Below are 57,004 nucleotides of genomic sequence, written 5' to 3' on the forward strand. Positions count from 1 at the left end.
CTTGTTGGCGGGCTAGATCAGCGTCGCTCAGCTGAGTCTCAAGCTCAGCGATGCGCGCTTGTGTGGTGGTGTCTAGCTGCGCGAGGTCAGCGAGTGCTTGTTGGCGGGCTAGATCAGCGTCGCTCAGCTGAGTCTCAAGCTCAGCGATGCGGGCCTGCGTGACCGTGTCGAGTTGAGCCAGCTCGGCGAGCGCTTGCTGGCGCGCCAGATCAGTGTCGCTGAGCTGCGTCTCAAGCTCAGCGATCCGCGCTTGCGTCGCGGTATCGAGCTGAGCCAACTCGGCCAGAGCTTGCTGCCGCGCCAGATCGGTATCGCTCAGCTGTGCTTCCAGTTCGGCGATACGGGCCTGCGTGGTCGTATCGAGCTGCGCCAACTCGGCCAGAGCCTGCTGTCGCGCCAAATCCGCATTGCTCAGCTGGGTTTCCAGTTCGGCAATTCGGGCCTGTGTCGCGGTATCGAGCTGCGCCAGTTCGGCCAGAGCCTGCTGCCGGGCCAGATCGGTATCGCTCAGCTGCGTCTCCAGCTCGGCAATCCGCGTCTGCGTTTCGCTGTCCAAAGCCGCGAGGTCAGCCAGAGCCTGCTGACGGGCCAGTTCCGCGTCGCTCAGGCTGGTCTCCAGATCGGCGATCCGTGCGGCCTGTTCGTCGCGCTCAGAGCGCAGGGCCGCGAGGGCTGTCTCGCGCTCGGCAAGGCTGGCGGCGGCGCTGTCCTGTTCGGCCTGAAGCGCGTCGCGCGCCGCACGGGTGCTGGCGAGCTGGGCTTCGGTCTCGGCCCGCGCCGCGCGCAGCGAGCTCAGGGCACCCTCGGCATCGCGCAGCCCCGCAAGGGCGGTATCGCGCGCCTCTTCGGTCTCGGTCAGGCGCGCCAGCATCTCGGCCAGCGATGCCTCGGTCTGTTCGGCCCGGGCGCGCATCGCGGCGAGCGCGGCCTCGACTGCCTCGCGCTCGGCGGCGGCAAGACGGGCGGCTTCGGTCTGGGCGTCGATCTCGTCGCGCGCCTGCGCAAGCGCGAGGTTCAGCGCCTCGCTTTCCGACAGGGCCTCGTCACGCGCGGCCTCGGTCGCGGCCAGTTGCTGGCCCAGCTCGGCGCGCTCGGCGATCAGGGCAGCGACCTGCGCCTCGAAGCTGGTGATACGGGTTTCGGCCTCGGCCAGCGCGTCGCTGCGGGCCTGCAGATCGCGGCCCAGAGCGGCAATCGTCGCTTCCTGCTCGCGCGCATTGGCTTCGAGCGTGGCGATATCGGCGTTGAGCCCTTCGACCTGCCCTTCAAGCTGGCCCACCCGATTGCGCGACAGGCCCAGCGCCTCGGTCAGCGACGAGACCTGCGCGGTCAGGCCCTGAAGTTCGTTGTCCTGCGTCGAGATCGTCTCGCGCAGGACGCTCTGGACGATCATGAAGATCGACAGAACGAACATCAGCACCAGCAAGAGCGCCGTCATCGCGTCGACGAAACCCGGCCAGATCGAGGCCGAGAACCGTTGATTGCCGCGACGCGACAGACCCATTACTCGTCATCCCGTGCGGCATAGCCCGACTGCCGGTTGAGCATCCGCACGGCCTGCGTCAGCATCGCCAGATCGCTGCGCAGATCGGCCAGCGACTCTTGCCGCCCCGCCGAAAGCTCTTCGAGAATCCGCACCAGCTGAATGTCCATCGAGCGCAGCCGCAGCCGGGTTTCGGCTTCGATATGCGGCTCGTCATCGGTTTCCGGGCGCGCATCGTCCTGACGCTGCATCAGCGCGATCATGCGGTCCTGCCCGTCGGCCATGCGCTCAAGCGCGCGGCCCGTCTCGGTGTCGCCCGCGTTGAGACGCTGGGCGATCCGCGTCATCGCCTGCCCCAGCGATTGCAGGGCCTCGTCGAGCCGCTCGCGGCTTTCCTCGGCGCGCTCTTGCACACGGCGCATGGCCTCCATTTGCTCGGTCAGCGAATCCAGCACTTCGGCCACCGCCGACAGACCGGCACCGCCTTCGCCCTCGCCTTCGGCCAGGGCGGTGCCCAACCGGGTGATCGAGGACAGCCATTCCTCAAGCTCGCGGTAGAACCGGTTTTGCGCCTGACTGGCGAAGAGCTCGAGGATCCCTACGACCAGCGAGCCGGCAAGCCCCAGAAGCGACGAGGAGAACGCCGTGCCCATGCCGCTCATCTGCGCTTCGAGCCCGCTCATCAGCCGGCCGAACCCCGACAGAGCGGTCTCACCCTCTTGCGGGGCGAGCGAGCGGATCGTCTCGACGACGGCCGGAACCGAGGTCGCCAGCCCGTAGAACGTTCCCAGAAGGCCAAGGAAAATCAGCAGGTTGACGAGATAGCGCGTGATGTCGCGCTCTTCCTCGATCCGGGTACCCACGGATTCGAGGATCGAGCGCGCCGACGTGGACGAGATATGGCTCGACCGCCCATGCGCGCGCAGAAGCGATGCCAGCGGCGCCAGAAGCCGCGGCGCGATGGTGATCTGGTGGCCCGGCGTCTGAGCGACGAAACCGCCGATCCAGCGCACGGACGAGAAAAGCTGACTGATCTGCCAGAAGGTCGCCATGACGCCGATCACGAAGACCAGCGCGATGAAGCCGTTCAGCCAGATATTGGCCAGAAAGATGCCCGAGATACGCGGATAGGCCAGCGCCACGCCCGACCCCACCAGCGCCAGCGAGACCAGCATCAGGGTCAGCTGTCGAAGCGGTGGCGTGAACTGGACCCGCCCGATCGGCCCGAGCGCCCCTGCTCTCAACTGTCTCGCCATTCGCTGCACCTGCAAAGTTTCGTTAAAACTAGAAGCATCGCAGGGCTTTGCCAACCGTCTACGTCGCCGATTTCAACACCTTGACGCGATCAGACAGCCATTCAAGCTCGTCATCGGGCAAGCCCAGCGCGGCCAGATGCGCGGCGGTCTGATAGAGATACTCGCAATTGGGGCCGCGCCCGCCGGTCGCGCCCGCAATGCGCTGCGCTTGCTCTTCCAGCGTCAGGTCGCCGCGATACTGATCATGCGTGCGGTCAATGACATAAACCACCGCCTCGACCTCGCGCCCGTCGTCCAGCGTCAGGTTGTGGACCTGCTCCAGATACGCCGCCGAGATCAGTTCGCGCGCGCGCAGATACTCCATCGTCTCTTCGGCGATCTCGGGCGCGATCTCGAAGGCCACGCCGTTGCACGAGGCCCCTTCGGCCGCATCCAGCGCCAGAACCAGACCGGGCTTCTCGACCGTGCCGCGATGATGGATCGACAGCATGCAAAACGAGCGCCGGAAGCCCGGCAGCACCGCCAATTGCCGCGCGGTCCAGGCGAAACCCGGATTCCACACCAGCGATCCATAACCGAAAACCCAAAGCGGACGCATCACTCACCTGCCGATCAGACTTTCGCGACCGCCCGTCGCGGGACTGGCCGCCTGCCTGTCGGCCATGTACACAGCAGGCAGCGAAAGAACAACACGGGGGCCGGGAATGCGCGCCATGAGATGGGTAATCGTGCTGGTGGTCCTCGCCACGATCGGGTGGTGCGGCTATTGGTTCGTGGGCACGCGCGCGCTTGACCGCGCCATCGCACAGGGGCTTGAACGCACGCCCGAGCTGAGCGCCGAAACCTATCACATCAGCGGCTTTCCCAACCGTTTCGATGTCACCTTCGACGCCCCCCGCGTCACGCTCAGCGACGCCGAATGGACCGCGCCCTTCGTGCAGTTCTTCGCGCTGACCTACAAACCGCACCATCTGCTTGCCGTCTTCCCCCACGATCAGGTCTTGCGGCTGGGCGGGACCGAGACCCTCATCCATTCCGAAGACCTGCGCGCCTCGATGGTGATGGAGCCGGGGCTCGACCTGCCGCTCGACCGCATGACACTGGTGGGCGACACTCTCGATCTGCAGATCACCGAGCCCGCGCGCGGCACCGATACCGGCGCGACGTGGCAGATTGGCCAGCTTCGGCTCGCCAGCCGCCGGACCGACGACACCACACAGCAGCTGGTCGCGCTGGCCGAAACGGTCTTCCCCGACCCCGCGCAGATGGACCGTGTGGACCCGCAGCGCCTGTGGCCGCGCCGGTTCGATACGCTGCGCCTTGATGCCGAAGCCGAAACCGACCGCGCGCTTGATCGTCATCTGGTGTCGGACGGCGCGCAGGTGCGGTTGACCGATCTGACTTTCACCGGGCTTCAGATCACCTGGCCCGAGGTAGATTTCCGCCTGTCTGGCCGCCTCAGCCCCGGCGCCGACGGCCGGCTGTCGGGTGACGCGACGGCGAATGTGACAGGCTGGGAAGAGATGCTCGACATCCTGCGCGCGTCGGGGCTCATCACCGACGAGGCTGCGGCGATGGCCAATACCACGCTCGCCGCCATGGCGCAGGAAGATATTCTGGAAGTACCACTGAGCGTGGTGGACGGCGTCGTGCGGCTTGGCCCCTTCGCGCTGGCCACGCTGCCGCCGCTGTCGCTCGCGCCCTGATACGGCCCCGGCTCGGGACGTTCAGTGTCGCTGCCCCGGCTGGACGATCCGCAGCACCGGCTCGTCCGCCGATGCCTCGTCTCCGGCAGCGGGGCGGTTGCGCGGGACATCGTCATCGCCCGACGCGGCGTCTTCCGCGAACGGCGCCTCGGCAAAGCCCGCCCCGTCGCTGTTCGGCTCATCTTTCAGCGTTGTCAGCTCTTCGCGCAGCACGACGCGCAATTCGTCCATCAGGTCGATGCGCATCGCCTCGACCCGCGCCGCTTCGGCCTCTTCGTCGCTGAGTTCCTCATCCTCACCCAGCCCATCGACCGCAAAGAACCGGTCGCGGATGCGGTCATGCAGAATCTCGGCCAGCGCCGCCCCCGCCAGAACCCCGGTCACGTCAGCGCCGAAGTCCAGCCATTCGGCCGCGCGCCCCACGGTGGGCTGGATCAGCTCGATCAACCCGCCATAGGCGATACAGAGCGGGACCGCCCAGGGCCAGCGGCGGGAATCGGTCAGGATCAGCGGAAAGATCAGCCCGACGAAAGCGACAAAGTGATAGACCTTGTCCAGCCCGTTGGCGAGCGTGGTCTGCGTGGGGATCGGCGTCAGCGTCAGCGCGGCGATCAGCAGGGCGGCGACAACCGAGACCACAAGCCCGGACACGCGCCAAAACCACGCCTGCCCCACGGCCAGCGTCTGCATCGTTGCTTTCGGTCCCCTTTTGGGACCGCGGATCGCCCTAAGACGGTCCTGAATATCGTCGCCTCGGGTCATCGTCCAAGACCGCCCGTTTCTGCGCTGCAATCCGCTATGCGAATTACCGTCATGAAAAACAATGCGTCAAGAAAATGGCCAAAGCAAGGCAACCCCGGCAAGCAGCCTGGATCGGGCCGCGGATGACGGTCATTGTGTTGCCTGTGCAACGATTTTGCGCTTTGTGAAGGACGGCCCGCAAGTCGCGAAGCGGAAACGAAGAACGGGGTCCGAAGACCCCGCCCAATCGCTCAATGCACCGTCGACTCGTTGGCCGATTGCACGATCGCGGTCAGCCTGTTGAGCGCGCGCTCTTCCAGCTGCCGGACCCGCTCTTTCGAGATCCCCATCAACGCGCCCAGATCGCTCAGCGTCGCGGGGTCCTCGGACAGGTGCCGCGCGGACACGATCCGACGCTCGCGGTCAGGCAATTGCTCGACCGCAGAATACAGGATCTTGCGCCGCTGCGCGCCATCCAGACGCTCGGCCACGTCCATCTCGGTTGCGGCGTCCTCGTCCTCGATGGTCTCGACCCATGAGCGCCCGTCTTCGTCCGCGCCCTGCGGCGCATCGAGCGACAGGTCGGGACCGGCCATGCGGCCCATCATCGCTTCGACCTGTTCGGGCGTGACCTGCAATTCGCGCGCCACGCGCACCGACAGCGGCTCGTCCGAGGCTTCGTCCCCCGCGTGCTTTTGCATCGCGCGGCGCAGGTGGAAGAACAGCTTCTTCTGCGTGGCATTCGTCCCGGTGCGCACCAGCGACCAGTTACGCATGACGTAATCCTGCATCGAGGCCCGGATCCACCATGCGGCATAGGTCGAAAAGCGCGAGCCGTTCATCGGGTCGAATTTCTCGGCCGCGCGCATCAGGCCCAGATTGCCCTGCTGGATCAGATCCTCGTACGGCACGTCATAACGCTTGAAACGCCCGGCGAAGGACACTGCGAGACGCGCATAGGCCTGGATCAGGCGATGCAAAGCACGCTCATCCCCGTGATCGCGCCACGCAATGGCCAGCTCGGTCTCGGTCTCGGCGTCGAGGATCTCCTCGGCCATTGAAGCGCGAACGTAGCGGCGGATATGTGGATCCTGAAAGCCCATGACTCAGTCCTTGACAGCAGAACGTATGGCGGCAACTTGTTTCGTCTCGATGCCACTTTGTTTCGAAACGCTACCTTTTTTCAAGCCCCCTTGTCAACCAGTCTCCTGCGATTAGGTACGGGCCATGAGCGAACCTGCACACACGATGCCTCCCCTTCCTGCGACCTCGGCCTGTACCGGCGCGGATCATTCCGCCGAACTGCTGGTGCACCTGTCGCGGCTGGTCTATGGCTGCTCGTCCGATGCCAGCCTGACGCCGACGCAATGGACGGCGCTGCGCTATTTCGCCACCGCGAACCGCTTTTCGCGCACTCCCTCGGCGTTCTCCGAGTTCAACGCCACGACGCGCGGCACCGCCTCGCAGACGGTGAAATCGCTGATCGCGATGGGGCTTCTGGCCAAGCGCGCGCATGAGACGGACAAGCGCTCCTTCCTGATCGAGCTGACAGAAGCGGGCCGCGCCAAGCTCAAGCGCGATCCAATGGACGATCTGTCCGTCGCCATCGCCGCGCTTCCCGCCAACCGTCAGGCGATGCTGGCTGACATCCTTGGCGAGCTGGTCGAGACGATGGCCCGCAAGCGCGAGGCACCCACTTTCGGCCATTGCGGCGATTGCGGCCACTGCGACACGTCGCGCCCCGGCGAGGTGTTCTGCCGCTGCACCAGCATGATGCTGACGGATGCGGAAACAAGCACGCTGTGCATCGACTTCGCCTCGGCGCTGGCCAAGCGCTGACAGGTACTTTTCCGACATTCCTTGAACTGCGCCGTATCACGAGGTGATATCCGGCAGGCGGATGATTGTCGTGCGTGCGTCCGACCAACCCCGCAAGGCCCAACCCCGCAAGGCAAGGTGATTTTAAACACCTGACATTCTGGCGACATGCGCGTCTCTGCTTACGGCGAAACCTGCCTGATCCTGAACTGACACTTTTCCGACATCCGCCCGATTGACAGCCCCCGCCCCACCGCCGCAGACTTTGCGCAAACGGAGGCACCGATGATCCCTGTTCTGACCCGCGAGGCGGTCGAGCCGCTGCTCGACTGGATGCGTCTGAGTGATGCGCTTCTGGACGGCCACCGCCGACCGCCCGCGCAGATCGAGGATGTGCTGCTGAGCCGCGCCGACGACCGGCTTTTGTCGCGCAGCGCATGGATCGACGGCATGGGTGTGGGTGTGAAATCCGTCACCGTCTTCCCCGGCAATCCCGCTCAGGGCCGCCCCAGTGTGCAGGGCGCGATGCTGGTCTTCGACGACGAAACCGGCGCCTTGCGCGCCGTTGTCGACAACCCTCTGGTCACGCGCTGGAAGACCGCGGGCGACTCGCTGCTGGGGGCGCGGCTGCTGGCCCGGGCCGACGCGCAGCGGTATCTGATCGTGGGCGCGGGCAGTGTGGCCGAGTCGCTGATCGAAGCCTTTCGCGCATGGAAACCCGATCTTCAGATCAGCGTCTGGGCGCGCCGCGCGGACGCCGCCAAGGCGCTCGCCGCGCGCCATTCCGGGGTAACGCCCGTCACCGATCTGGCATCGGCGGTGGCCGAGGCCGAGATCGTCAGCACCTGCACGATGGCACACGAGCCGGTCATCGCGGGCGAATGGCTGAGCCCCGGCACCCATCTCGACCTGATAGGGGCCTTTACTCCTCAGATGCGCGAGGCCGACGATTCGGCCCTGCAGCGCGGCAAGCTCTATGTCGACAGCCGCGCCACCACGATCCCGCATATCGGGGAATTGATGATCCCGCTCGCGTCGGGCGCCATCACCGAGGCCGATGTGCTGGGCGATCTGAGCGACTTCGCCGCCGGTAAGGTGCCGCCCCGCGAACGGGACGACATCACGATCTACAAGAATGGCGGCGGTGCGCATCTCGACCTGATGACCGCGCGGGTCATGCTGGACGCGTGGGAGGCGCAGCCATAGCCGCTCAGCCGAACATCGCCCGGCGATGGCGCGACTGCGCGAGCCCGATCACCGCCACAGACAGCAGCGACCAGCCCGCCAGCACCACAAGATAGCGCCCCGGCAGCGCCCGGCCGTCGACCGCCGCCCAGGCGAGTTCGCCCATGGCGCGGGTGGGGGTCCAGACCGACAGCGCCTCGACGCTTTCGGGCAGCGCCACGGGCGGAACCCAGAGCCCGCCGAGATAGGCGAGCGGCAGGAACAACAGGTTCGACAATGGCACCGCCGCACGCGCCGAGGCTGCCGAGCCAAGCGCGATCCCCATCAGCACCGCAGGCACCGAGACCAACGCACAGGCGGCGATCAGGCGCGCCGTCTCGGGCCCGTCCGGAACGATGCCGCCGACAAATCGCCCGGCCAGAAGCACCATCGCGACCGCCGCCAAGACCACGCCCATCGCCACCACGATCCGCGCGGCCCAGCCGAGCCACAGCGCACCGGGAAGCGTGTGCTGCCACAGCACGAACGGCGTCTCGCGATCCTGCGCGACACTGACGCCGAACTGGTAGAAGCCGACGCCGAGCACGGCATAGACAGCGAAAGAGGCCAGCGCATAGATCCCCGCCGGTCCGTCGGCCATCTGCGCGCCGAAGAAGCTGTACAGCATGGCGGGAAACAGGATCGTGGGCACCCAGAAGCCCGGCTGACGCAGCAGCACGCGGGCGGACAGGACCAGTTCGGCGATAAGATGTTTCAGCATGTTCAGGCCTCGTGACGCAGGGTGGCAAGGATGTCTTTCAGGGCGAGCGGGCGGATCAGCAGGTCATGGAACGCGACGCCTTCCCGAACCAGACGGGTGACGACGGCATCGCTGTCGGCGCTGTCCAGATGCCGCCTGCCATCGGCATCCGGCGCGGGCAGCCAGTCGGGCGCCGGATCATCGACCACGAGGCTCACCTGATTGATGCGCATCGTTGCGCGCATCTCGGCCAGCGTGCCATCGAGCACCCGCTGCCCCCGGTCGATCATCGTCAGCCTGTCGCAGACCGCCTCGATCTCGTCCCAGTGATGCGAGGTCAGCAGGACCGCGCCGCCGCTTGCGACATAATCACGCGTCAGGGACTGGAAGGCTTCCTGCGAGGCACTATCGAGCCCGGTGGTCGGCTCGTCGAGCACCGCAAGCTTCGGCGCACCGCAAAAGGCCAGCGCCAGCGCCACGCGCCGCACCTCGCCGCCCGAAAAACCGGCCATCCGCCGGTCGATCAGCCGCTGGAGCCCGAAGGCCGCGATCAGCCGGTCGGTATCGGGCCGCATCCCATGACGCGCCGCGGCATAGGCGATCAGCTCGCGCGGGGTGATTTGCGGTGGGAAAGCAGCGGATTGCGGCGTGACGCCCATCGCCCTGCGGGCTGCGTCGCTGCCGGCAGGATGCCCGAAGATTGTCACCGTTCCCGCGTCGGTGGGCCGCAGCCCGGTGACCAGCGACAGCAGCGTCGATTTCCCTGCCCCGTTCGGCCCCAGAAGCCCCAGTGCCTCGCCGGGGGCCAGTTGCAGATCGACCCCGTCGACCGCCGTCACCCCACCAAAGCGCTTGACCAGCCCTTTTGCCTCGATTGCCTGCAACACCTTGTGCTCCTTGGATCATTGCGACTTGAATTACGATGGGCCTGGGGTATTCAGACGCCATGGCGCAGGGACATCGGAAATACGTGGCGAGACAATCAGACCCCGCGAACGGTCACTGGTTGCAACTCGCGCTTCGTGAAACGCGGCACTTTATGGCGCGCAGGCGGTTCTGGGGAATCGTCTGTGCGGCGATTCTGGTCACCGCGCAGGCCGGGCCGTTCCACACGATGGATGAGCTCAACTTTCCCGGCAGGCTGGGCTATTGGGGCGTGGTTATTCTGACGGGGGCGCTTGTCATTACGCCGCTGTCTTTCATCACAAGGCAGCTCAATCGTGACGGGTGCATGCACTGGGCGCTGGCCGCGACCATCGCCAGCGCCATCGCCGCGCCAATCATGATCGGACTTGTCCTGTTCCTTGAGATCAGGGTCCGGGGACTTATTCCGGGCAGTGTCACGCTCATCGCGATCTATGTCGCGGGGCCGATGACGATCGTCAATCTGGTGGTCAACGGCTTCGTGGCGCTTGGCGACCGCGAGCAGAAGCCGGTCAATGCCGACGCCTTCCGGCCGCGCTTTGTCGACGCGGACACGATCGATCCGCAGGCCCCGGAAACCGAAATGGCGGAAACCGAGGCCGCAGCGGACCTGCCGGACGAGATGCCCGGACCGGACGCGCTGCCCACGGCTGTGGTCACGCCCCTGCTGTTCGAAAAGCTCCCGCCCGAGCTGGGCATCGACCTGATCAGCCTGCGCGCGCAAAACCATTATGTCGAGGTAACGACGACGCGCGGCACCGCGCAGATCCTGATGCGCCTGTCGGATGCCGAGCGGGATCTGGCGGCCTATGAAGGGATGCGCGTGCACCGCTCGTGGTGGGTCAATCTGGCCCATGTCGCCACCCATGCCCGGACCGCAGCAGGCGGGATGGAACTGACCCTCAGCGATGGTCAGAAAGTCCCAGTCTCGCGCAGCCAGCGCGCCGCCTTGCGCGCGGCGCTGCCGGGGCGCGATAGCGACGGCGATCTGTACGAAGCGGCGGAATAAGACGCAGCCCAACTGCCAGCGGCGCCGGAAAACCCGAGGTCTGACCCTCGCAGCCTGAACGGAATTCTGGGCAGGCCCTGCGCCCAGAACCTGCCCCGTCATCACCAGCTTTCCCAACCCGATGAAGGAATAGCGCGCCGCCAGACCCGTCCCACCTGTGGCAGACCGATCCCGGCAAGCGCGCCTGTTCGCGACATCATTCAGACGAAAAGGGTCAGGCCGCCCTCCCCTGCGCTCATTCGCCCAGCGGGGCGCTTGCGCGGTCTTCGCCGACAAGGGCATGGGCCTGAATCGGCGCGCTCGGCGGGTTCAGGCATTCGCCATAGGCCCCGGCCCAGTCGCTGGGAAAGCCGTCTTCCAGAAAGGTCAGCGTGAACGTGCCCCAATAGGCCGATTTGCCGCCCAGAGGATCGACCATTTCCACCGAGCAGGCGACGTCGCCGTCATAGGCGACCCACAGGCCGGTATAGGTCCCGCGTCCGCCCATCATGTCGTCGCCCAAGCCCGGCACGATCATGCGCACATCGACCTGGCTTTCATCGTCCCCCGAATAGAGCCGCAGCACCGCGTCCGGCCCCATCGTCTGCTCCCAGATGATCGGCCCCATATTGGTCTGCCAAGCCTCGTCGGCAAAAGCCGGGGCGGCGACAACAGAAAGCGCAAGGGCGGTGAAAAGGGGTGCACGCATGAAATTCCTCCGGGGGTTATTCGTCACTCTGTCCCCACTGTGCCACGGAAAATCGCGCACGCACAGCGCAAACCCGGGCATCGCTTGCCGCCTGCCCCGGCCTGCACTAAGCAAGGGGCGGAAAAGGAAGAAAGGCGATCCATGCGCATTCTCGTGACCAATGACGACGGCATCAACGCGCCGGGCCTGAAAGTGGCCGAAGCCATCGCCGCCGAGATCGCCGGACCCGAGGGCGAGGTCTGGACCGTCGCTCCCGCCTTCGAGCAATCGGGCGTCTCGCACAAGATCAGCTATACCCATCCGATGCTGATCGCGAAGATGGATAACCGGCGCTTCGCGACCGAGGGCAGCCCCGCCGATTGCGTGCTGGCGGGCTATTACGAAGTGTTGGGCGGCGAAAAGCCCGATCTGGTCCTGTCGGGCGTGAACCGCGGCAACAACTCGGCTGAGAACACGCTCTATTCGGGCACGATCGGCGGCGCGATGGAAGCCGCGCTGCAGGGCATCCCGGCGATCGCGCTGTCACAGTATCTCGGCCCGCAAAGCGCCGATATGGAGGGCGGGCTGTTCGAACCCGCCATCGCGCATGGCACCCGCGTGGTGCGCAGCCTGCTCGATAAGGGGCTGTGGACCGACGACGATTACCGGCTGTTCTATAACGTCAATTTCCCGCCCGTCCCCGCCGACGACGTGCGCGGCACCCGCGTCACCGCGCAGGGCTTCCGCCGCCACACCGCTTTCGGGGTCGAGCCGCATAACTCGCCCTCGGGCCGGCGCTTTCTGTGGATCAAGGGCGGGCCGCAGCACCTGAAGACCTTGCCCGGCACCGATGCCGAGGCCAATCTCGACGGCTATATCTCGATCACGCCGCTGACCTGCGACATGACGGCCCATGACCGGCTCGCCGGCCTGCGCGACGCGCTGGACGAAACGATCGAGGCGAAGAAGGCCGGGCAATGACCGAAGAGGACCGCCGCGAACAGATGATGCGCCTGATCCTGACCCTGCGTTCGCGCGGGATCACCGATCCGGCCATCCTGCGCGCGTTTGAACGCATCGATCGCGGCGCCTTCGTCACCGGCTTCTTTGCCGACCGCGCCTACGAGGACACGCCGCTGCCCATCGCCTGCGGCCAGACGATCAGCCAGCCCTCGGTCGTGGCCCTGATGACCGAAGCGCTCGAGGTCGAGCCGCGCCACAAGGTGCTCGAAGTGGGCACCGGCTCGGGCTATCAGGCGGCGATCCTGAGCCAGCTCGCACGGCGGGTTTATTCAGTCGAACGCCACCGCCCGCTGATAGCCGAGGCGCGCGCGATCTTCGCCCGGCTCGATTTGCACAACATCACCACCATCGCCACCGATGGCAGCTTCGGCCTGCCCGATCAGGCGCCCTTTGACCGCATCATCGTCACCGCCGCCGCCGAAGACCCGCCCGGCCCGCTGCTGGCGCAGCTCAGGATCGGCGGCGTGATGGTTCTGCCGGTGGGGCAATCGGACACCGTCCAGAGCCTGATCAAGGTGCGCAAACTCGAATCCGGCTATGATTACGAAGAGTTGCGCCCGGTCCGCTTCGTGCCGCTGCTGGAAGGCATGGCCAAAGACTGAACCAGGGACTGGGCCAGACCCAACGCAAAAACACGGCACCGGTCGTGCCCTGCGCCCGGCACGGCGGCAGCCTGCCAATATGGGCGGAAATCCACAACACGTTGTGGTGATGGGGTGTATCACCCCTTGTTTTCCGCTATAAATGGGGCAAAGCCCCGCGATCCGGGCACCCTCGTCCCTGCCGGCCCTTTCCGATGCTGCCGACAGGGTCTCGGGGCGGCCGGGAATGACGGGACCGGAAAAGACGGCCGATCAGAAGGCCAGACAGACGGACAGGCGGTTAGGAACGGAATGGGCAGCGAAAACGTGCGCGAACGGACTGACGGAAGAACGGACAACCGAAACGAAACCTCGCTCTGGCGGATGGGCGGCCTGCTTCTGGCGGGCGGTGTCATCCTCGCGGGGTGTTCGGGTGGCAACGATCTCGACTGGGACATGCGCCCCTCGAGCCGGTTCAACACCGCCGACGCGGCGCAAAGCGCCTCGACCGCGCGCCCCGCGCCCGATTCGCGCGGCGTGATCTCGTATCCCGGTTATCAGGTCGTCGTGGCCCAGCAGGGCGAACGGGTCAGCGACATCGCGCTGCGGCTGGGCGTCGATGCCAATGCGCTTGCCCAGCACAACGCCGTCTCGACCGACACGCCGATGCGCGGCGGCGAGCTTCTGGTGCTGCCCTCGCGCGTGGGCGACAGCGCCACGGGCACGATCACCGCGACCCCGCTTGCGGGCGCCGATGGCGCGGCACCGGCCGCCAATGAGCCGCTGCGCCACACCGTCGAGCGCGGCGAAAGCGCCTTTACCATCGCCCGGCTCTACAATGTCTCGCCGCGCTCGCTGGCGGACTGGAACGGCCTGCCCGCCGATATGAGCGTGCGCGAAGGCCAGATCCTGATGATCCCCACCGGGGTGCAGACGATCACCGCGGCGGCGGCGGGCGAGCCGCTGAACCCCACCGGCATCAGCGCGCCCGCACCGGCGGCGCCGACGCCCGGTTCGGCGGCGCAGGCCACCGCCGATGTCGCTTCGCAACCCGGACAGGGCACCCCCACGCCGGTCCCGCCCTCGGCCGCGACGCCCCTGCCCGACAGCAGCCCCGAACCCGCGGGACAGGCCGCCGCCGCCGCGCAACCCGAAGCACCTGTCGCCGATATGAGCAGCCAACGGAGCACAGGCTCGCGGCTGGCCATGCCGGTGCAGGGCCGGATCATCCGCGCCTATGCTCAGGGCCGCAACGACGGCATCGGCATCGGCGCTGCAGCGGGCACGGCGGTCACCGCCGCAGCTTCGGGCACGGTGGCGGCGATCACCGAGGATACCGATCAGGTGCCGATCATGGTGATCCGCCACGAGAACAACCTGCTCACCGTCTATGCGGGCATCGACAATATCCGCGTCAGCCGGGGCGACAGCGTTTCGCGCGGGCAGACGATTGCCTCGGTCCGCGCGGGCGATCCGTCCTTCCTGCATTTCGAGGTTCGCGAAGGCTTCGAATCGGTCGATCCGATGCCCTATCTGCAATAACCGGCGCCGGACGCGGGACGGAACGCGTCACGGGTGAGGGGTTTCGCCCTCGTCCGCGACGCCTCCGGCGCCGAGCCCTCGCGCGACCGGGCGCGCCGCTGACGCGGCGCGCTTTTCGCGTCTCAAGCGCTGGTTTCGAGGCGCGATATTCCGGTGCGTTCTGCAGATCGGCGCGGGTGACAAAGGGGCTATGTGCCCCCTCGGCGCTGCGCGCCTCACACCCGAGGATATTTCCGGAACAAAGATGGGGCGGGACGGTTGTTGGCTGCGCGAGAGGCGCTGCGGGCCTGCCTCTTGACCTACGCGCGCGCCCGGCGCAAACCCGCGCCATGCTGCCCGAAGACGCCCTCGACCAGATCCTGCGCCGTTTCGAGTATCTCGAAGCGCGTCTCTCGGCGGGGGCCGATCCCGCCGAGCTGGCCGAGTTGGGGCGCGAGTATCAGCGGCTGAAGCCGGTGGTTTCAGCGATTGCCGAATGGCGCGCGGCGCTGGCGCAGCGCGACGAGGCGCGCGCGCTTTTGGCTGATCCCGAGATGAAAGCACTCGCGCAAGATGAGCTGGACACGCTGGCCGAGCGTATCCCCGAGCTGGAAGCCCTGCTGCGCGTGGCGCTGTTGCCGCGCGATATCGCCGACGACCGCCCCGCGCTGATCGAAATCCGCCCCGGCACCGGCGGCGAGGAAGCGGCGCTGTTCGCCGGCGAGCTGTTACGGATGTATCAGCGCTATGCCGATGCGCAGGGCTGGACGAGCGTGATGATCTCGCAGACCGAGACCGAGCTGGGCGGGCTGCGCGAGGCGGTGATGCGGATCGAGGGCGACGGCGTTTTCGCGCGGCTGAAGTTCGAATCGGGCGTGCACCGGGTGCAGCGCGTGCCGGTCACCGAATCGGGCGGGCGGATCCATACCTCGGCCGCGACCGTGGCGGTTCTGCCCGAGGCGCGCGAGGTGGATATCGCCATTCCCGACAGCGATATCCGCATCGACACGATGCGGGCCTCGGGAGCGGGCGGCCAGCACGTCAACACCACCGATTCCGCCGTGCGCATCACCCACCTGCCCACCGGGCTTGTCGTGACCAGTTCCGAGAAATCCCAGCACCAGAACCGGCGGCTGGCGATGGAAGTCCTGCGCGCGCGGCTTTTCGATCTGGAGCGCCGCAAAGAGGCAGAGAGCCGCGCAGCAGACCGGAAGGCTCAGGTCGGCACAGGCGATCGCTCGGAGCGCATCCGCACCTACAATTTCCCTCAGGGCCGTGTGACGGACCACCGCATCAACCTGACGCTTTACGCGCTGGCGCAGGTCATGGCGGGCGAGCTTGACCCGGTGATCGATCCGCTCATCGCGCATGATCAGGCCGAGCGTCTGGCCGAGCTTGACGCATGAGCACGGCGCAGGCGGCCCTGCGCGCCGCGATGGTGCGGCTGACAGCAGCGGGTGTCGCCGATCCCGCCCGCGATGCGCGGCTGCTGCTGGCCCATGCGATGCAGATCCCCGCCGACCGGCTGACCTTGCATCTGCCCGACGCGCTGACACCCGCTGCCGCCGGGCGTTTCGAGGCCGCGCTTGCGCGCCGTGAAGCGCGCCATCCGGTGAGCCATATTACCGGGCGGCGTGCGTTCTGGGGCCGGGAGTTCACGGTCACACCCGATGTGCTGGACCCGCGCGGCGATACCGAGACACTGATCGCCGAGGCGCTGAGCGCGCCCTTCTCGCGGCTGCTGGATCTGGGCACCGGTTCGGGCGCTATAGCGGTGACGTTGCTGGCAGAGCGCCCGCAAGCCACGGGCGTTGCCACCGACATCTCGGACCGGGCGCTGGCCGTGGCCGGGACGAATGCGCAGAGGCTGGGCGTGTCCGAGCGGCTGGCGCTGTTGCGTTCCGATTGGTTCGCGGCGGTTGCGGGGCGCTTCGATCTGATCGTCTCGAACCCGCCCTATATCACCGAGGCCGAAATGGCCGGGCTTGCCCCCGAGGTTCTGCACGAGCCGCATCTGGCGCTCACGCCCGGGGGCGACGGGCTCGATGCGTATCGCGCCATCGCCGCCGGGGCGCGCGGCTTCCTTGCGCCGGGCGGGCGGCTGCTGGTCGAGATCGGCGCCAGTCAGGCCGACAGCGTCACCGCGCTCTTCGCCGGGGCGGGCATGGTGGCGCTAAAGGTCCACCGCGATCTCGACGGACATGACCGGGTCTTGGCCGCAAAGGCGCCGGGGTGACGGCCGATTCGCGGTGTTTTCGCCACGTTTCGGCGAAAACACGCCCGTCTTTACGGGTTTTTTCAACTTTCTCTCTTGTATCGAGGGGGAACGCGTGTTTACTCCCTCTTGTGCCGGGTTTGGTCGCGACAGCGCCTGCCCCATCCCGTAGCACGCTAATCCAGATTGACTGACCCCACCGCGCCGCCAAGCGCTGGCTCAGGGTCAAACGACCCGACCAAGGCCGGAATTCGCTTTCATGAGAACTTCGAACAAACGTTCGCGCTCCAAACAGAACCGTCCGCGCTCGCTGGGCAACATCGTCAACCGGGTGTTCGACAGCTCGGGGCCCGAGGGCAAGGTCCGCGGAACGCCGCAACAGATTATCGACAAGTACACCGTTCTGGCGCGTGATGCCCAGCTTTCGGGCGACCGTGTCGCGGCTGAAAACTTCCAGCAGCATGCCGAGCATTACACGCGCATGCTGAACGAAGCGCAGGCCGAAATGGCCCGCGAAGCCGAAGCGCGGCGCGATCAGCAGAACAACAACGGTAACAATAACAACAATAACCGCCGCAACGATCAGCGTGGCGACGGGGGCGATCAGGACGGCGACACCCGTCAGGACAACCGATCAGATAACCGTCAGGATGGCGGGCGTCAGGATGGGGGCCGTCCCGACAACAACCGTCAGGAAAACGGGCGGCAAGAAAACAATCGCGGACGCAACCGGCGCAGCGACGACCGTCGCGGTGCGCCGCGCGATCAGAACGACCCGCGCGAAGACCACAAGCGCGACGTGGCTCAGGACGCGGCGGCGCAGGACGACGATGGCGGCTCGATGCTGGTGGAAACGCCCGAATCGCGCGCAAGCCACGACGCCCCAAAGGACGCCCCCAAGAACGACGCCCCGAAAATCGACGCGTCCAAGGCCGAGCCTCAGGCGACCGATGGCCCGGCTCCGGACGCACCCGAAGCCGCTCAGGGCGACGAAAAGCCCAAGCCCGCGCGCAAGCCGCGTGCGCCCCGTGCGCGCAAGCCCAAGCCGGAAGCGGCGCCGGACATGGCCGGGACCCCAAGCGAAGACACGCCCAACGCGGCGGAATGACCGGGCGGGGACCTTCGGGTCCCCGTTTGCGTTGCGGGGTCCGGACCGGTCAATCGCGCCTGTCCGCCCGGGCGACGCTTTGCCGTTGCATCGCCTCCCGCGCCGACCGGTGGTGGAAGATGACCGCAACGCGCCCTATATGACACCCACGATCCGCCCTGCCCGTTCACTGCCGCCGAGGTCCCATGTCCCTGCCCCCCGGTTTCCTCGATGAGTTGCGCAGCCGCGTCTCCATCGCGCAGGTTGTCGGGCGCACGGTCACATGGGATCTGCGCAAGTCGAACCAGGGCAAGGGCGATTTCTGGGCCCCCTGCCCGTTCCACCATGAAAAGACCGCCTCGTTCCACGTCGAAGACCGCAAGGGCTATTATTATTGCTTCGGCTGTCAGGCGAAGGGCGATGCGCTGACCTTCCTGCAGGAAACCCAGAACATGAGCTTCATGGAGGCGGTCGAAACGCTCGCCCGTGACGCCGGGATGCAGATGCCTGCGCGCGAGCCCGCCCAGCGGCAGCGCGAGGATCGTCGCGCCACGCTGGCCGAGGTGATGGAGAAAGCCGTCCGCTTCTACCGGATGCAGCTCATGGGCGGTCATGCGGCGGAAGCGCGCGCTTATCTCGACCGGCGCGGGATGACCGAAGAGCAGCGCGAACGCTGGGAAATCGGCTATGCGCCCGACCAATGGCAGGCGCTCAACGACCATCTCAAGCAGGCGGGCGTGCCCGACGCGCTGATCGCCGAGGCGGGGCTGACCACCACCGGGCGCGACAAGAACCGGCCCTATGACCGCTTTCGCGGGCGCATCATGTTCCCGATCCGCAATGCGCGCGGGCAATGCATCGCGTTTGGCGGGCGGGCGATGGCAGCGGATGCGCAGGCCAAATACCTCAACTCGCCCGAGACGCCGCTCTTTCACAAAGGGGCGAACCTCTACAATATCGGCCCCGCCCGGACTGCGTCGGGCCGTGGCCAGCCGCTGATCGTGGCCGAAGGCTATATGGATGTCATCGCCCTTGTCCGGGCCGGGTTCGAAGGCGCGGTCGCGCCCCTCGGCACCGCCGTGACCGAGGACCAGCTTCGGCTGCTGTGGCGGATGCATGGCGAACCGATCGTTGCGCTCGACGGTGATGCGGCGGGTCTGCGCGCGGGGCTTAGGCTGGCCGATCTGGCGCTGCCGATGATCACCGCCGGACAGAGCCTGCGCTTCGCGCTGCTGCCGGGCGGTCAGGATCCCGACGACCTGATCCGCGCGGGCGGCGTGCAGGCAATGCAAAGCGTGCTCGACAATGCCGTGCCGATGGCCACCCTGCTGTGGGACCGCGAAATTCAGGGGCAGGTTTTCGACAGCCCCGAGCGCCGCGCGGCCCTGACCAAGCGGCTCAAGACGCTCTGCGGCGCGATCCAGGATCCCGATCTGCGCGAGCAGTATCAGCGCGAATTCAACGATCTGCGCTACCAGCTTTTCCGCCGCAACGACCCGCCGCGCGGGGCCAAGGGCGGCTATGGCAATGCCGGGGGGCGCGGGGCACGCAAGAATGCAGGCGCCCCGCTGGCAGGAACGCGCGGCTCGTTTCTGGTCGCGGGCGCCGATGGCGCGGACGAGGAATTGCGCGAATCGGTGATCATCGCCGTGTTCTTCGCCCATCCCGTGCTGCTGGCGGATTTCGACGGGCAGCTCATGCAGCTCGAACCCCGGCGCGACGATCACCGCACGTTGCTCGACCTGCTGCTGCAGGCGGCGCAGGAAGACCCCGCGCCCGGCCACGAGGTCCTTGCGCAGCGCGGCGGCGAAGCCTATGCCGCGCTTCTGAACCAGCCGCATGTGAGCATCGCGCCGATGCTGCGCCCGGGGGTCGATCTGGATTTCGTGCGCCAGTGCCTGTCCACGGATCTGCAGGTGCTGATCATGCGCCGGGCGCTCAAGCGGGAACTGGAAGAACTCAGCGCCGAGCTGGATTCGGTGCCCGACGACACGCTGACCTACCGGCTGGGCGAGGCCGCCGCCGCGCTCGACCGTGCCGGACGCGGGGATATGAGCGAATCAACCACCGATCTGGGAGAAGACCGCGCCAGCCTGTCCGCCCACCTGCAAAGTCTGATTGATTCGCAGGTCTGGGTGAAGAAAAAGCGACGACCCGGCCCCGGCTGAGCGTCAAAGCCCTTAAAAACTCGCCCTTTCCGCCCCCGAACCGTTCACACTTCGCCCCTAACCCACCCGCGAATCAGCGAATCTTAATGACACCCCTGTGATTCGGCCCAACAGAGCGCTATTTCTGTTCAACAACCGAATCACGCCGCGCCCCTTGCCGGAGGAACCATGGTCGCCAAGGACAACGACGACGCGAAGCCAGAAGATCAGGACAGCGAGTTTACGCTGGACATGAGCCAGGCCTCGGTCCGGCGCATGATCGCCGCCGCCAAAGAGCGTGGGTTCATCACCTATGAACAGCTCAATCAGGTGATGCCGCCCGATCAGGTCTCGTCGGAACAGATCGAAGACGTGATGTCGATGCTCTCCGAGATGGGCATCAATGTCGTCGAAGAAGAAGACGCCGAGGACGGCGACGTCCCCGCGCCCACCGAAAGCGGGGCGTCGGGGTCGACCGATGTCGTCGTCGCCAGCGCCTCGAGCGAGACGCTTGACCGTACCGATGACCCGGTGCGGATGTATCTGCGCGAGATGGGCTCGGTCGAACTGCTGAGCCGCGAGGGCGAGATCGCCATCGCCAAGCGGATCGAAGCCGGTCGCAACACCATGATCGCCGGGCTGTGCGAAAGCCCGCTGACCTTCCAGGCGATCATCATCTGGCGCGACGAGCTTCTGTCCGAAGACGTGCTTCTGCGCGAGGTGATCGACCTCGATGCGACGTTCGGCAACGCGCTCGACGACGAAGAAGACGACAGCGTCGTGGACCCTTCGGCCCCTGCGAGCGAAGGCGGTCAGACCCAGACCAAGCGCGCCGAGCCCGAGCTTGACGCCGACGGCAACCCCATCGCCAATAACGACGACGATGACGACGAGTTCGACCAGTCGAACATGTCGCTCGCTGCAATGGAGGCCTCTCTCAAGCCGCGCGTTCTCGAAACGCTCGACCAGATTGCGCATGATTACGATCTGCTGGAGCAGATGCAGCAGCAACGGATGCAGGCCACGTTGGAAGAAGCCGCGCGCTTCTCGGCCGGCGAGGAAGCCGCCTATCAGAAACTGCGCTCGGAAATCGTCGAACTGGTGAACTCGCTTCACCTGCACAACAACCGGATCGAAGCGCTGATCGACCAGCTTTACGGCATCAACAAGAAGATCATGGCGATCGACTCGGCGATGGTGAAGCTGGCGGATCAGGCGCGCGTCAACCGGCGCGAATTCATCGACGAATATCGCGGCTACGAGCTCGACCCGACATGGTGCGACCGCATGGCGTCGGCCAAGGGCCGCGGCTGGACGACGCTGTTCGAGCGCTATGGCGACAAGGTGGTCACGCTGCGTGAAGACATGGCCGAAGTCGGTCGGTATGTCGGCGTCGACATCCCCGAATTCCGCCGCATCGTCAGCCAGGTCCAGAAGGGCGAGAAAGAGGCGCGTCAGGCCAAGAAGGAAATGGTCGAGGCGAACCTGCGGCTGGTGATCTCGATCGCCAAGAAATACACGAACCGTGGTCTGCAATTCCTGGATCTCATTCAGGAAGGCAATATCGGCCTGATGAAGGCCGTCGACAAATTCGAGTATCGCCGCGGCTACAAGTTCTCGACCTATGCGACCTGGTGGATTCGTCAGGCGATCACCCGCTCGATCGCCGATCAGGCACGGACCATCCGTATCCCGGTCCACATGATCGAGACGATGAACAAGCTGGTTCGCACTTCGCGCCAGATCCTGCACGAGATCGGTCGCGAACCCTCGCCCGAGGAACTGGCCGAAAAGCTGCAGATGCCTTTGGACAAGGTCCGCAAGGTGCTGAAGATCGCCAAGGAACCGATCTCTCTCGAAACCCCGATCGGGGACGAAGAGGACAGCCAGCTCGGCGATTTCATCGAGGACAAAAACGCCGTCCTGCCGCTCGATTCCGCGATTCAGGAGAACCTGCGCGAAACGACGACCCGCGTGCTCTCGTCGCTCACCCCGCGCGAGGAACGCGTGCTGCGCATGCGCTTTGGAATCGGCATGAATACCGACCACACGCTTGAAGAGGTCGGCCAGCAATTCAGCGTCACCCGCGAACGGATTCGTCAGATCGAGGCCAAGGCGCTGCGGAAACTGAAGCACCCCTCCCGCTCGCGCAAGCTGCGCAGCTTCTTGGATCAGTAAACCTTGCTCCTCAATCCTGACGTTTTCGACGACCATCTCGCGCACGCCCCCGATGGGGATGTGCGCGAGGCATTCATTGCCTTCGCCCATGCCGAGTATCCCGGCGGGCTGGACGTTCGGCCCAGTTCGAACGGGTTCAAGGCGCATGAACTGCGCATCGGGAGCGGTGAGAACTGGTATTTCTCGGCCGTTCTGAACGAAGAATGGGTGCTTTTCTATTTTCGCAAACCCGCTTTCCGAGACAAGCTTCTCGACGGCAAGGTGCTGCGCGCGGCCTTCCCCGAAGCGCGGGTCACGCCCAAGCAGGAACTCGCGCTGCGCGTCACCGATGCGGCAATGGCCGAAGCCGTGATCGCCCAGATCCGCGCGCCACAGACCCCGGCGGCGTAAGCCAAGCCCCTGACAACCGGCCGCTTTCCGGCCCCGACCGCCAAGAGACCCGCCATGTCCAGTGGCGGGTCTTTGCGCAACCAATGGGTCGTGTCGGAACCCCTTGCCCCGCTCATGGGTTGTCTATGCAAGACCCAGCCCGATGGGAGGCAGAGATGACCAAGCATGTCGCGTCTAAGCCAGACAGCCAGCGATCCAAGCGCGCTTTCGCGAATATTCCGAAGGAAACGCCCAAGCCGCTGGCCGAAGAGGGCCATGAGCCGGACAAGCGCAATTGACGACACGGGCCGGGACGCCACGCGCTTTCCGACCCTGTCGGGTCGCCCCTGCCCCGATCGCCTTCCCTACCAACGGCCCGATCCGGGCCCGCATCAAGGAGACGTTCCATGACCAAGCAGGAAACCGGCGCTAAGACCACCAAGGAACAGGCGCCCGACCGCCCCAAAGACAAGGCCAAGCCGATCAGCACCGAGAACAAGGAAACCCGGTCCGACAAGTGATCGCGGACAGATCGGCGTCAGAGACAGACGAACGGGCGGCCCTCGGGTCGCCCGCTTACGCCGTCGTAGCCTTGAGTCACGGCGAGGCGCTCACTTGACCGGCCACTTCGCGCAACCGAAGAACGATCACGGGGTCAGGTGATCGGGCGCGCGCCCCACCTTAAGGAAAGCCAATCTGCTTCTCCCCCCGCAAAACCGCCCGAAATCATTGGACATCTTGCCTGACGCTCTATTTAACTTGTGTACAACCATCAGGCGTCGGGTTCCGACCCGTGCGCGGTTCACAAGACAGGAGATCCCCATGGAGCGCAGCTTCGTCTTCCCGATCCTCGAACATCCCGCAACATGGGTTACCGCCCGCGTCCTCGGCACGTTCATGTACTGGTTCGCCGGTCTGGGCTTCCTGCTCGATTTCAGCGGCGCGATCACCACGATGGAGGCCAACGGGTTTCCCGGAAACCCGGCGCTGATCGCGGCGGTCACCATCGCCGTGCAGCTGATCGGCTCGGCCCTGGTCATTCAGGGCCGGTTTGCTTGGTTCGGCGCTGGGATGCTGGCGGTGTTCACGCTGGCGACCATCCCGCTTGTTCACGACTGGTGGAACATGGACGGGCTGGCCGCAATTCAGGCCAAGCTTGAAAGCGAAGAGCATCTGACCGTGATCGGCGGCCTGATCGGCCTGACCGCGCTCAGCCACCTCATGCGCCGCCGCAACGCCTCGGCCTGACGGGCACGGCAGAGGCCACAGGCGGGCTGGGCAGAGCCTTAACGATGTTGCAAGATGGGCATTGTTAGTTCGTCCAGACCCGGGTCGGCGTAAACGGAAGGCACAGGATGAGGATCGCACAGCCCGAAGGCACGCGCGGATCGCTTAAATGGATGCAACGGGCGGTGGCGTGGCGTCCCGACCTGTTGCAGCCCGCCGCCTTGCCCACGCTCGACTGGGTGTCGCCGCTACCTTTGGACGACTTTGCCGAATACCGCGACGCAGCCTTCCTGTCGCGGCTGGGGCTGGCCCGCCTCTCCCCGGCGCTGGCCGAATTCTGGCCCCGCCGGGGGCCGCAATGGGATGGATTGGCACGGTTCGAAGGCGGTGTCGTGCTGGCCGAAGCCAAGGCACATCTCGCCGAATTCGACTCGCCCGCATCGGCGGCGGGTCCGGCCTCGGCCGAGCGGATCGCCGAGGCTTTCGCCCGCGTGCAGGCCGATATGGGCGTGGCGCCGGCGCAATGGGACCGGGTCTATTATCAATACGCCAACCGGCTCGCGCATCTGTGGTTTCTGCGCACCCACGGGGTCGAGGCGCATCTGCTACTGATCGGATTTCTGGGCGACGAAGAGCGCCGCGGACCGAAAGATGCCGGGGATTGGGAAACCGCCTATCGGCAAGCGGATTTGGCGCTGGGATTGCCCCGCGACCATGCGCTGTCCCCCTTTATCCATCACCTCTGCCCCACGGTCGACGCGTTGACCACACCGGCATCGGGCAAGACGACGGGGTAATCCCCGCTGCCAAGTGCTTGAAACCACTGAGGGCACGCCGCGCCTCCCCTTTCCAGCCCGACCGCGACCCGTTAGTCTGGTGCCGCTATGAACACGATCTTCACGCTTCGCACCCAAGGCCCCGGCCTGTACGAGATCACGCCGCAGATTGTCCGCTGGGTGGCTGATCAACGCATGGGCGAGGCGCTGCTGACGCTGTTCATCCGCCATACCTCGGCCTCGCTTCTGATTCAGGAGAATGCCGATCCCGATGTTCAGACCGACCTGACCCGCTGGCTGTCGCGGCTGGTGCCCGCCTCGGACGACCCGTCGATGCGCTGGATCACCCATGTGATGGAAGGCCCCGACGACATGCCCGCGCATATCAAGGCCGCGCATTTGCCCGTCAGCCTGCAGATCCCGGTGATCGACGGGCAGCCGGTCTTGGGGACGTGGCAGGGGATCTACGTGGTCGAGCATCGCGACCGGCCCCATTCCCGTCAGGTCGCGGCGCTGCTGCGATGAGCTTCGCTCTGCCCGCGTCCGAGCTGGCGCCGCGCCTGCTGGGCGCTATCCTGACCGTGCGCGGGGCCTCGGGCCGGATCACCGAGACCGAAGCCTATGCGCCTGACGATCCGGCCTCGCATTCCTTTCCCGGCCCGACCGCCCGCAACGCTGCGATGTTCGGGCCCGCTGGCCACGCTTATGTCTACCGCTCATACGGCATCCACTGGTGCCTCAACGTGGTGGGCCTGCCCGGCCATGCGGTACTGATCCGCGCGCTCGAGCCGCTTTCGGGGCTTGAGGCCATGCGCGCGCGGCGCGGACCCGACCGCCCGCTCTGCCTAGGTCCGGGGATGCTGGCGCAAGCGATGGGGATTACCGAGGCCGACAATCACCGCCCCTTCGGCCCGCCCGATTTCGCCCTTGCGCTTGATCCGCCCCGGAAATGGCTCAGCGGCCCCCGGATTGGCATCACCAAGGCCGCCGACTGGCCGCATCGCTTCGGTCTGATCGGAGCGCGCCATTCCCGGCGCTTCTGAGCACCTGCGACGAACGCGACCCTTGCCGTTCGCGGCATTCGCGCTCACCTTCCGGGCATGTCCCGCAAGCCTTCCTCTCTGACAGCATTGCTTGCCCCCGCCCGAGCGCCGATCGCGCACGGCTCGGTGCTGTCGGTTGCGGCCTCGCTGATCTGGCTGGCGCAGGCATGGGTCATCGCCGGGGCGCTTGCCGGATGGCTGCAGGGCAGCGGCAATCCCGGGCGCGACGCCCTGCTCTTTCTCGCCCTCGCCGCCCTGCGCGCCGGGCTGAACCACGCCGCCGAACGCCAGCTGTTTCGCGCCTCGGACCTCGCCGTCGCGCGGGTGCGTGAGCGTCTGCTCGGGCGCGAGGCGAAAGCGAGCGGCAGCGGCGCTTTCGGCGGGCCGGGCGCGGTCGCAGCTCTGGCAGTCGAGAAGCTCGATGCCCTGCGCGCCTATCTGATGCGGTATCACCCCGCGATGACCCGCACCGCGCTGATCCCGCCGGTGATCTTCGCCATCGCGGCATGGCATTCCTGGGCCATCGCGTTGGTGCTTTTGCTGGCGGGGCCGCTGATCCCGGTTTTCATGGCGCTGGTGGGCTGGGCCGCGAAGGATGCGAGCGCGCGCCAGATGGTCGAAATCGGCACGCTCGGCGACCTGATGGTCGACCGCGTCGCCGCGCTGCCCGATATCCGGCTGCTCGATGCAGGCGACCGGGTGACGGGGCACTTCGCGCAGGTCTCTGACGATCTGCACCGGCGCACCATGGCGGTGCTGCGCGTGGCCTTCCTGTCCTCGACCGTGCTCGAACTCTTCGCCGCCCTCGGTGTCGCGATGGTCGCGGTCTGGGTCGGCTTCTCGCTGCTCGACGTGATCGGCTGGGGCACATGGGGCGCACCGCTGACACCCTTTGCCGGGATCTACCTTTTGCTGCTTGCGCCAGACTTCTTCCAGCCGATGCGCGACCTCGCCGCCGCATGGCACGACCGCGCCGCCGCGCAGGCCGTGGCAGACGAGGTGCAGGACTGGCAGGCCGCCCCCCTGCCCGCGCTGCTGGGCGAGGGCGCGCGCGCCACGCGGCTTGCAGGCGCGCCCGTCATCACGTGGTCCGGGCTTGAAGCGCGCGGTGTGAGCTATCCCGACACCCGCATCGAACCCGGCGCAAGGCTGGCCGTGACGGGCCGCAGCGGGGCGGGAAAATCGACGCTGCTGTCGCTTCTGGCGGGGCTCGAGCAGCCCGAGACCGGCCAGATCCATGTCTGCGGCCAGCCGCTGGACGAGCGGAACGCCGATGGCTGGCGCGCGCGGCTGGGCTGGATGCCGCAAAGCCCGCAATTCCCCGAACAGCCGCTGCGCGCGATCATAACCGAGGGCACGCCAGACCCCGTCCATCTGCACGCCGCCGCGCTGGACACGGTTTTGGCCCGCCTGCCCGAGGGGCTCGACACCATCCCCGGCGAAAGTGGCGCGGGCCTGTCGGGCGGCGAGGCGCGGCGCGTGCTGCTGGCGCGGCTTCTTCACGCGCATCCCGATGTGGTGCTAGCGGACGAACCGACCGCCGATCTCGACCCTGATACGGCAGACCGCGTGACCGAAGCGCTGCTCGCGCTCGCCGCGCAGGGCGCCACGCTGATCGTTGCCACCCATGACGCAAGGCTGATCGCCTGCATGGACGCGGAGGTCGCGCTATGAGGGCGGTTCTGCGTGCGATGCTCCGGGGTCAGATGCGCCCGCTGCTGCTGCAAGGGCTGGCGCTGTCGGTGCTGGTGCTGGCGATGGGCGCGGCGCTGCTGGGCCTGTCGGGCTGGTTCATTACCGCGACTGCCGCCGCCGGAATGGCGGGGGCGGGGCTGATCTTCGACGTCTTCCGCCCCTCGGCCGGGATCCGCTTTCTGGCCATCGGCCGCACCGCCGCGCGCTATGGCGAGCGGCTGTTGACCCATGACGCAGTGTTGCGCGGGGTTGCGGCGCTGCGCCTGCGGCTGCTCGCCGCGCAGACCCGCGCCCCGTTCGAGGCCCTCACCCGCCTGCGCGCGGGCGAGTCCCTGAACCGGCTCGGCGCGGATGTCGAGGCGCTGGACGGCGTCCTGCTGCGGCTGCTGATCCCCGGTCTGGCCGCGATCACGGTTCTGGCGGGCGCGTTCGGGATGCTGTGGTGGCTGGTCGATCTGCGGATCGCCGCATCGGTCACCGGCTGCTTCACGCTGGGCGCGCTGCTGGTTGGGGCGCTTGTCGCCCGGCGCGCGGCGCGGGCTTCGAGGGGGCTTGAGGACGCGACGCAGGATTACCGCCGCGAGATGGTCGACCTGCTGCGCACCCGGCGCGAGCGGGCCTTGCAGGGCACGCTGGCCGACAGTCGCGCGCGTCTGGGTAGGCTGGACCACGAGCGCCGCCAGCGCGCCGCGCGGCTCGACCGGATCGAACGAACAAGCGGCGCCGCGCTGGCGCTGGTTGCCGCTGCGGCACCGGCAGCGGCGATCTGGCTGGGCGGCGCCGCCGCGCTCGGCGGCGGGCTCAGCCCGGCTTTGGCGGCGATCGGCGTTTTCGTGGCCCTCGCGCTGGCCGAGGCCGTCGCGCCGTTGCGCCGTGGGCTGGGCGATTACGGCCGCATCGCGCAGGCCGCGCGGCGGGTCGCGCCGGTGCTGCGCCCTGCCCTGCCCCAGCCATCCGGCCAGACAACCATTCCCGCCGGCGCGGCGCTGAGCCTCGACACGGTCACGCTGCGGCGGGGCCCGGATCGCGCGCCGGTTCTCGACCGGGTGTCGATGACCCTGACACCGGGAGAGCGGGTGGCGCTGGCCGGGGCCAGCGGCAGCGGCAAGAGCACGCTTCTGATGCTGGCCGCCGGGGTGCTGACCCCCACCGAGGGTGCGATCCGGCTTGGCGACCTGCCGCTCGATATCCTGCCCCCCGAAGCCCTGCGCCGCGCCATTACGCTGGTGCCGCAACGCGCGGCGCTCGTGCAGGGCAGCGTGGCCGAAAACCTGCGACTCGCCGCGCCCGAGGCAAGCGATGCCGAGCTATACGCCGCCTTGGAGGCCACGCAGCTCGCCGCCGTTATCCACACACGCGGCGGTTTGCAGACGCGACTCGGCCCGCGCGGCGCCGGCCTTTCGGGGGGCGAGGCACGGCGGCTGGTGCTGGCGCGCGCGGTACTGCGGCGGCCCGCTTTCCTGTTGCTGGATGAACCCACCGAGGGGCTCGACGCCCCCACCGCGCAGGCGACTCTCACCGGTCTGGCGCAGGCCCTGCCGCAGACGGCAATGCTGATCGCGGCGCATCGCCACGCTGAAATGGCCTTCGCCGACCGCGTGCTGCGCGTGATGCCAAACGGTCACCTCGCTGCGACACAATCGCCCGAGTTGTTGGAAATCCCTTGACCTCAACCAAATACGCATAAAGAAAACGGAATATGAAGTCGCGCCACCCGCCCCCATGGACGCAGACGACGCGGCACCATCTGGAGCCCTGACTATGGAGTTCGACCTCGTCGAGCTGTCACGCTTTCAATTCGCGATGACAGCCATGTACCACTTCCTGTTCGTGCCTCTCACGCTTGGACTGAGCATTCTCGTCGCCATCATGGAGACGGTCTATGTGATGACAAACCGCCCGATCTGGCGGCAGATGACCAAGTTCTGGGGCACGCTGTTCGGAATCAACTTCGTCCTTGGCGTTGCCACCGGCATCACCATGGAATTCCAGTTCGGGATGAACTGGGCCTATTACAGCCATTATGTCGGCGACATCTTCGGCGCCCCCCTCGCGATCGAGGGGCTGATGGCGTTCTTCATGGAAGCGACCTTCGTCGGTCTCTTCTTCTTCGGCTGGGACAAGCTGTCGAAGGTGGCGCACCTGATCGTCGCGTGGCTTGTCGCTATCGGATCGAACTTCTCGGCGCTGTGGATCCTGATCGCCTCGGGCTGGATGGTTCACCCGGTCGGGGCCGAATTCAATGCCGACACGATGCGGATGGAAATGACCTCGTTCCTTGAAGTCGTGTTCAACGAGGTCGCGCAGGCAAAATTCGTGCATACCGTCTCGGCGGGCTATGTCACGGCTTCGGTCTTCGTGCTGGGCGTGTCGGCATGGTATCTGCTCAAAGGGCGCCATATCGACCTTGCGCGCCGCTCGATCGCCGTGGCGTCGGCCTTTGGCCTTGCCTCGGCGCTGTCCGTCGTGGTTCTGGGCGACGAAAGCGGTTACTCGGCGGGCCATACCCAGCAGATGAAACTCGCCGCGATCGAGGCGATGTGGGAAACGCATGAAGCGCCCGCTTCGTTCACGCTTGTGGGGCTGCCCAATCAGGCCGACCGCACAACCGAATACGCGATCGAGATCCCGTGGGTGATGGGCATCATCGGCACCCGCTCGCTGACGCAGGAGATCGCGGGCATCGACCAGCTTGTCGAAGAGGCCGAGGTCATGGTGCGCTCGGGCATCCTTGCCTATGACGCGCTGCAAACCATGCAGGAGATGCGCGACGAGACGCCCGAAGCGGTGCGGCTGAGCTTCGAGGAACATTCCGAGGATCTGGGCTACGCGCTGCTGCTGCTGAGCTATGTCGACGACCCGCGCGAGGCTACTGACGAACAGATTCAGGCCGCCGCCTGGGATACGGTGCCCAATGTCTGGGTGATCTTCTGGGCCTTCCGCATCATGGTGGGGCTGGGCTTCGCGTTTATCGGTGCGATGGCCTATTTCTTCTGGCGCGCCTCGTTCAAGCAAATGCAGTTCCCCCGCTGGGCGCTGCGGCTGGCGGTGATCATGATCCCCGCGCCATGGATCGCGGCCGAGCTGGGCTGGATCGTCGCGGAATACGGGCGTCAGCCCTGGACGGTAGACGGTGTCTTGCCGACGGCGCTGTCGGTCAGCCAGCTTACGCTGACTGATGTCTGGATCACGATTATCGGATTTGTGCTGTTCTACACCATGCTCTTCGTCATCGAGATCTCACTGATGTTGAAATACATCAAGAAGGGCCCGCATGAAGATGTCGAGGAAACCGAACGGTGGATGCAACGCCATCATCACCGTCTGCGCACCACCGATGGCAAATTGTCCTTTGCCAACCCTGCGGAGTAAGCGCCATGATCTTGCATGAACTGATGTCTCTCGACCTGCTGCGCATCATCTGGTGGCTGCTTCTGGGCGTGTTGCTGACGGGCTTCGCGCTGACCGATGGCTTCGATATGGGGGTGGGCGCGCTTCTGCCCTTCGTGGCCAAGACAGATACCGAGCGGCGCATCGCGATCAACACCGTCGGGCCGGTCTGGGAAGGCAACCAGGTGTGGTTCATCCTCGGCGGCGGCGCGATTTTCGCGGCATGGCCGCCGCTATACGCGGTCAGCTTCTCGGGCTTCTACCTTGCGATGTTCCTTGTGCTGGCCGCGCTGATCCTGCGTCCCGTGGGGTTCAAATACCGCTCGAAACGCGAAAGCGCGGCATGGCGGTCGGGCTGGGACTGGGCGCTGTTCACAGGCGGCGCGGTGCCCGCGCTGCTGTTCGGCGTCGCGGTCGGCAACGTGTTGCAGGGCGTGCCCTTTCACCTGACCAACTCGCTGATGCCGATTTACGAAGGCGGCGCCTTGGGCAAGCTGTTCGGGCTTCTCAACCCGTTCGGCCTGCTGGCGGGTGTCGTGTCGCTGTCGATGCTGCTGATGCATGGCGCGGCGTGGCTGGGGCTGAAGGCCGAAGGCCCGGTCGCCGCCCGTGCGCGCCGCTTCGGCACCGTGGCGGGGATCGTCGCGGCGGCGGGTTATGCGCTGGCTGGCCTGTGGCTGGCCTTCGGGATGCAGGGTTACCGCATCACCAGCGCCTTCGTGGAGAACGGGCCGTCGAACCCGCTCTATTCCACGGTCGAGCGGGGCGGAAGCTGGCTTCAGGCCTATGCGGATCGTCCGTGGATCGCCATCGCGCCGGTCTTTGCCTTCCTTGGCATCGCCATGGCGGTGCGCGGGCTGCGTGCCGGGCGCGAGCTGGGCACCTTGCTGTGGTCGAAACTGGCGATCACCGGCATCGTGACCAGCGTGGGCCTGACGATGTTCCCGTTCATCCTGCCATCGTCCAGCGCGCCTGACAGCTCGCTGACGGTTTGGGATGCCTCGTCCTCGCAGATGACGCTGTTCGTGATGCTGGTGGCGACGGCGATCTTCATGCCGCTGATCCTGGCCTATACCGCCTGGGTCTACAAAGTCCTGTGGGGCAAGGTGACCGAAGACGACGTCACCGGCTCCGGCCATTCGTATTAAGGAGACCGCGATGTGGTATTTTGCCTGGATCCTCGGCCTTCCGCTGGCCGCTTTGTTCGCCGTTCTGAACGCGATGTGGCTTGAGATGCGCGAAGACGCGCGCGTCGTGCGCGAGGCCGAAGAACAAGATCACACCCGGCTGTGACCCCACCAAAGCCCCCGGCGCGACAAACCGCGCCGGGGGTCACGACGATCTTGCCAATTTGCAACGACGCCCTCACCATGCGCGCCCGGAACGAGGAACGCCATGAGTTCGGCTGAACGCAAACACGACGACGCGGCGCGGGCCGCATGGCTCGCCTATATCGGCGGCTGCAAACAAGACGAGATCGCCCATATCATGGGAATCTCGCGCCAATCGGCGCAGCGGCTGGTGTCGCAGGCCATGGCGGCGGGGCTGGTGAAAGTCCGCATCGACCACCCGATCGCGCGATGCCTCGAACTGGCGCAGCGGCTGAAAGACCGCCACGGGCTGACCCTGTGCGAGGTCGTCCCCTCGCTCGACAGCGTGCAGAATTCCGGGCTGGCCGTCTCTCATGCCACGGGCGATCTGCTGGAAAACTGCCTGATGCGGCCCGAGCCGATGGTGATCGGGCTCGGCACCGGGCGCACCTTGCGCGCGGCGGTCGAGCATCTGCCGCATATCGATTGCGCCCAGCACAAGATCGTCTCGCTGACGGGCAACATCGCCCCCGACGGATCAACGGCCTATTACAACGTGCTGTTCACCATCGCCGACAAGATCACCGCCGCGACCTTCCCGGTCCCTTTGCCGGTGATCAGCGCCTCGGTCGACGAGCGCGCGGCGCTGCTGGGCCAGAAGACGCTGAGCGTGACCCGCACGCTGGCCGCGCGCACGGATATGCGCTTCGTGGGGATCGGCACGATGACCGAAACCGCGCCGCTGGTGATCGACGGTTTCATCACCCATGGAGACCAGCGGCGGCTGCGTGAAAAGGGCGCGGTCGGCGAGATCATCGGCTTTGTCTTCGATGCGCAGGGAAACCTTGTCGAGGACGAAATCAACAGCCGCGTCAGCTCGGCCGAAATCACCCCCGGCAGCCATAGCGGGCCGGTGATCGGCGCGGCCCACGGACCCGACAAGGTCCCCGCGATTCGAGCGGCCCTTGGCGGCAAGCTGATCTCGGGGCTGGTCACGGACGAGGCGACCGCGATTGCGCTAACGGTCGAATAGCGCGAGTTAACCAAAAATTATTCCTGCCGTTTCAACACCCTGCCCGCGTTTCTGCGGCGCGGCGGGAAGAAACTTGTTGCCTTTTGATGACACGTTTGAGAATTTGCCCAAGGGATTAGCATTTGCTCAAATGGGAGGAAAACCATGACCCGCACCCTGCGCGCCCTTATGGGCGCGACGGCGTTGACCGCTGCCGGTTTCGCAGTCGCGGCTCAGGCCGAAACGATCACCATCGCCACCGTGAACAACGGCGACATGATCCGCATGCAAGGGCTGACCAGCCACTTCACCGACATGCACCCCGATATCGAGGTCGAATGGGTGACGCTGGAAGAGAACGTCCTGCGTCAGAACGTGACCACCGACATCGCCACCGGCGGCGGCCAGTACGACGTCATCACCATCGGCACCTACGAGGTTCCGATCTGGGGCGCCAATGACTGGCTGCTGTCGCTCGACGATCTGGGCGACGACTATAATGTCGACGACCTGCTGCCCGCCGTGCGCGGTGGTCTGACGGTGGACGGCACGCTCTATGCCTCGCCCTTCTACGGCGAAAGCTCGATGGTGATGTACCGCACCGACCTTATGGAAGCGGCCGGGCTGGAAATGCCCGACGAACCCAGCTGGGAGTTCATCCGCGAAGCCGCCGCTGCGATGACCGACCGCGAGAACGAGATCTACGGCATCTGCCTGCGCGGCAAGGCCGGCTGGGGCGAGAACATGGCGTTCCTGACCGCCATGGGCAACTCGTTCGGGGCGCGCTGGTTCGATATGGACTGGCGTCCGCAATTCGACAGCGAAGCGTGGCACAACACGCTGACCTTCTACATCGACATGATGAACGAATACGGTCCTCCGGGCGCGTCGAATAACGGCTTCAACGAGAACCTCGCGCTGTTCCAGACCGGCAAATGCGGCATGTGGATCGACGCGACCGTCGCCGCCTCGTTCGTGACAAACCCCGATGACAGCGAAGTCGCCGACAGCGTCGGTTTCGCGCTGGCCCCCGATAACGGGCTGGGCCGTCGCGGCAACTGGCTGTGGGCGTGGAACCTGGCGATCCCGGCCTCGTCGGATGCCCCGGAAGCCGCGCGCGCGTTCATCGCCTGGGCGACCGGCCCCGGCTATACCGAGCTTGTCGCCTCGGAAGAGGGCTGGGCCAACGTGCCCCCGGGCACCCGCACCTCGCTCTATGAGAACCAGGAATACCTGGACGCGGCGCCCTTCGCGGAAATGACCCTGCGTTCGATGCAGGCCGCCGATCCGACCAACCCGGCCGTGGACCCGGTGCCCTATACCGGCGTGCAATTCGTGGCGATCCCGGAATTCGCGGGTCTCGGCACCGAAGTCGGTCAGGTTTTCTCGGCCGCGCTGGCCGGTCAGATGAGCGCCGACGAAGCGCTGGAGCAGGCACAAGAGCTTGCCACCGAAGAAATGGAGGCGGCGGGCTACTAAGCCCCCGTCCCGGTCGCAAGACCCGGGGCGCAGGTCTGTGGCGGGACCTGCCCGACCTCCTTCCCGGTAACGCCAGATCGCGCAGCCCACGGGCTGCGCGCCTTCCCCGCAGCTTCAGCCCGAGGGTACCCCGATGGCCACCCAGCATTCCCGTTCCGCTGCCCGGTTGATGATGTCCCCGGCCGTGTTCCTGCTTCTCGTATGGATGCTGGTGCCGCTGATCATGACGCTGTGGTTCTCGACCCTCGATTACCGGCCCATGCGCGGCACGTTCGATTGCTGCGAAGGTCTGGGCAACTACACCCGTTTCGTCACCTCGTCGGCGTTCCTCGACAGCGTGGTCGCCACCTTGCAACTGGTCGGCGGCGTGCTGGTCATCACCGTGGTGGGCGGCATCTTGCTGGCGATCCTGCTCGATCAGCCGATCTGGGGTCAGGGCGTGGTGCGTATCCTTGTCATCGCGCCGTTCTTCGTCATGCCGACCGTGTCGGCGCTGGTGTGGAAGAACATGTTCATGAACCCCGTGAACGGTCTCTTCGCACATCTTTTCAAAGGGCTGGGCCTGCAGCCCGTGGACTGGCTCAGCCAGTATCCGATGTTTTCGATCATCCTCATCGTGTCGTGGCAATGGCTGCCCTTCGCGACGCTGATCCTGCTGACCGCGATCCAGTCGCTCGACAGCGAGCAGCTTGAAGCCGCCGAGATGGACGGCGCAGGGCCGCTGTCGCGCTTCGGCCATATCACCCTGCCCCATCTTGCGCGTTCGATCACCGTCGTCGTGCTGATCCAGACCATCTTCCTGCTGTCGATCTTCGCCGAGATCTACGTCACCACCTCGGGCGCCTTCGGAACGCGGACGCTGACCTATCTGGTCTACCAGCGCGTGATCGAAAGCCAGAATGTCGGCCTCGGCTCCGCCGGCGGCATCATCGCCGTCATCCTCGCCAATATCGTCGCCCTCGTGCTGATGCGCGTGGTGGGCAAGAACCTCGACGCCTGAGGAGGATCGACCATGGCCCGCGCCGTCACCACCCAACGCAAGATCGTCTTCACCGCAATCGCCTGGATCATCGGGCTGGCGATCTTCTTTCCGATCCTGTGGACGATCCTGACCAGCTTCAAGACCGAGGCCACGGCGATCTCGGACCCGCCGGTATTCTTCAACTTCGACTGGACGCTGGAAAACTACGCCATCGTGCAGGAGCGCTCGGACTACATGCGCTACCTGTGGAATTCGGTGGTGCTGGCGGTGGGGTCGACGTTCTTCGGCATCATCATCGCCGTGCCCGCAGCGTGGTCGATGGCCTTCGTGCCGGGCAAGCGTACCAAGGACGTGCTGATGTGGATGCTCAGCACCAAGATGCTGCCCGCCGTGGGCGTGCTGTATCCGATCCGGCTGATCCTGATCGAGATGAACATTCTCGACAGCAAGGGGGCGCTGATCTTCATCCTTATGATGATCAACCTGCCGATCATCATCTGGATGCTCTACACCTATTTCCGCGAGATCCCCGGCGAGATCCTGGAAGCCGCGCGGATGGATGGCGCCACGCTGAAGGACGAGATCCTCTACGTGCTGACGCCGATGGCCATTCCGGGCATCGCCTCGACCGTGCTTCTGAACATCATCCTCGCTTGGAACGAAGCCTTCTGGACCCTCACGCTGACCACGGTCGACGCGGCACCGCTGACGGCCTTCATCGCCAGCTATTCCAGCCCCGAGGGCCTGTTCTACGCCAAGCTCAGCGCGGCCTCGACCATGGCCATTGCGCCGATCCTCATCCTCGGCTGGTTCAGCCAGAAACAACTCGTGCGCGGCCTCACCTTCGGCGCCGTCAAGTAAGGGACTGATATCATGGGACGCATCACGCTTGATAAAGTGCGCAAGGCCTTCGGCGATGTCGAGGTCATCCCGCCTTTGGACCTGCGCATCGAGGACGGCGAATTCGTGGTCTTCGTGGGCCCCTCGGGCTGCGGGAAATCCACCTTGCTGCGGCTGATCGCCGGGCTCGAAGATGTCTCGGGCGGCGAGATCCGCATCGACGGCACCGACGCCACCAACCTGTCGCCCGCCAAGCGGCGGCTGGCGATGGTGTTCCAGAGCTACGCGCTCTACCCGCACATGTCGGTGCGCAAGAACATCGCCTTCCCGCTGAAAATGGCCGGGCTCGACAAGGCCGAGATCGACAAGCGGGTCGAAGGTGCGGCGAAAGTGCTCAACCTCGACAGCTATCTCGACCGTCGCCCCGGCCAGTTGTCGGGCGGCCAGCGCCAGCGCGTCGCCATCGGTCGCGCCATCGTGCGCGAACCCTCGGCCTTCCTGTTCGACGAGCCGCTGTCGAACCTCGATGCCGCGCTGCGGGTGGGGATGCGGCTGGAAATCAGCGAGCTGCATAAACGGCTGGCGACGACGATGATCTACGTGACCCACGATCAGGTCGAAGCGATGACCATGGCCGACAAGATCGTCGTGCTGCAGGCGGGCCATATCGAGCAGGTCGGCAGCCCGCTCGAGCTGTACCGCACCCCGCGCAATAAATTCGTCGCGGGCTTCATCGGCTCACCCAAGATGAACCTGATCGAAGGCCCCGAAGCCGCCAAGCACGACGCCCACACGATCGGGGTGCGCCCCGAACATCTGATGGTCACGCCAGAAGGCGGCACATGGACCGGCAAGGTCGGCGTCTCCGAACATCTGGGGTCGGACACGTTCTTCCACGTCACCGTGCCGGGCTTTGCCGAACCGCTGACCGTGCGCGCGGGTGGTGAGGTCGATCTGCATTACGGCGATCAGATCCACCTGACACCCGATCCCGCGCAGATCCACCGGTTCGACGCCGAAGGGCTGCGGCTGGCATGACACGACTGGCAGGCAAACGCGCCCTGATCACCGGGGCGGCGCGCGGCATCGGGCTGGCCTTTGCCCGCGCCTATCGGGCCGAGGGCGCGACGGTCACGATTGCCGATATCGACCTGCCCCGCGCGCAGGACGCCGCCGCAGGTATCGGCGCGCAGGCCGTGCGCATGGATGTCAGCGACCCGGCCAGCATCGAGACGGGGATGGACGACGCCGTCGCCGCGATGGGCGGGATCGACATCCTGATCAACAACGCCGCGCTGTTCACCGCCGCCCCCATCGTCGAGATCACCCGCGCCGATTTCGACCGCGTCTTCTCGGTCAACGTGGCGGGGACGCTGTTTACCCTGCAGGCCGCCGCGAAACGGATGATCGCGCAGGGCACGGGCGGCAAGATCATCAACATGGCGTCGCAAGCCGGTCGCCGGGGCGAAGCGCTGGTCGCGGTCTATTGCGCCTCGAAAGCGGCTGTCATCAGCCTCACGCAATCCGCCGGGCTCGACCTGATCCGCCACGGCATCAACGTCAACGCCATCGCGCCCGGCGTGGTCGATGGCGAGCACTGGGACGGCGTCGACGCCTTCTTCGCCAAATACGAGGGCAAGGCCCCCGGCCAGAAGAAGCGCGAAGTCGGCGAGGCCGTCCCCTATGGCCGCATGGGCCGGGCCGAGGATCTGACCGGCATGGCCGTGTTCCTCGCCTCGTCCGAGGCCGACTACATCGTCGCCCAGACATACAATGTCGACGGCGGAAACTGGATGAGCTGACATGTCCACCCCCCTGAGCCAAGCCAACCTGCCCCATCTGCCCGCCGCCGTCGCCGCCCCCGGCTACGACCGCGCCGCGCTGAGCGCGGGCATCCTGCATTTCGGCGTCGGCAATTTTCATCGCGCGCATCAGGCGATGTATCTCGACCGGCTGTTCGCCATGGGCCAGAGCCTCGATTGGGCGCTGGTCGGCGCGGGCGTGTTCGAAGGCGAGCGCAAGGGCCGCGCTGTTCTGCAAGCGCAGGACTGGCTGACCACACTGGTCGAGCAGGAGGCCGATCATTCCGAGGCCCGCGTGCTGGGTTCGATGATCGATTACATCGAACCCGCCGATGCCCCCGCGATCATCGCGCGCATGAGCCAGCGCGACATCCGCATCGTCTCGCTCACCATCACCGAGGGCGGCTATTTCCTTGATAGCAAGGACCGGTTCGACCCGACGCATCCCGCCATTGTCGCCGATGCCGCCACGCCCGAGGCGCCGAAAACCGCGTTCGGCATGATGATCGCCGCGCTCAGGGCCCGGCGCGAGGCGGGGCTGGAACCCTTTACCGTCATGTGCTGCGACAACATCCCCCATAACGGCGCAGTGACGAAGAACGCGCTTTGTGGTCTGGCGCGCCTGTCGGACCCGGATTTCGCCGACTGGATCGCCGCGAATGTGGCCTTCCCCAATGCCATGGTCGACCGCATCACCCCCGCCACCACCGACCGCGAACGCCGGATTCTGGCCGAGGATTTCGGCGTGCAGGACGGCTGGCCCGTCTTCTGCGAAGGCTTCACGCAATGGGTGCTGGAAGACCATTTCCCGCTGGGCCGCCCCGCTTTCGAGGCCGCAGGCGCGCAATTCGTCCCCGACGTCGCGCCGTTCGAGCTGATGAAGCTGCGCATCCTCAATGGTGGCCACGCGGTCATCGCCTATCCCGCCGGGCTTATGGACATCCATTTCGTCCATGAAGCGATGGAGCATCCGCTGATCCGCGCCTTTCTACGCAAGATAGAAGAGCGCGAGATCATCCCCACCGTGCCGCCGGTGCCCGATACCGATCTGAATGCCTATTTCGACCTGATCGAGCGGAGGTTTTCCAACCCCAAGATCGGCGACACGGTGCGCAGGCTGTGCCTTGACGGCTCGAACCGGCAGCCGAAATTCATCATCCCCACCCTGCGCGACGCGCTGAACAAGGGCGGGGCGATCGACGGGCTGGCACTGGAATGCGCGCTCTGGGCGCGCTATTGCGCGGGCGTCTCGGATAGTGGGGCCGTGATCGCACCGAACGATCCCAACTGGGATCGGCTGCAGGCCGTGGCCCAGCAGGCGCGGCGCCGTCCGCAAGCGTGGCTCGAGCAAGAGACGATCTACGGCGATCTGGCAGAACAGGCAGGCTTCGCACAGCGTTTCGCGCATTGGCTGCACCTGCTATGGGACAGCGGAACGGCGACCACCCTCTCGCGCTATCTCGAAGGCGATTGACCCATGGACACGATGTCGACCCGCCCCGCGCTCGTCATCTTCGATTGTGACGGCGTTCTGGTCGACAGCGAGCCGATTTCGTTGGCGGTGATGCTGGATGTGCTGGCCGAGGCGGGCTGCGTGCTGGACGAACCCGAGGCCTATCGCCATTTCCTTGGCAAATCGCTGGGCAGCGTGGCTGACTGGCTCAAACGCGAGCGCGGGCTGGACCTGACGCCATCGCTGTTGGGCGCGCTACGCGAACGGCTTCTGGCTCGGTTCGAGCAGGACTTGCAGCCGATGCCCGGCGTGGGACAGGCGCTCGCCGGGCTGGGCGTGCCGGTCTGCGTGGCCTCGTCCAGCCAGCCCGACCGTATCCGCCTGTCATTGCGGGTAACGAAGCTGCTGCCCTTCTTCGAGCCGCATATCTTCAGCGCCAGCATGGTTGCGAACGGCAAGCCCGCGCCCGATCTGTTCCTGCACGCCGCGCAGAAGATGCAGGTGGACCCCAGCGAGTGTCTGGTGATCGAGGACAGCCCCGCAGGCCTGACGGCGGCCCGCGCAGCGGGGATGAAGGCGGTGGCCTATATCGGCGGATCGCATGCCGGGCCTGCCAATCTGCGGCAAGCGGTTGAAAATTGTGCGCCAATGGCCATCATCGGCGACATGGACGACCTTCCCGCTCTGGTGCAAGGTCGCGCCTGAGGGTGGAGCCAATGCCGTCGAATCTTGTGGCTGTCGATGTGGGCACGCGCAGTGCCCGTGCGGGCGTGTTCGACATGTCGGGCCGCATGCTGGCGCGCGCGGTCGCGCCGCTGGCGCTGACCGAAGGCCCCGGCCCGCGTGCGGAATATGCCTCGGACCAGATCTGGGACGCGGTCTGCGCCGCCAGCCGCGCGGTGATGCGCGACGCCGGACTTGCGCCCGAAAGCGTGATCGGGCTGGCCTTCGACGCGACCTGCTCGCTGGTCTTGCGCGACTGCGACGGCGCGGCCCTGTCGCTGGGTGGCCCGGGACAGGACACAATCGCCTGGTTCGATCACCGCGCGATGGACGAGGCCGCGGAATGCACCGCAACCGGGCACCGGCTGATCGACCATCTGGGCGGCGCGATGTCGCCCGAGATGCAGACGCCCAAGCTGATGTGGCTCAAGCGCCACCAGCCTGAGATCTGGGAAAATCTCGGCGCCGCGCGCGATCTGTGCGACGAGCTGACGCTGCGCGCGACCGGCCAGCCCGGCGCCTCGGCCTGCGCGCGCGCGGCGAAATGGCCCTATCTGCCGGCGGCAGGCGGCTGGTGCGACGATTTCCTTGCACAGGTCGGGCTGGAAGACCTGCGCCGGCGCGCGGACTTGCCGGACGCGGTGATCGGCGTCGGCGTCCCCGCCGGACGCCTGACGTCTGACGCTGCAAACGCGATGGGGCTGGCCCCGGGCATTGCTGTCGCGTCGGGCATGATCGATGCCTATGCGGGCGCTCTGGGCACCGTCGGGCTGTCCGGGGATGACCATCCCGGCCTGATGCTGATCGCGGGCACCTCCAACTGCATCATGGCTGTAACGCCCGATCCGCTTTTCGCGCCCGGCATCTGGGGCCCGTCGCGCGACACCGTGTTGCCGGGCCTGTGGACCAGCGAGGGGGGGCAATCGGCGGCCGGTGCGGCGCTGGAATGGGTGCTCGACGCATGGCCCGGCCCCGCCCCCGGACAGACGCCCGACCACGCCGCCGTGCTGGCGCGGATCGAGGTGTTGCTGGCCCGCGACGGCGCCGCGCTGGGGGACGAGATCGACGTTCTTCCCGATTTCAACGGCAACCGCTCGCCCTTGTCAGATGCACGGCTAAGGGGCGTGATTTCCGGCCTGTCGTTGGACCGGGGTTTTGACGCTTTGTGCAAGCTCTACTGGCGCACGGCGGTGTCGGTCGCTCTGGGCGTGCGTCAGATCGCCGAGCATCTGGCAAGCGCCCCCGCAGGCGACGGAAGCGCCCCCCGGAACCTTGCCATCGCGGGCGGGCTGGCGCGGACACCGCTGCTCAAACAGCTTTTCGCCGATGCCACGGGGCTGAAGGTCCTGACCTCGCAGGCCGAGGATGTGGTACTGTCGGGCACCGCGATCGCCGCCGCAGTCGCAGCGGGTCACTACCCCGATCTCCGCACCGCGACCACGGCGATGACCACGCTGGCCAAGGTCCTGCCCCCCGACCTGGCGCGGCAGGCGAGCTATGACCGTGATTACCGTATCATGCTGAAAATGCAGGATCATCGCGCCGAGATTGCGGCAATGAAAGCCCGGATCTGACCGGATCCGGTGTTCACGCCAAGGCCCGCAGCGCCTGCGCCACCCGCTCTGCGGCGCTGCCCCGGCGCAAGGGCCGCAACCGGTATAGCCGCAACGCCCGCGCAAGCGGGACCGAGGCCGCGAAGGGCGCGACCAGCGTTCCGACCGCCAGATGCCGCGTAAGCAGCGCCCGGTGGCCCATCAGCACCCCCGACCCCGCCAAAGCCTCATCCACCGCCAACGCGTAAAGCGAATGCGCCACGCCCCGGGGCACCGCAATCCCGGGTGCGGCGGAGGCGCACCAGCGCCGCCAGTCGCCCGGCCACGCCGAATCCTCAAGACACGGCACCGCAGACAGATCGCCCGGCCCGTCCAGCCGCGCGGCCAGCGCCGGGGCGCAGACCGGCAGCAACGCGTCCTCGGCCAGCACATGGCCGCCCGCCTCGCCCATGAACAGCGCCAGATCGTAGGGCAAGCGCTTGCCTTCGGGCAGCCGTTCAAGCGCCGTGACCGAGACCTGCACGCCCGGACAAGCCGCCCGCAATGCCGGCAGGCGCGGCGCAAGCCAGAGCTGCGCCACGGCAGGCAGGGCCGCGATCCGCACAAGGCTCGCCCCCTGCGCCATCAGGGCCGAAAAAGCCCCCAACGAAGCGGCAAGCGCGGGCTGCACGGCCTTCGCATCGGCCATCGGGCGCACCCCCTGCGCGTGGCGCTCGAACAGCGCCCGGCCCGCCCAGCCCTCGACCCGCCGGACCTGCGCGGCAATCGCGCCCGGCGACAAGCCCAGCGCCGCTCCGGCTGCGGCGAACCCCTCATGCCGCAGCGCGGCCTCAAAACCATGCAACGATCCCAGCGGAAGCGGCGGCGCCCCGAGCGGCGCCAGCGCCTGTTCAAGCCGGTGGAAGGCCTGTCTCAACGTCGGCGCCAACGCTTCGGCCTCGGGCGTCGGCCGCACCGAATGCGCCCGCGCGGTCATTAGGGCCACACCCGACGCGGTTTCCAGCGCCCGCAACTTCGCGCGCAACGCCCCCGGCGACACGCCCAGCGCGGCGCCCGCCGCCGCATAGCCTCCGTGACGCAGCACCGCATCAAGCGCCGCCAGATGCGGCAGCGAGGGTGGACGCGGTGGTGGCGGGGCGACGGGCATGCGCAGATCAGGCTCAAGTTTCTTGCGCCTCAGATGACAGTAAATCGGAATTGCGCGCAAGCCGGCCGGCCCGCAAGCTGCGCCTATCACAGGAGGTTTCCATGACCCGTACCGCCCCCCGACTCGCGCCCCGCCACTGGGTTCCCGCCCCCGCCGAAAACCGCGTCCAGACCATTGCCCGCGAGACTGCGCAAACCGGCAGCGCCGCGCTTGACGACCGGATCGAGGCGCTCATTCAGCGCAACCAGCAGATCCACGAGCGCGATTGCTTCAACCTCAATCCCGCCACCAACGTGATGAACCCGCGTGCCGAAGCCGCGCTGTCCCGTGGACTGGGTTCACGACCCTCGCTGGGCTATCCGGGCGACAAATACGAGATGGGCCTGCAGGCGATCGAAGAAATCGAGGTCATCGCCGCTGAACTCGCTGCCGAGATCTTCGACGCCACGCATGCCGAGATCCGCGTCCCCTCGGGAGCGCTGGCCAATCTCTATGGCTTCATCGCGCTGGCAAAACCCGGCGACGCGATCATCGCCCCGCCCGCCACCATCGGCGGACATGTGACCCACCATGCCGATGGCTGCGCCGGGCTCTACGGGCTGGTGACGCATCCCGCGCCGGTCGATGCCGATGGCTACAGCGTCGATCTGGACGCGCTGCGGGACCTGGCGCTGCGCGTCCGGCCCAAGGTGATTACCGTGGGCGGCTCGCTCAACCTGTTCGAACACCCCGTGGCGGGCGTGCGCGCCATTGCCGACGAAGTCGGCGCGCATGTGCTCTTCGATGCCGCGCATCAATGCGGGATCATCGCCGGCAAGGCCTGGTCGAACCCGCTCGATCACGGCGCGCATCTGATGACGATGAGCACCTACAAATCGCTGGGCGGCCCGGCGGGCGGGCTGATCGTCACGCGCGATGCGAAGATCGCCGAGCGGCTCGACCACATCGCCTTTCCCGGCATGACGGCGAATTTCGACGCGGCGAAATCGGCCGCTCTGGCCATCGGGCTGCTCGATTGGCGCGACCATGGCCGGGCCTATGCGCAGACGATGATCGACACGGCTCAGGCCTTCGCCAAGGCGCTGTCACAGGCCGGGCTGCCAGTCTTCGCCGAAGCGCGCGGCTTTACCCGCTCGCATCAATTCGCCGTGGCGGCGGCGGAATTCGGTGGCGGTCAGGCCGCGTCGCGCAAGCTCGAACAGGCGGGGTTCCTTGCCTGCGGGATCGGGCTGCCGCTGGCCGATGTACCGGGCGATATGAACGGGCTTCGGATCGGCACGCCGGAACTGGTGCGCTGGGGCGTGACGCCCGCCGATATCCCCGAGATCGCCGCGCTGGTGGCCGAGGCCCTGCGCGCCAATGATCCCGCCGCGATTGCCCCGCGCACGGCTGCCCTGCGCGCGCGGTTCGACCGGTTGCATTTTATCCGCGACTGAGCGCCCGACGCCAGCCGCCCCGTGCCCCCGGTGACGTAGCGCGCCGGGGCGCACGCGACCGGGCGGGCCTGCCGGGCGCGACGGGGGCCGAGGCGCCGTTAATTCCCGCGCCCGCCGATCAGCGACCGCAGGCCCTGCCGCAGCAGATCTTCGGTGCTGCCCTCGCCGCCGGTCCCGGCCCCGCCCAGCGCGTCGGTCACGGCCTCTTGCGCGCGTTGCGTCGCGCGGTCCTGCAGGCGCTGGATCTCTTCCTGCGCCCGCGCTTCGAGCCGCGCGCGTTCCTCGGCCAGTCGCTGCTCGGCCAGCCCTTCCAGATCCAGCCGGAAGCGCGGCGCCGACCACGGGCCGGTGACGATCAGCGGCACCCGCAGCGTGGCCTCGCCGGTATCGGCGTTGCGGAAAGTCTCGGGCGTGATGCGGTAGGCCAGCGTCTGGCCGCCCAGATCCACATCGCCCTCGCCGCGCACCGTGAACAGCGGCGCTTCCAGCCGCAGGTCGTTATTGCTCAGCACGCCGCCTGCCATGGTGAAGCTGGCGCCGATGCTGTCGTACACCGTGGACGACCCCTCACCCAACGCCGACGGGTCGAGATTGCGCAGCATCGCCGAAAGATCGATGCCCAGAATCTCGCCGCGCCCGAACTGGATCGTGCCCGACCCTTCCAGCGAACGCATGATCGCATCGACGGACTGACCGACGCCGAGAAACTGCAGATCCGCCGCCGCCGAGCCGGTGAGGCGCTCGAATTCCACGGTCTGGCGCAACATCGACAGCAGGCTCACATCCCGCAGAGACAGGTTGCCGCCCACCGACAGGCCGTTGCGGTTATTGGCCACCAGATCGCCCGACAGCGTACCATCGAAGGCGCGCACCTCGTTCAGCCCGATCACAGCGCGCGCGCGGTCGATGGTCAGCGAGCCGCGCACCGCGTCGATCATCCCAAAGCCCGTATTCACCGGCCCAAGCGTCAGCCCGATCTGCGCATCGGCCAGCCCCAGCGCCGAGGCGTCGATACGCGCCGTGGGCCAGCCGCTGCCCGACGCGCCCGCGCTTCCGCCGCCCATGAAGGCCGTCAAATCGAGCGATTGGGCGCTGACCTGACCGGCGATATGGGGGCGCTCGCCCTCGAACGTCGTGTCCAGCGCTACCGCCAGACGGTTCGCGCCGATGCCGATGCTGCCCTCGCGCAGATGCACGCTGCCCGCTGGCGCCAGCGTCAACTGCCCCGACAGTGCCAGCGGACGTGCGGCGCCCGGCAGGGGCTCGCCACCCTCGGCACCCGCCATCTGCAGCGCCGGGCCCAGCCGGTCGATCTGGATCGACAGGCGACCTTCGGCGGCGACCGGCTCTATGCCCATGCGCCCCGCGAACGAACCCTGCGCGCCTTCGGTCGAGATCGAAGCGTCCACCGCCACCACCTCGCCCGCCATCAGCCGGTCGACCGAGGCCAAGGTCGCCGAGATCTCGCCCTGCTGGCCGTTGCGGTCGATCGAGATGCGCAGCTCGGCCGGGCCGCCCGCCTCGGGCATGGCAAGGTCGATCGACACGCCCTCGACCGTGACGTCGGTACCCGCCGCGCGATCGATATAGCGCAGGCTCGCCCCCTGGATCTGCGCGCGATCAAGGATGATCGGCGGCAGGGTCGAGCGCGTGCCGGTCTCGGTCGATGCGGCGTTTTCGTCGCCGACCCCCGCGAAATTCCAGTTGCCGACGCCGAACTGGTCGCGCTCGAGCACGATCTGCGGTGCGCGGGCCTCGAATTGCCGCACCACGAGGTTCCCCTGAAGAAGCTGCGCCAGATCGACGCCCAGATCCACGGAATCCGCGCGAAGCATCGGCCCCGCATCCGAGCTTGCCACATTGGCCAGCGTCACGCCTTCGACCCGCGCGCCGAGCACCGGCCAGAAGGTCGGCGTGACGTCGCCGTCGATGGTCAGCGCGCGCCCGGTCGCTGCTTCGAACTGGCGCGCGGCGAGATTGGCGATACGGTCGGCAGGCAGCAGGAACAACGCCCCCACGGCAAGGATCACCAAGACGAGGATCGCACCGATAATCCTGAAAACCCAACGCATTGCCCACTCCTGCTCGTCTCGTTACACGTTTTGTTAATATCGCGATGATAGCAAAGCGTCCTTCCGGCACAAGCGACCATCGACCGGCAACCGGTGCGGGATGCGGGGTTCCGCCGCCTTGTCGGCTTTTCGCGGCACGCGGCTCTTCCCCTTGGGCGCGTCACGCTCCATGATGCCCCGATGACGACCCAGACCGGCCCTACGAAACCCCTGCTTGCCGTTCCGCGCCCGACGTTTCTGAGCCGGTTCGCGGCGCGGATCGCGGGCCATGCGCTGGTGCTGTTCGCCCGTGCGATCACGGCGGTGCATGCCGAATGGCGCGGCGTTGCGCCCGCGCCAAGACAGCGGGTCTATTTCGCCAACCATGTCTCGAATGCCGACATGCCGATGATCTGGACCGTGCTGCCGCCGCATCTGCGCAAGCAGACGCGCCCGGTTGCGGCGGCGGATTACTGGCTGACCTCGCGCCTGCGCGCCTTTGCCGGGGCCGGGATTTTTCGCGCAGTGCTGATCGACCGGCGGCCCGAGACCCGCAGCGACGATCCGATGGCGGCGATCAATCAGGCGCTGGATGACGGGGCCTCGCTCATCATCTTCCCCGAGGGGCTGCGCAATCAGGGGCCCGAGCCGTTGCAGAAGTTCAAATCGGGCCTCTACAACATCGCGCGGTCGCATCCGCAGGTCGAGCTTGTGCCGACATGGATCGCCAATCTCAATTCCGTCATGCCCAAGGGCGAGGTCATCCCGCTGCCGCTGATGTGTTCGATCATTTTCGGCGAGCCGGTGGCGGCGCGTGACGGCGAAGAGCGGCGCGACTTTCTCGACCGCGCGGCGGCCGCGCTTCTGGCGCTGAAACCCGAGGACCCGGAATGAGTCCGATCCTGAAAGACATCGCGCTTCTGGCGCTGGGAACCGGGCTGGTCCTGCTGACGGTGACGATCATCGGCGAGCAGATGCGCCGACGGCGCCCGGCCTCGGATCCTGGCGTCGAGATCTTCATGGCCCGTGTCGACAGCTGGTGGGCGATGGCGATCACCTTCACGCTCGCCATGCTGGCGGGCCGCTGGGCGGTGATCCTGATCTTCGCCATCGCCTCGTTCGCGGCCTTGCGCGAATTCTTCACCTATTCCGCGCGCACCAAGGCCGACCACCTGTCGCTGGCCATCGCCTTTTACCTGCTGTTGCCCGCGCAATTCCTGTTCGTCTATTTCGACATGCAGCGGCTCTTTGCCGTGTTCATCCCGGTCTATGCTTTCCTGCTTCTGCCCTTCGTCGCGGTGCTGCGGGGGTCAACCGAGCGTTTCCTGCGCCGGGTGTCGGAAACCCAGTGGGGGCTGATGATCGCGGTATTCTGTCTCAGCCATATCCCCGCGCTGATGTGGCTGGAACTGCCCGGCCCCGACGGTGCGGCAACCGGGCGGGGAATGCTGTTGATCGCGTTTCTGGTGCTTGTGGTGCAGGCGGGCGATCTGGCCGACTTCCATATCGGCCGCCGTTTCGGGTACCGGCAGATCGCGCCCGGCCTGTCGCCCAAGACATGGGCGGGCGCGCTTGGCGGCATGGCGGTGGCGGGCGCGATGGGGATGATCCTGTCATGGGTTACGCCCTTTGGCCCGCTGGGGGCGGCGGCGATGGCGATGGTCGCCTCGGCCTCGGGGCAGATCGGCAACCTTGTGCTGCGCGCGATCAAGCGCGACCGGGGGTTGCGCGACTGGTCGCATCTGATCCCCGGTCAGGGCGGCTTTCTCGATCAGCTCGACAGTGTGATCTTTGCCGCGCCTGCCTTCTTTCACCTGACCCGGCTGTGGTGGATGACGGCCTGAGCCCCCTCGCCCGCGACTGCCCCCACGTTTCCCTTGCCGCCGGGGCGCGCGGCTGGCAGCCTTCGCGCCAAAGCAGCAGGGGGCCATCATGAGCGAAGACCGCGTCATCATCAGCATCGAGGACGGCATCGCCGAGGTCACGCTGAACCGACCCGAAAAGCTCAACGCCTTCGACACCGCGATGTTCGAAGCCGTGGCCGCCGCGGGCGAGCGGCTGATGGACGAGCCGGATCTGCGCGCGGTGGTGCTGACGGGGGCCGGACGGGCCTTTTGCGCGGGCATAGACACGAAGATGCTGATGGAATTTGCCGCCGATCTCGACACGCTGCGCCAAGAGATCGTCACCCCGCCGCGCGGACGCGCCGCGAACCGGTTCCAGCAGCCCTGCACGATCTGGGCCGATCTGCCGGTGCCGGTGATCGCCGCGCTGCACGGTGTTACCTTCGGCGCGGGGATGCAGCTTGCCCTCGGGGCCGACCTGCGCATCGCCGCCAAGGACACGCAGCTGTCGATCATGGAAACCCGCTGGGGCCTGATCCCGGATATGGGGCTGACCAAGCTGTTGCCCGGCGTGATGCGGGCCGATCAGGCGCTCGACATGATCCTGTCCGCGCGTGTCGTCGAAGGCCCCGAGGCGCAGGAGCTGGGCCTTGTCACCCGCGTCGCCGAGGATCCGCTGGCTGCAGCCCGCGACACCGCGCGCGCCATTGCCGGGCGCAGCCCCGAAGCGGTGCGCGGCGCCAAGGAACTGGTGCGCGCGGCGTGGCCCGGCGACGACCAGAACCTTGCGCTGGAAGCCCGCCTTCAGGCCGCGATCATCGGCTCGGCCAACCAGATGGAAGCGGTCGTGGCCGGGATGCAGAAGCGCCCGCCGAAATTCTCGTAAGCGGGGCAGTAAGGCCCTCAAACAGACCCTGTGATCGGTAACGGCGAGGGGTGTTCTGTAACACTTCCTCTGCTAGGGTTCCCGGGCGGAACGAACCCGGAGGAACGCCATGCTGTCGCGGCTGCTGAGATACCTGACCTTTACCCTGTGCATTGTGATGACACTGGTATCGGTCGCGCTGATTCCGGTCTCGGCTTGGTTCGTGCTGCTTGTCTTGCTGTTCGGCGCGCTGACCGCGCTGGGTGTCCACGACATGATGCAGGTCAACCACGCGATCCTGCGCAATTACCCGGTGCTGGGGCACATGCGCTATCTGTTCGAGATGATCCGCCCCGAGATCCGGCAATACCTGCTGGAAGACGACGACGCCGAGGTCCCCTTCTCGCGCGAGGATCGCAATATCGTCTACCAGCGCGCCAAGAATGTCGAAGACAAGCGCCCTTTCGGCACCAAGGAAGCGGTCTATGGCAGCGGCTATATGTGGCTGACCCATTCGATCCGGCCCAAGAAGATCGAAAATTCCGATTTCCGCATCAAGGTCGGCGGCCCCGATTGCAAACAGCCCTACGACCTGTCGATCTACAACATCTCGGCGATGAGCTTCGGTGCGCTCTCGGCCAATGCGATCCTTGCGCTCAACAAGGGCGCGAAAATGCAGGGTTTCGCACATGACACCGGCGAAGGCGGGATCTCGCGCTATCACCGCGAGGGCGGCGGCGACCTGATCTGGGAAATCGGCACCGGCTATTTCGGTTGCCGCACCGATGACGGCCGCTTCGATCCCGACAAGTTCTCCAAGGCCTCGGCCGATCCGCAGGTCAAGATGATCGAGCTGAAACTCAGCCAGGGCGCGAAACCCGGTCAGGGCGGCATCCTGCCCGCCGCCAAGATCACGCCCGAGATCGCCGAAGCGCGCGGCGTGCCGATGGGCGTCGATTGCCACTCGCCCGATGCGCATAACGCGTTCAGCACCCCGATTGAGATGATGGAATTCATCGCCCGCCTGCGCGATCTGTCGGGCGGCAAACCCACCGGATTCAAGCTGTGCCTCGGCCACCGCCGGGAATTCATGTGCATCGTCAAGGCGATGCTGAAAACCGGCATCACCCCCGATTTCATCGTCGTCGACGGCAAGGAAGGCGGCACCGGCGCCGCCCCGCTGGAATTCGCCAATCACATGGGCATGCCGCTGACCGAGGGGCTGACCTTCGTGCATAACGCGCTCAGGGGCGCGGGGCTGCGCGACCGCGTGAAGATCGGCGCTTCGGGCAAGCTGATCCATGCCTTCGACATCGCCAAGGCGCTGGCGATGGGGGCCGACTGGGCCAATTCTGCGCGCGGCTTCATGTTCTCGATCGGCTGCATTCAGGCGCAGGCCTGCCATACCAACCATTGCCCGACCGGCGTCGCCACGCAGGACCCGCAACGCTCGCGCGCGCTGGTCGTCGGCGACAAGGCGCAGCGCGTGGCGAGCTTCCATCGCAACACGATGAAGGCGCTCGGCGACATGGCCGGCGCGGCGGGGCTCACGCATCCGTCGGATTTCCTGCCCTGGCACCTGATGATGCGCGAGAACGACCGCGAGATGGTCACCGGGCAAGAGGTCTTCCCCTATATGCCCGAAGGCTTCCTGCTGCGGGAGGAAGAGGACCGCTTCGGCTATATCAAGCGCTGGCGTCGCGCCTCGGCCGACAGTTTCGACCCGTTCGACGAGGGGGTCTGAGGAAGCGAGAGGGCCCTGCCCCCTCGTGCTCCCCCGCCAAGGGGGCTGTCTGCCCCCCCGATCAGAAAGCCAAGGGGGCTGTCTGCCCCCTTGGGAACCCCCGAGAGTATTTAAAACAAAGTGAAGGGGGCTTTGCGGCGCGGGGCATGAAGCGTATATGCCCGCCATGACCCAGAACCCGCCCAGCCTCCGCCCAGACCTTGCGCCCCGCGCGCTGATCCAGGACGCGCCGCGTGACGGCCAGCCGACCATCGGCATGGTCAGTCTCGGCTGCCCCAAGGCGCTGGTGGACAGCGAACGTATCCTTACCCGCCTGCGCGCCGAAGGCTACGCGATCAGCCCCGATTACGCGGGCGCCGATGCGGTGATCGTCAATACCTGCGGCTTTCTCGACAGCGCCAAGGCCGAGAGCCTTGAGGCGATCGGCGAGGCACTGCGCGAGAATGGCAAGGTGATCGTCACCGGCTGTCTTGGCGCCGAGCCCGACTATATCACCGGCGCGCATCCCAAGGTGATGGCGGTGACCGGGCCGCACCAATACGAGCAGGTGCTGGATGCCGTCCACGGCGCGGTGCCGCCCGCGCCCGATCCTTTCGTCGACCTGCTGCCCGCCTCGGGCATCAAGCTGACGCCCCGGCATTTCAGTTATCTGAAGATCTCCGAGGGCTGCAATCACAAGTGCAAATTCTGCATCATCCCCGACATGCGCGGGCGTCTGGTCAGCCGCCCTGCCCATGCGGTGATCCGCGAGGCCGAGAAACTGGTCGAGGCCGGGGTGAAGGAACTTCTGGTCATCAGTCAGGACACCTCGGCCTACGGGGTCGACATCAAACACGCCGAGGCACGCGGCCACCGGGCGCATATCACCGATCTGGCGCGCGATCTCGGCAGCCTGGGCGCCTGGGTGCGGCTGCATTACGTTTATCCCTATCCGCATGTGCGCGACCTGATCCCGCTGATGGCCGAGGGGCTGGTGCTGCCCTATCTCGACATCCCCTTTCAGCACGCGCATCCCGATACGCTGAAACGCATGGCCCGCCCCGCGGCGGCGGCGAAAACGCTCGACGAGATCGCCCGCTGGCGCGCGGATTGTCCCGAGATCGTTCTGCGCTCGACCTTCATCGTCGGCTATCCCGGCGAGACCGAGGAAGAGTTCCAGACGCTGCTCGACTGGCTCGACGAAGCGCAGCTCGACCGCGTCGGGTGCTTCCAGTACGAAGATGTCGCAGGCGCGCGCTCGAACGCGCTGCCCGACCACGTTGCGCCCGAGCTGAAGCAGGAACGCTGGGAGCGGTTCATGGAAAAGGCGCAGGCGATCTCCGAGGCCAAGCTGGCGGCCAAGGTCGGCTCGGTGCAGGAGGTGATCGTCGATGCGGTGGACGAGGAAGGCGCGACCTGCCGGACCAAGGCCGATGCACCCGAGATCGACGGCAATCTCTTCATCGATGAGGACTTCGACGGCCTGCAGCCTGGTGATATCGTAAAAGTGGAAGTGGACGAAGCGTCCGACTACGATCTCTGGGGCACTTTGTTGGAAAAGTGATAGTCAGCGCGGCAGCCTGAACGTCAGATATTCATCGATCAGCGCGGCGACCTGCGCAGGCTCCTGATGGCAGATCCAGTGATCGGCCTCCTTGATCCGGCGGATGGTTAGATCCGGGCAATAGGCCTCCAGCCCGTCCAGACAGGCGGGCAGCAGCGCCGTGTCCCGCTCGCCCCAGATCACCAGATGTGGCAGAGGCACGCGCCCGACCGCGACCGGCAGGGGCGGCAGCGCCATCGGCTGGCCGGGTCGGGCCACGACGAGGGGCGAGGCGCGATACCAGTTGAGCATGCCTGTCAGCCGCCCCGGCCGCGCCCATTCGCGACGATAGGCGTCCAGCACCGGCCCCGACAGCCAGCGCATATCCATCTTTGCGGCAAAGAGGCGGCGCAGGCCCTCGAACCCGTCCGCGGATAGCCGCGCTTCCGAGCCCGGATCGCGCAGGTAGTCGATATAGGCCGAAGCCTGCGACTGCGCCCCGCCCTTGGCCAGTTCGCGCTGGAATGGACCGGGATGCACACCGTTCACCACGATCAGCGCCGAAATCAGTTCGGGCCGCCGCATCGCCAGCGCGTAGCCCACCGCCGCGCCCCAGTCATGCGCCACGACCGGCACCGGCGCGCCCAGCGCCTCGATCAGCGCCGCCATATCCGCGACCAGATGCTTCGCGCGGTAGGCCTCGACACCGTCGGGCGTCCAGCTCTGGCCATAGCCGCGCTGATCGGGGGCGATGCACTGCCAGCCCGGCAGATGCGCGGCCACCTCGGCCCAGGCGCCGCCATATTCGGGAAATCCGTGCAGCATCAACAAGGGCGGCGCTGCCGGATCGCCCCAGCGATGCAGATGAAAGGGCCGTCCGTTCAGTTCCATGCCGCCGTGTCCCCCTGCATCCTATTCCCGGCCACCCTTGCAAAACACCTGTCGGACAAACCGGCCGCGACACGCCATTTCACACCCCGGTTGCGGTCAAACTTGCCCCCTAACGCCCCGCGCGGGCAAGCATTGATCGCGGCGCGACATCCCCCGGGACAGGGCCGCCCGCCGCCACCTCAAGTTCTGACTTGCGCCCTGCGCGCGAGCCGGACACTCTGCGCCCCCAAGCCACAGGAGCCCCCGATGCCCAAAGCCTATTGGGTCGCGCATGTCGATGTCGACGACCCCGAGATCTATGCCCAATACCGTGCCGCCAATGCCGTGGCCTTCGAGAAATACGGCGCGCGGTTCATCGTGCGGGGCGGGCCGCAGACACAATGCGAAGGACACAGCCGCGCGCGCACGGTGGTGATCGAATTCCCCGATCTGACCACCGCGACCGCCTGTTTCGACAGCCCCGAATATCAGGCGGCCAAGGCGATCCGCGACCCGATCTCGTTCGCCGATATGGTGATCGTCGAAGGGTATGAGGGCTAGCAAAGCGCCCGCCCGCGCCCTATACCGACCCCGTTCCAGCGACGGATGAGAGCCCATGCGCAGCGCCACGATCACCCGCAAAACCGCCGAGACCGACATTTCGGTCACCGTCGATCTCGACGGCAGCGGCAGCTATGACAACCAGACCGGCGTGGGCTTTTTCGACCACATGCTCGATCAGCTCGCCCGCCACGCGCTGATCGACATGACGATCCGCGCCGATGGCGATCTGCATATCGACGACCACCACACGGTCGAGGATACCGGCATCGCGCTGGGTCAGGCGCTGGCCAAGGCGCTTGGCGACAAACGCGGGATCCGGCGCTATGGCGAATGCACCCTGCCGATGGACGACGCGCAGGTGAAATGCGCGCTCGACCTGTCAGGGCGGCCGTTCCTGATCTGGAATTGCGAGATCCCGACGCAGAAGATCGGCACCTTCGACACCGAGCTTGTACGCGAGTTCTTTCAGGCACTGTCAACGCATGGCGGCATCACGCTGCATGTCGACAAAGTGCATGGCTTCAACAGCCACCACATCGCCGAAGCGGCCTTCAAGGCCGTGGCGCGGGCCCTGCGCGCGGCGGTCGAGATCGATCCGCGCAAGGCCGACGCCGTGCCGTCGACCAAAGGGACGCTCTGATCCCATGGTGCTGGACGAGGTGCGGCACCTGCGATAGGGAAGCCCCGGATCAAGGGGTTGTACCGCTATGCTCACCGTTCTTGTCGATTACGAATCCGGCAATCTGCACTCGGCTCAGAAAGCCTTCGAGCGGATGGCACGCGACGTGGATGGCGGCGAGGTTCTGGTCACCAACCGCCCCGAGGACGTGCTGCGCGCCGACCGCGTGGTGCTGCCCGGAGACGGAGCCTTTCCCGCCTGCAAACGCGAGCTGATGGCCGTGACCGGCATGGTCGAGGCCCTGACCGAAGCGGTGCTGAAGGACGGCAAGCCGTTCCTCGGCATCTGCGTCGGGATGCAGCTTCTGGCAACCGCCGGCCATGAATACGAAGAAACGCCGGGTCTGGGCTGGATCCCCGGCGACGTGGTACGCATCACCCCGTCCGAGCCGTCGATGAAGGTCCCGCATATGGGCTGGAACGACATGGTCATCGACCGCCCGCATCCGGTGCTGGACGGGCTGAAGACCGGCGACCACGCTTATTTCGTCCATTCCTACCGCTTCGAGGTCGCCGAGCAGGCCGATCTGTTGGCGCATGTCGATTACGGCGGGCCAGTGACAGCGATCATCGGGCGCGACAACGTGCTGGGCACCCAGTTCCACCCCGAGAAGAGTCAGTCGGCGGGGCTTCGCCTGATCGGCAATTTCCTGCGCTGGAAGCCCTGAGCTTCACCGGAAAGTCGGTTCCCGTGAGCGCTTTGATTTGCTACTCCTCAGAAAAAATGAGGGGCACCGAGCAATGGGCGTTTCACAGCCGCATGAACGGATTCAATACATCGTCGAGGGCGGTTTTTCGCTCTCGGGCGAGATCGAGCCTTCGGGCAACAAGAACGCCGCCCTGCCCATCGTGGCGGCGGCGCTGCTGACCGATGAGCGGGTCGAGCTGACCAATGTGCCGCGTATCCGCGATATCGAGGTGCTGGTCGAGCTGATCCAGTCAGTCGGGGCCGAGGCCAAGTGGCTGGGCCGTAACCATCTGGAAATTCACGCGAAAAGTCTGCGTCCGGCGGATCTGGACCCCGAGCTTTGCGCCCGTGTGCGCGCGTCGATCCTGCTGGCGGGCCCGATGCTGGCGCGCTGCGGCGAGGTCGAGCTGCCGCCGCCCGGCGGAGACGTGATCGGTCGGCGCCGGGTGGACACGCATTTCCTTGCGCTGGAACAGCTGGGCGCGAAAATCACCACCAACGGGCATTACATCTTCCGCGCCGACGGCCTGACCGGCGCCGACGTGTTTCTGGATGAGCCGTCGGTCACCGCGACCGAGAACGCGCTTTGCGCGGCGGTCTGCGCAGAGGGCGAAACGATCCTGCGCAACTGCGCCTCGGAACCGCATGTGCAGGATCTGGCACTGTTTCTGAATGCGATGGGCGCGCGGATCGAGGGCATCGGCACCAACACGATGACCATCCATGGCGGCCAGAAATTGCATGGCTGCTCGCACCGGATCGGCACCGACCATATCGAGGTGGGCTCGCTCATCGGTCTGGCCGCGGTGACGAAATCCGAGATCACCATCAAGAATGCGGGCGTCGAGCATCTGCGCTCGACCCTGATGAATTTCGAGCGTCTGGGCATCCGCTGCCAGATCCGCGGCGACGACCTGTTCATCCCCGCCAAGCAAGAGATGAAGGTGCAGGCCGATTTCGGCGGGCATATCCCGACGATCTCGGACCAGCCCTGGCCCGCCTTCCCGGCGGATACGATGTCGATCGCCATCGTCACCGCGACACAATGCGAAGGCGTGGTAATGATGTTCGAGAAGATGTTCGAATCGCGCATGTTCTTTGTCGACAAGCTGATCGCCATGGGCGCGCGGATCGTGCTGTGCGACCCGCACCGCGCCATTGTGGCCGGCAAATCGGAAATGCGCGGCTCGCGTCTGGAAAGCCCCGATATCCGCGCCGGGATGGCGATGCTGATCGCCGCGATGTGCGCCGAGGGGACCTCGACCATCAACAACGCCCAGCAGATCGAGCGCGGCTACGAGCGTATCGACGAACGTCTGAACGCGATGGGCGCGAAAATCACGCGGGTTCCGGCGCGAACCTGACGTAACGGCAACCAGACGAGGGGCGCACCGGGTTTCGGACCGGCGCCCCTTTGTCATGCAAGCCCCTGAATCAGAGAAAAAATCCGCCAAACTGTCGCGCTGGTGACACTCGTCTTTCCGGATGCCGATAGCGTCAGGGATACTACCAGCGGCCGGGAGTATGCCGGTGCGGGCGTGGGCCTCCTTGCCAAGAGGCATGGGGAATGAGGGAGTGTGAGTACGGGCTATTTCAATCCCGGTTTCAGGCCGGTATTCTGCCACGGGTTCGGCGCCCGGCAGAGGTTGGAATGCTCTTTT

The 57,004-nt window shown here is 66.4% G+C and carries 53 protein-coding genes; 42 read left to right on the forward strand and 11 right to left on the reverse strand.

The window, feature by feature from the left end; genetic code table 11:
* The 3 genes from JI664_RS21020 to JI664_RS21030 form a co-directional block, all read right to left on the reverse strand.
* Positions 1 to 1,504: peptidoglycan-binding protein (locus JI664_RS21020; protein WP_207015753.1), on the reverse strand; the 1,504-nt coding region annotated here is incomplete at its 3' end.
* Positions 1,504 to 2,739, reverse strand: a complete 1,236-nt coding sequence (locus tag JI664_RS21025) for a biopolymer transporter ExbB (RefSeq protein ID WP_207015754.1) — start codon at positions 2,737 to 2,739, stop codon at positions 1,504 to 1,506. The genes JI664_RS21025 and JI664_RS21020, both read right to left, overlap by 1 nt.
* 58 nt (positions 2,740 to 2,797) lie before the next feature.
* On the reverse strand, positions 2,798 to 3,337 hold the full coding sequence (locus tag JI664_RS21030) for a gamma-glutamylcyclotransferase (protein WP_207015755.1): 540 nt from the start codon (positions 3,335 to 3,337) through the stop codon (positions 2,798 to 2,800).
* Between the two features lie 115 nt (positions 3,338 to 3,452).
* On the opposite strand from JI664_RS21030, the gene JI664_RS21035 reads away from it, so the two are divergent.
* A complete protein-coding gene (locus tag JI664_RS21035) occupies positions 3,453 to 4,445 on the forward strand; it encodes a DUF2125 domain-containing protein (RefSeq protein WP_207015756.1) in 993 nt (330 codons plus the stop codon).
* Positions 4,446 to 4,466: 21 nt separating this feature from the next.
* On the opposite strand, the gene JI664_RS21040 is transcribed toward JI664_RS21035, so the two are convergent.
* Both JI664_RS21040 and JI664_RS21045 read right to left on the reverse strand, forming a co-directional pair.
* Positions 4,467 to 5,135, reverse strand: a complete 669-nt coding sequence (locus tag JI664_RS21040) for a VanZ family protein (RefSeq protein WP_207015757.1) — start codon at positions 5,133 to 5,135, stop codon at positions 4,467 to 4,469.
* Between the two features lie 302 nt (positions 5,136 to 5,437).
* Positions 5,438 to 6,289: an RNA polymerase factor sigma-32 gene (locus JI664_RS21045; RefSeq protein ID WP_207015758.1), complete on the reverse strand. Its 852-nt coding sequence runs from the start codon at positions 6,287 to 6,289 to the stop codon at positions 5,438 to 5,440.
* Between the two features lie 124 nt (positions 6,290 to 6,413).
* Between JI664_RS21045 and JI664_RS21050 the strand changes: the two genes are divergently transcribed.
* Positions 6,414 to 7,025, forward strand: a complete 612-nt coding sequence (locus JI664_RS21050) for a MarR family winged helix-turn-helix transcriptional regulator (RefSeq protein WP_207015759.1) — start codon at positions 6,414 to 6,416, stop codon at positions 7,023 to 7,025.
* 264 nt (positions 7,026 to 7,289) lie between these two features.
* Positions 7,290 to 8,210, forward strand: coding sequence for an ornithine cyclodeaminase family protein (locus tag JI664_RS21055; protein WP_207015760.1), 921 nt, complete (start codon positions 7,290 to 7,292; stop codon positions 8,208 to 8,210).
* 4 nt (positions 8,211 to 8,214) lie between these two features.
* On the opposite strand, the gene JI664_RS21060 is transcribed toward JI664_RS21055, so the two are convergent.
* Complete coding sequence (locus tag JI664_RS21060) at positions 8,215 to 8,949, reverse strand: ABC transporter permease (RefSeq protein ID WP_207015761.1); 735 nt, start codon at positions 8,947 to 8,949, stop codon at positions 8,215 to 8,217.
* 2 nt (positions 8,950 to 8,951) lie between these two features.
* On the reverse strand, positions 8,952 to 9,815 hold the full coding sequence (locus JI664_RS21065) for an ABC transporter ATP-binding protein (RefSeq protein ID WP_349768756.1): 864 nt from the start codon (positions 9,813 to 9,815) through the stop codon (positions 8,952 to 8,954).
* Positions 9,816 to 9,967: 152 nt separating this feature from the next.
* Here JI664_RS21065 and JI664_RS21070 point away from each other — a divergent pair, with 152 nt between their 5' ends.
* Positions 9,968 to 10,861, forward strand: a complete 894-nt coding sequence (locus JI664_RS21070; RefSeq protein ID WP_286174223.1) for a LytTR family DNA-binding domain-containing protein — start codon at positions 9,968 to 9,970, stop codon at positions 10,859 to 10,861.
* A gap of 235 nt (positions 10,862 to 11,096) precedes the next feature.
* Here JI664_RS21070 and JI664_RS21075 read toward each other — a convergent pair whose 3' ends face one another.
* Positions 11,097 to 11,549 carry a hypothetical protein gene (locus tag JI664_RS21075; RefSeq protein WP_207015762.1) on the reverse strand — a complete coding sequence of 151 codons (453 nt, stop codon included), beginning with the start codon at positions 11,547 to 11,549 and terminating at the stop codon, positions 11,097 to 11,099.
* A 141-nt stretch (positions 11,550 to 11,690) separates the two neighbouring features.
* On the opposite strand from JI664_RS21075, the gene surE reads away from it, so the two are divergent.
* The 28 genes from surE (at position 11,691) to JI664_RS21210 (ending at position 41,955) form a co-directional block, all read left to right on the forward strand.
* Positions 11,691 to 12,509 carry a 5'/3'-nucleotidase SurE gene (gene surE, locus JI664_RS21080; protein WP_207015763.1) on the forward strand — a complete coding sequence of 273 codons (819 nt, stop codon included), beginning with the start codon at positions 11,691 to 11,693 and terminating at the stop codon, positions 12,507 to 12,509.
* Positions 12,506 to 13,153, forward strand: a complete 648-nt coding sequence (locus JI664_RS21085; RefSeq protein ID WP_207015764.1) for a protein-L-isoaspartate(D-aspartate) O-methyltransferase — start codon at positions 12,506 to 12,508, stop codon at positions 13,151 to 13,153. Before surE ends, JI664_RS21085 begins: the two co-directional genes overlap by 4 nt.
* A 363-nt stretch (positions 13,154 to 13,516) precedes the next feature.
* Positions 13,517 to 14,674 (forward strand): peptidoglycan DD-metalloendopeptidase family protein, encoded by a 1,158-nt coding sequence (locus JI664_RS21090; RefSeq protein ID WP_207015820.1) that lies wholly within the window; start codon positions 13,517 to 13,519, stop codon positions 14,672 to 14,674.
* A gap of 329 nt (positions 14,675 to 15,003) precedes the next feature.
* Positions 15,004 to 16,059 carry a peptide chain release factor 1 gene (gene prfA, locus JI664_RS21095; protein ID WP_207015765.1) on the forward strand — a complete coding sequence of 352 codons (1,056 nt, stop codon included), beginning with the start codon at positions 15,004 to 15,006 and terminating at the stop codon, positions 16,057 to 16,059.
* Positions 16,056 to 16,889: a peptide chain release factor N(5)-glutamine methyltransferase gene (gene prmC / locus JI664_RS21100; protein ID WP_207015766.1), complete on the forward strand. Its 834-nt coding sequence runs from the start codon at positions 16,056 to 16,058 to the stop codon at positions 16,887 to 16,889. The genes prfA and prmC overlap by 4 nt, the downstream gene beginning before the upstream one ends.
* Positions 16,890 to 17,127: 238 nt before the next feature.
* On the forward strand, positions 17,128 to 17,976 hold the full coding sequence (locus tag JI664_RS21105; protein ID WP_207015767.1) for a DUF4167 domain-containing protein: 849 nt from the start codon (positions 17,128 to 17,130) through the stop codon (positions 17,974 to 17,976).
* Positions 17,977 to 18,161: 185 nt separating this feature from the next.
* On the forward strand, positions 18,162 to 20,123 hold the full coding sequence (dnaG, locus tag JI664_RS21110) for a DNA primase (RefSeq protein WP_207015768.1): 1,962 nt from the start codon (positions 18,162 to 18,164) through the stop codon (positions 20,121 to 20,123).
* A gap of 168 nt (positions 20,124 to 20,291) precedes the next feature.
* Positions 20,292 to 22,280 (forward strand): RNA polymerase sigma factor RpoD, encoded by a 1,989-nt coding sequence (rpoD, locus tag JI664_RS21115; protein ID WP_207015769.1) that lies wholly within the window; start codon positions 20,292 to 20,294, stop codon positions 22,278 to 22,280.
* A gap of 3 nt (positions 22,281 to 22,283) precedes the next feature.
* Entirely contained in the window at positions 22,284 to 22,670 is a 387-nt protein-coding gene (locus JI664_RS21120) for a hypothetical protein (protein ID WP_207015770.1), read from the forward strand.
* Between the two features lie 155 nt (positions 22,671 to 22,825).
* Positions 22,826 to 22,948 carry a hypothetical protein gene (locus tag JI664_RS24110; RefSeq protein ID WP_286174224.1) on the forward strand — a complete coding sequence of 41 codons (123 nt, stop codon included), beginning with the start codon at positions 22,826 to 22,828 and terminating at the stop codon, positions 22,946 to 22,948.
* A gap of 523 nt (positions 22,949 to 23,471) precedes the next feature.
* Entirely contained in the window at positions 23,472 to 23,897 is a 426-nt protein-coding gene (locus JI664_RS21125; RefSeq protein WP_207015771.1) for a DoxX family protein, read from the forward strand.
* A 107-nt stretch (positions 23,898 to 24,004) separates the two neighbouring features.
* Positions 24,005 to 24,673 carry a hypothetical protein gene (locus JI664_RS21130; RefSeq protein WP_207015772.1) on the forward strand — a complete coding sequence of 223 codons (669 nt, stop codon included), beginning with the start codon at positions 24,005 to 24,007 and terminating at the stop codon, positions 24,671 to 24,673.
* A gap of 87 nt (positions 24,674 to 24,760) precedes the next feature.
* On the forward strand, positions 24,761 to 25,177 hold the full coding sequence (locus JI664_RS21135) for a secondary thiamine-phosphate synthase enzyme YjbQ (RefSeq protein ID WP_207015773.1): 417 nt from the start codon (positions 24,761 to 24,763) through the stop codon (positions 25,175 to 25,177).
* Complete coding sequence (locus JI664_RS21140) at positions 25,174 to 25,695, forward strand: DNA-3-methyladenine glycosylase (protein ID WP_207015774.1); 522 nt, start codon at positions 25,174 to 25,176, stop codon at positions 25,693 to 25,695. Before JI664_RS21135 ends, JI664_RS21140 begins: the two co-directional genes overlap by 4 nt.
* Positions 25,696 to 25,752: 57 nt before the next feature.
* The gene (locus JI664_RS21145) at positions 25,753 to 27,369 is read left to right on the forward strand and encodes an ABC transporter ATP-binding protein/permease (protein WP_207015775.1); all 1,617 of its coding nucleotides are present in this window, start codon (positions 25,753 to 25,755) and stop codon (positions 27,367 to 27,369) included.
* The gene (gene cydC / locus JI664_RS21150; RefSeq protein ID WP_207015776.1) at positions 27,366 to 29,057 is read left to right on the forward strand and encodes a thiol reductant ABC exporter subunit CydC; all 1,692 of its coding nucleotides are present in this window, start codon (positions 27,366 to 27,368) and stop codon (positions 29,055 to 29,057) included. Before JI664_RS21145 ends, cydC begins: the two co-directional genes overlap by 4 nt.
* Before the next feature lie 94 nt (positions 29,058 to 29,151).
* Complete coding sequence (locus JI664_RS21155) at positions 29,152 to 30,762, forward strand: cytochrome ubiquinol oxidase subunit I (RefSeq protein ID WP_207015777.1); 1,611 nt, start codon at positions 29,152 to 29,154, stop codon at positions 30,760 to 30,762.
* Between the two features lie 5 nt (positions 30,763 to 30,767).
* On the forward strand, positions 30,768 to 31,928 hold the full coding sequence (gene cydB / locus JI664_RS21160) for a cytochrome d ubiquinol oxidase subunit II (protein ID WP_207015778.1): 1,161 nt from the start codon (positions 30,768 to 30,770) through the stop codon (positions 31,926 to 31,928).
* A gap of 10 nt (positions 31,929 to 31,938) precedes the next feature.
* Entirely contained in the window at positions 31,939 to 32,073 is a 135-nt protein-coding gene (cydX, locus tag JI664_RS21165; RefSeq protein ID WP_207015779.1) for a cytochrome bd-I oxidase subunit CydX, read from the forward strand.
* A 102-nt stretch (positions 32,074 to 32,175) separates the two neighbouring features.
* Positions 32,176 to 33,123 carry a sugar-binding transcriptional regulator gene (locus JI664_RS21170; protein ID WP_207015780.1) on the forward strand — a complete coding sequence of 316 codons (948 nt, stop codon included), beginning with the start codon at positions 32,176 to 32,178 and terminating at the stop codon, positions 33,121 to 33,123.
* Positions 33,124 to 33,267: 144 nt separating this feature from the next.
* The gene (locus JI664_RS21175; protein ID WP_207015781.1) at positions 33,268 to 34,581 is read left to right on the forward strand and encodes an ABC transporter substrate-binding protein; all 1,314 of its coding nucleotides are present in this window, start codon (positions 33,268 to 33,270) and stop codon (positions 34,579 to 34,581) included.
* 133 nt (positions 34,582 to 34,714) lie between these two features.
* On the forward strand, positions 34,715 to 35,581 hold the full coding sequence (locus JI664_RS21180) for a carbohydrate ABC transporter permease (protein WP_207015782.1): 867 nt from the start codon (positions 34,715 to 34,717) through the stop codon (positions 35,579 to 35,581).
* A gap of 12 nt (positions 35,582 to 35,593) precedes the next feature.
* Positions 35,594 to 36,424, forward strand: coding sequence for a carbohydrate ABC transporter permease (locus JI664_RS21185; protein ID WP_207015783.1), 831 nt, complete (start codon positions 35,594 to 35,596; stop codon positions 36,422 to 36,424).
* 12 nt (positions 36,425 to 36,436) lie between these two features.
* Positions 36,437 to 37,441, forward strand: a complete 1,005-nt coding sequence (locus tag JI664_RS21190) for an ABC transporter ATP-binding protein (protein ID WP_207015784.1) — start codon at positions 36,437 to 36,439, stop codon at positions 37,439 to 37,441.
* Positions 37,438 to 38,205, forward strand: a complete 768-nt coding sequence (locus JI664_RS21195) for an L-iditol 2-dehydrogenase (RefSeq protein WP_207015785.1) — start codon at positions 37,438 to 37,440, stop codon at positions 38,203 to 38,205. Before JI664_RS21190 ends, JI664_RS21195 begins: the two co-directional genes overlap by 4 nt.
* Position 38,206: 1 nt before the next feature.
* A complete protein-coding gene (locus JI664_RS21200) occupies positions 38,207 to 39,679 on the forward strand; it encodes a mannitol dehydrogenase family protein (protein ID WP_207015786.1) in 1,473 nt (490 codons plus the stop codon).
* A 3-nt stretch (positions 39,680 to 39,682) separates the two neighbouring features.
* Entirely contained in the window at positions 39,683 to 40,363 is a 681-nt protein-coding gene (locus JI664_RS21205) for an HAD family hydrolase (protein WP_286174225.1), read from the forward strand.
* 11 nt (positions 40,364 to 40,374) lie between these two features.
* Positions 40,375 to 41,955, forward strand: a complete 1,581-nt coding sequence (locus tag JI664_RS21210; protein ID WP_207015787.1) for an FGGY family pentulose kinase — start codon at positions 40,375 to 40,377, stop codon at positions 41,953 to 41,955.
* 13 nt (positions 41,956 to 41,968) lie between these two features.
* On the opposite strand, the gene JI664_RS21215 is transcribed toward JI664_RS21210, so the two are convergent.
* A complete protein-coding gene (locus tag JI664_RS21215) occupies positions 41,969 to 43,081 on the reverse strand; it encodes a LysR family transcriptional regulator (protein ID WP_286174226.1) in 1,113 nt (370 codons plus the stop codon).
* Between the two features lie 101 nt (positions 43,082 to 43,182).
* Between JI664_RS21215 and glyA the strand changes: the two genes are divergently transcribed.
* A complete protein-coding gene (gene glyA, locus JI664_RS21220) occupies positions 43,183 to 44,517 on the forward strand; it encodes a serine hydroxymethyltransferase (protein ID WP_207015788.1) in 1,335 nt (444 codons plus the stop codon).
* Positions 44,518 to 44,615: 98 nt separating this feature from the next.
* Here glyA and JI664_RS21225 read toward each other — a convergent pair whose 3' ends face one another.
* Positions 44,616 to 46,589, reverse strand: a complete 1,974-nt coding sequence (locus tag JI664_RS21225) for an AsmA-like C-terminal region-containing protein (protein ID WP_207015789.1) — start codon at positions 46,587 to 46,589, stop codon at positions 44,616 to 44,618.
* Positions 46,590 to 46,769: 180 nt separating this feature from the next.
* Between JI664_RS21225 and JI664_RS21230 the strand changes: the two genes are divergently transcribed.
* From JI664_RS21230 to rimO, 5 genes are all read left to right on the forward strand, one after another.
* On the forward strand, positions 46,770 to 47,462 hold the full coding sequence (locus JI664_RS21230) for a lysophospholipid acyltransferase family protein (RefSeq protein ID WP_207015790.1): 693 nt from the start codon (positions 46,770 to 46,772) through the stop codon (positions 47,460 to 47,462).
* Entirely contained in the window at positions 47,459 to 48,412 is a 954-nt protein-coding gene (locus JI664_RS21235; RefSeq protein WP_207015791.1) for a phosphatidate cytidylyltransferase, read from the forward strand. Before JI664_RS21230 ends, JI664_RS21235 begins: the two co-directional genes overlap by 4 nt.
* 88 nt (positions 48,413 to 48,500) lie before the next feature.
* The gene (locus tag JI664_RS21240) at positions 48,501 to 49,298 is read left to right on the forward strand and encodes a crotonase/enoyl-CoA hydratase family protein (RefSeq protein WP_207015792.1); all 798 of its coding nucleotides are present in this window, start codon (positions 48,501 to 48,503) and stop codon (positions 49,296 to 49,298) included.
* Between the two features lie 109 nt (positions 49,299 to 49,407).
* Complete coding sequence (locus JI664_RS21245; protein ID WP_207015793.1) at positions 49,408 to 51,021, forward strand: FMN-binding glutamate synthase family protein; 1,614 nt, start codon at positions 49,408 to 49,410, stop codon at positions 51,019 to 51,021.
* Positions 51,022 to 51,187: 166 nt separating this feature from the next.
* Positions 51,188 to 52,564 (forward strand): 30S ribosomal protein S12 methylthiotransferase RimO, encoded by a 1,377-nt coding sequence (rimO, locus tag JI664_RS21250; protein WP_207015823.1) that lies wholly within the window; start codon positions 51,188 to 51,190, stop codon positions 52,562 to 52,564.
* A 3-nt stretch (positions 52,565 to 52,567) separates the two neighbouring features.
* Here rimO and JI664_RS21255 read toward each other — a convergent pair whose 3' ends face one another.
* A complete protein-coding gene (locus JI664_RS21255; RefSeq protein ID WP_207015794.1) occupies positions 52,568 to 53,434 on the reverse strand; it encodes an alpha/beta fold hydrolase in 867 nt (288 codons plus the stop codon).
* Between the two features lie 246 nt (positions 53,435 to 53,680).
* Between JI664_RS21255 and JI664_RS21260 the strand changes: the two genes are divergently transcribed.
* The 4 genes from JI664_RS21260 to murA all read left to right on the forward strand — a co-directional run bounded on the left by JI664_RS21260 (position 53,681) and on the right by murA (position 56,707).
* A complete protein-coding gene (locus JI664_RS21260; protein WP_207015795.1) occupies positions 53,681 to 53,974 on the forward strand; it encodes a DUF1330 domain-containing protein in 294 nt (97 codons plus the stop codon).
* 55 nt (positions 53,975 to 54,029) lie between these two features.
* Positions 54,030 to 54,617: an imidazoleglycerol-phosphate dehydratase HisB gene (gene hisB, locus JI664_RS21265; protein ID WP_207015796.1), complete on the forward strand. Its 588-nt coding sequence runs from the start codon at positions 54,030 to 54,032 to the stop codon at positions 54,615 to 54,617.
* A 67-nt stretch (positions 54,618 to 54,684) separates the two neighbouring features.
* Positions 54,685 to 55,323 (forward strand): imidazole glycerol phosphate synthase subunit HisH, encoded by a 639-nt coding sequence (gene hisH / locus JI664_RS21270; protein ID WP_207015797.1) that lies wholly within the window; start codon positions 54,685 to 54,687, stop codon positions 55,321 to 55,323.
* 73 nt (positions 55,324 to 55,396) lie between these two features.
* Positions 55,397 to 56,707, forward strand: coding sequence for a UDP-N-acetylglucosamine 1-carboxyvinyltransferase (gene murA / locus JI664_RS21275; protein WP_207015798.1), 1,311 nt, complete (start codon positions 55,397 to 55,399; stop codon positions 56,705 to 56,707).
* Positions 56,708 to 57,004: the final 297 nt, after the last annotated feature.

Source organism: Rhodobacter sp. NTK016B (assembly GCF_017303295.1).
Classification (GTDB): Bacteria; Pseudomonadota; Alphaproteobacteria; order Rhodobacterales; family Rhodobacteraceae; genus Pararhodobacter.

Bases quoted from the DNA above. Each gene is read 5' to 3' on its own strand.
- JI664_RS21025 (WP_207015754.1), bottom strand. From the start codon at position 2,739: ATGGCGAGACAGTTGAGAGCAGGGGCGCTCGGGCCGATCGGGCGGGTC.
- JI664_RS21030 (WP_207015755.1), bottom strand. From the start codon at position 3,337: ATGCGTCCGCTTTGGGTTTTCGGTTATGGATCGCTGGTGTGGAATCCG.
- JI664_RS21035 (WP_207015756.1), top strand. From the start codon at position 3,453: ATGAGATGGGTAATCGTGCTGGTGGTCCTCGCCACGATCGGGTGGTGC.
- JI664_RS21040 (WP_207015757.1), bottom strand. From the start codon at position 5,135: ATGCAGACGCTGGCCGTGGGGCAGGCGTGGTTTTGGCGCGTGTCCGGG.
- JI664_RS21045 (WP_207015758.1), bottom strand. From the start codon at position 6,289: ATGGGCTTTCAGGATCCACATATCCGCCGCTACGTTCGCGCTTCAATG.
- JI664_RS21050 (WP_207015759.1), top strand. From the start codon at position 6,414: ATGAGCGAACCTGCACACACGATGCCTCCCCTTCCTGCGACCTCGGCC.
- JI664_RS21055 (WP_207015760.1), top strand. From the start codon at position 7,290: ATGATCCCTGTTCTGACCCGCGAGGCGGTCGAGCCGCTGCTCGACTGG.
- JI664_RS21060 (WP_207015761.1), bottom strand. From the start codon at position 8,949: ATGCTGAAACATCTTATCGCCGAACTGGTCCTGTCCGCCCGCGTGCTG.
- JI664_RS21070 (WP_286174223.1), top strand. From the start codon at position 9,968: ATGGCGCGCAGGCGGTTCTGGGGAATCGTCTGTGCGGCGATTCTGGTC.
- JI664_RS21075 (WP_207015762.1), bottom strand. From the start codon at position 11,549: ATGCGTGCACCCCTTTTCACCGCCCTTGCGCTTTCTGTTGTCGCCGCC.
- surE (WP_207015763.1), top strand. From the start codon at position 11,691: ATGCGCATTCTCGTGACCAATGACGACGGCATCAACGCGCCGGGCCTG.
- JI664_RS21085 (WP_207015764.1), top strand. From the start codon at position 12,506: ATGACCGAAGAGGACCGCCGCGAACAGATGATGCGCCTGATCCTGACC.
- JI664_RS21090 (WP_207015820.1), top strand. From the start codon at position 13,517: ATGGGCGGCCTGCTTCTGGCGGGCGGTGTCATCCTCGCGGGGTGTTCG.
- prfA (WP_207015765.1), top strand. From the start codon at position 15,004: ATGCTGCCCGAAGACGCCCTCGACCAGATCCTGCGCCGTTTCGAGTAT.
- prmC (WP_207015766.1), top strand. From the start codon at position 16,056: ATGAGCACGGCGCAGGCGGCCCTGCGCGCCGCGATGGTGCGGCTGACA.
- JI664_RS21105 (WP_207015767.1), top strand. From the start codon at position 17,128: ATGAGAACTTCGAACAAACGTTCGCGCTCCAAACAGAACCGTCCGCGC.
- dnaG (WP_207015768.1), top strand. From the start codon at position 18,162: ATGTCCCTGCCCCCCGGTTTCCTCGATGAGTTGCGCAGCCGCGTCTCC.
- rpoD (WP_207015769.1), top strand. From the start codon at position 20,292: ATGGTCGCCAAGGACAACGACGACGCGAAGCCAGAAGATCAGGACAGC.
- JI664_RS24110 (WP_286174224.1), top strand. From the start codon at position 22,826: ATGACCAAGCATGTCGCGTCTAAGCCAGACAGCCAGCGATCCAAGCGC.
- JI664_RS21125 (WP_207015771.1), top strand. From the start codon at position 23,472: ATGGAGCGCAGCTTCGTCTTCCCGATCCTCGAACATCCCGCAACATGG.
- JI664_RS21130 (WP_207015772.1), top strand. From the start codon at position 24,005: ATGAGGATCGCACAGCCCGAAGGCACGCGCGGATCGCTTAAATGGATG.
- JI664_RS21135 (WP_207015773.1), top strand. From the start codon at position 24,761: ATGAACACGATCTTCACGCTTCGCACCCAAGGCCCCGGCCTGTACGAG.
- JI664_RS21140 (WP_207015774.1), top strand. From the start codon at position 25,174: ATGAGCTTCGCTCTGCCCGCGTCCGAGCTGGCGCCGCGCCTGCTGGGC.
- JI664_RS21145 (WP_207015775.1), top strand. From the start codon at position 25,753: ATGTCCCGCAAGCCTTCCTCTCTGACAGCATTGCTTGCCCCCGCCCGA.
- cydC (WP_207015776.1), top strand. From the start codon at position 27,366: ATGAGGGCGGTTCTGCGTGCGATGCTCCGGGGTCAGATGCGCCCGCTG.
- JI664_RS21155 (WP_207015777.1), top strand. From the start codon at position 29,152: ATGGAGTTCGACCTCGTCGAGCTGTCACGCTTTCAATTCGCGATGACA.
- cydB (WP_207015778.1), top strand. From the start codon at position 30,768: ATGATCTTGCATGAACTGATGTCTCTCGACCTGCTGCGCATCATCTGG.
- cydX (WP_207015779.1), top strand. From the start codon at position 31,939: ATGTGGTATTTTGCCTGGATCCTCGGCCTTCCGCTGGCCGCTTTGTTC.
- JI664_RS21170 (WP_207015780.1), top strand. From the start codon at position 32,176: ATGAGTTCGGCTGAACGCAAACACGACGACGCGGCGCGGGCCGCATGG.
- JI664_RS21175 (WP_207015781.1), top strand. From the start codon at position 33,268: ATGACCCGCACCCTGCGCGCCCTTATGGGCGCGACGGCGTTGACCGCT.
- JI664_RS21180 (WP_207015782.1), top strand. From the start codon at position 34,715: ATGGCCACCCAGCATTCCCGTTCCGCTGCCCGGTTGATGATGTCCCCG.
- JI664_RS21185 (WP_207015783.1), top strand. From the start codon at position 35,594: ATGGCCCGCGCCGTCACCACCCAACGCAAGATCGTCTTCACCGCAATC.
- JI664_RS21190 (WP_207015784.1), top strand. From the start codon at position 36,437: ATGGGACGCATCACGCTTGATAAAGTGCGCAAGGCCTTCGGCGATGTC.
- JI664_RS21195 (WP_207015785.1), top strand. From the start codon at position 37,438: ATGACACGACTGGCAGGCAAACGCGCCCTGATCACCGGGGCGGCGCGC.
- JI664_RS21200 (WP_207015786.1), top strand. From the start codon at position 38,207: ATGTCCACCCCCCTGAGCCAAGCCAACCTGCCCCATCTGCCCGCCGCC.
- JI664_RS21205 (WP_286174225.1), top strand. From the start codon at position 39,683: ATGGACACGATGTCGACCCGCCCCGCGCTCGTCATCTTCGATTGTGAC.
- JI664_RS21210 (WP_207015787.1), top strand. From the start codon at position 40,375: ATGCCGTCGAATCTTGTGGCTGTCGATGTGGGCACGCGCAGTGCCCGT.
- JI664_RS21215 (WP_286174226.1), bottom strand. From the start codon at position 43,081: ATGCCCGTCGCCCCGCCACCACCGCGTCCACCCTCGCTGCCGCATCTG.
- glyA (WP_207015788.1), top strand. From the start codon at position 43,183: ATGACCCGTACCGCCCCCCGACTCGCGCCCCGCCACTGGGTTCCCGCC.
- JI664_RS21225 (WP_207015789.1), bottom strand. From the start codon at position 46,589: ATGCGTTGGGTTTTCAGGATTATCGGTGCGATCCTCGTCTTGGTGATC.
- JI664_RS21230 (WP_207015790.1), top strand. From the start codon at position 46,770: ATGACGACCCAGACCGGCCCTACGAAACCCCTGCTTGCCGTTCCGCGC.
- JI664_RS21235 (WP_207015791.1), top strand. From the start codon at position 47,459: ATGAGTCCGATCCTGAAAGACATCGCGCTTCTGGCGCTGGGAACCGGG.
- JI664_RS21240 (WP_207015792.1), top strand. From the start codon at position 48,501: ATGAGCGAAGACCGCGTCATCATCAGCATCGAGGACGGCATCGCCGAG.
- JI664_RS21245 (WP_207015793.1), top strand. From the start codon at position 49,408: ATGCTGTCGCGGCTGCTGAGATACCTGACCTTTACCCTGTGCATTGTG.
- rimO (WP_207015823.1), top strand. From the start codon at position 51,188: ATGACCCAGAACCCGCCCAGCCTCCGCCCAGACCTTGCGCCCCGCGCG.
- JI664_RS21255 (WP_207015794.1), bottom strand. From the start codon at position 53,434: ATGGAACTGAACGGACGGCCCTTTCATCTGCATCGCTGGGGCGATCCG.
- JI664_RS21260 (WP_207015795.1), top strand. From the start codon at position 53,681: ATGCCCAAAGCCTATTGGGTCGCGCATGTCGATGTCGACGACCCCGAG.
- hisB (WP_207015796.1), top strand. From the start codon at position 54,030: ATGCGCAGCGCCACGATCACCCGCAAAACCGCCGAGACCGACATTTCG.
- hisH (WP_207015797.1), top strand. From the start codon at position 54,685: ATGCTCACCGTTCTTGTCGATTACGAATCCGGCAATCTGCACTCGGCT.
- murA (WP_207015798.1), top strand. From the start codon at position 55,397: ATGGGCGTTTCACAGCCGCATGAACGGATTCAATACATCGTCGAGGGC.